General features: G+C 66.7%; 53 protein-coding genes and 1 pseudogene (2 of these 54 running past the window's edge). 23 read left to right on the plus strand and 31 right to left on the minus strand.

Annotated features, from left to right (window positions below; translation table 11 throughout):
• From gyrB to AC13D8_RS05485, 8 genes are all read right to left on the minus strand, one after another.
• Nucleotides 1–1843: the 5' portion of a DNA topoisomerase (ATP-hydrolyzing) subunit B gene (gene gyrB, locus AC13D8_RS05450; protein ID WP_482967987.1), read on the minus strand. The gene continues 575 nt to the left of window position 1, outside the view; the window shows 1843 of its 2418 coding nt (coding positions 1–1843); it begins with the start codon at nucleotides 1841–1843; its stop codon lies beyond the left edge, outside the window.
• A gap of 89 nt (nucleotides 1844–1932) precedes the next feature.
• Nucleotides 1933–2553 carry a LysE family translocator gene (locus AC13D8_RS05455; RefSeq protein WP_482967988.1) on the minus strand — a complete coding sequence of 207 codons (621 nt, stop codon included), beginning with the start codon at nucleotides 2551–2553 and terminating at the stop codon, nucleotides 1933–1935.
• Nucleotides 2550–2981 (minus strand): VOC family protein, encoded by a 432-nt coding sequence (locus AC13D8_RS05460; protein ID WP_482967989.1) that lies wholly within the window; start codon nucleotides 2979–2981, stop codon nucleotides 2550–2552. The genes AC13D8_RS05455 and AC13D8_RS05460 overlap by 4 nt, the downstream gene beginning before the upstream one ends.
• Nucleotides 2978–4090 carry a DNA replication/repair protein RecF gene (recF, locus tag AC13D8_RS05465; protein ID WP_482967990.1) on the minus strand — a complete coding sequence of 371 codons (1113 nt, stop codon included), beginning with the start codon at nucleotides 4088–4090 and terminating at the stop codon, nucleotides 2978–2980. The genes AC13D8_RS05460 and recF overlap by 4 nt, the downstream gene beginning before the upstream one ends.
• 53 nt (nucleotides 4091–4143) lie before the next feature.
• Nucleotides 4144–5262, minus strand: a complete 1119-nt coding sequence (dnaN, locus tag AC13D8_RS05470) for a DNA polymerase III subunit beta (RefSeq protein ID WP_129431419.1) — start codon at nucleotides 5260–5262, stop codon at nucleotides 4144–4146.
• 134 nt (nucleotides 5263–5396) lie between these two features.
• Nucleotides 5397–6743 (minus strand): chromosomal replication initiator protein DnaA, encoded by a 1347-nt coding sequence (gene dnaA / locus AC13D8_RS05475; protein ID WP_482967991.1) that lies wholly within the window; start codon nucleotides 6741–6743, stop codon nucleotides 5397–5399.
• 471 nt (nucleotides 6744–7214) lie between these two features.
• Nucleotides 7215–7478 carry a 30S ribosomal protein S20 gene (gene rpsT / locus AC13D8_RS05480; RefSeq protein WP_104018263.1) on the minus strand — a complete coding sequence of 88 codons (264 nt, stop codon included), beginning with the start codon at nucleotides 7476–7478 and terminating at the stop codon, nucleotides 7215–7217.
• A 171-nt stretch (nucleotides 7479–7649) separates the two neighbouring features.
• The gene (locus AC13D8_RS05485) at nucleotides 7650–8468 is read right to left on the minus strand and encodes a sulfotransferase family protein (RefSeq protein ID WP_482967992.1); all 819 of its coding nucleotides are present in this window, start codon (nucleotides 8466–8468) and stop codon (nucleotides 7650–7652) included.
• A gap of 140 nt (nucleotides 8469–8608) precedes the next feature.
• Here AC13D8_RS05485 and AC13D8_RS05490 point away from each other — a divergent pair, with 140 nt between their 5' ends.
• From AC13D8_RS05490 to pheS, 5 genes are all read left to right on the plus strand, one after another.
• Complete coding sequence (locus tag AC13D8_RS05490; protein ID WP_482967993.1) at nucleotides 8609–10186, plus strand: DUF5928 domain-containing protein; 1578 nt, start codon at nucleotides 8609–8611, stop codon at nucleotides 10184–10186.
• Nucleotides 10187–10195: 9 nt separating this feature from the next.
• Nucleotides 10196–10576, plus strand: a complete 381-nt coding sequence (locus tag AC13D8_RS05495) for an HIT domain-containing protein (RefSeq protein WP_104018260.1) — start codon at nucleotides 10196–10198, stop codon at nucleotides 10574–10576.
• Between the two features lie 79 nt (nucleotides 10577–10655).
• A complete protein-coding gene (locus AC13D8_RS05500; RefSeq protein WP_482967994.1) occupies nucleotides 10656–11474 on the plus strand; it encodes an ion transporter in 819 nt (272 codons plus the stop codon).
• A gap of 45 nt (nucleotides 11475–11519) precedes the next feature.
• Nucleotides 11520–11984, plus strand: coding sequence for a DUF1203 domain-containing protein (locus AC13D8_RS05505; protein WP_446249284.1), 465 nt, complete (start codon nucleotides 11520–11522; stop codon nucleotides 11982–11984).
• 71 nt (nucleotides 11985–12055) lie between these two features.
• On the plus strand, nucleotides 12056–13129 hold the full coding sequence (pheS, locus tag AC13D8_RS05510) for a phenylalanine--tRNA ligase subunit alpha (protein ID WP_482967995.1): 1074 nt from the start codon (nucleotides 12056–12058) through the stop codon (nucleotides 13127–13129).
• A 232-nt stretch (nucleotides 13130–13361) separates the two neighbouring features.
• Here pheS and AC13D8_RS05515 read toward each other — a convergent pair whose 3' ends face one another.
• The 11 genes and pseudogenes from AC13D8_RS05515 to AC13D8_RS05565 all read right to left on the minus strand — a co-directional run bounded on the left by AC13D8_RS05515 (nucleotide 13362) and on the right by AC13D8_RS05565 (nucleotide 23728).
• The gene (locus tag AC13D8_RS05515; protein ID WP_482967996.1) at nucleotides 13362–13997 is read right to left on the minus strand and encodes an ATP-binding cassette domain-containing protein; all 636 of its coding nucleotides are present in this window, start codon (nucleotides 13995–13997) and stop codon (nucleotides 13362–13364) included.
• Complete coding sequence (locus tag AC13D8_RS05520; RefSeq protein WP_482968047.1) at nucleotides 13990–15639, minus strand: ABC transporter permease; 1650 nt, start codon at nucleotides 15637–15639, stop codon at nucleotides 13990–13992. The genes AC13D8_RS05515 and AC13D8_RS05520 overlap by 8 nt, the downstream gene beginning before the upstream one ends.
• A 96-nt stretch (nucleotides 15640–15735) precedes the next feature.
• Nucleotides 15736–16953: an ABC transporter substrate-binding protein gene (locus tag AC13D8_RS05525; RefSeq protein WP_482967997.1), complete on the minus strand. Its 1218-nt coding sequence runs from the start codon at nucleotides 16951–16953 to the stop codon at nucleotides 15736–15738.
• Between the two features lie 28 nt (nucleotides 16954–16981).
• The gene (locus AC13D8_RS05530) at nucleotides 16982–18040 is read right to left on the minus strand and encodes a protein kinase family protein (RefSeq protein WP_482967998.1); all 1059 of its coding nucleotides are present in this window, start codon (nucleotides 18038–18040) and stop codon (nucleotides 16982–16984) included.
• Nucleotides 18037–19107, minus strand: coding sequence for an SPASM domain-containing protein (locus tag AC13D8_RS05535; RefSeq protein ID WP_482967999.1), 1071 nt, complete (start codon nucleotides 19105–19107; stop codon nucleotides 18037–18039). Before AC13D8_RS05535 ends, AC13D8_RS05530 begins: the two co-directional genes overlap by 4 nt.
• 106 nt (nucleotides 19108–19213) lie before the next feature.
• Entirely contained in the window at nucleotides 19214–19900 is a 687-nt protein-coding gene (locus tag AC13D8_RS05540) for an ABC transporter ATP-binding protein (RefSeq protein ID WP_482968000.1), read from the minus strand.
• Nucleotides 19897–20133, minus strand: a complete 237-nt coding sequence (locus tag AC13D8_RS05545; RefSeq protein WP_482968048.1) for an ABC transporter ATP-binding protein C-terminal domain-containing protein — start codon at nucleotides 20131–20133, stop codon at nucleotides 19897–19899. Before AC13D8_RS05545 ends, AC13D8_RS05540 begins: the two co-directional genes overlap by 4 nt.
• Nucleotides 20128–20574 (minus strand): annotated as a pseudogene (locus tag AC13D8_RS05550) (ATP-binding cassette domain-containing protein); the annotation flags it as partial. The gene AC13D8_RS05545 and the pseudogene AC13D8_RS05550, both read right to left, overlap by 6 nt.
• 64 nt (nucleotides 20575–20638) lie before the next feature.
• Nucleotides 20639–21622: a branched-chain amino acid ABC transporter permease gene (locus AC13D8_RS05555; RefSeq protein ID WP_482968001.1), complete on the minus strand. Its 984-nt coding sequence runs from the start codon at nucleotides 21620–21622 to the stop codon at nucleotides 20639–20641.
• Nucleotides 21619–22539 (minus strand): branched-chain amino acid ABC transporter permease, encoded by a 921-nt coding sequence (locus tag AC13D8_RS05560; protein ID WP_482968002.1) that lies wholly within the window; start codon nucleotides 22537–22539, stop codon nucleotides 21619–21621. Before AC13D8_RS05560 ends, AC13D8_RS05555 begins: the two co-directional genes overlap by 4 nt.
• 58 nt (nucleotides 22540–22597) lie before the next feature.
• Nucleotides 22598–23728: an ABC transporter substrate-binding protein gene (locus AC13D8_RS05565; RefSeq protein WP_482968003.1), complete on the minus strand. Its 1131-nt coding sequence runs from the start codon at nucleotides 23726–23728 to the stop codon at nucleotides 22598–22600.
• Nucleotides 23729–24152: 424 nt separating this feature from the next.
• Here AC13D8_RS05565 and AC13D8_RS05570 point away from each other — a divergent pair, with 424 nt between their 5' ends.
• The 6 genes from AC13D8_RS05570 (at nucleotide 24153) to AC13D8_RS05595 (ending at nucleotide 29839) form a co-directional block, all read left to right on the plus strand.
• Complete coding sequence (locus AC13D8_RS05570) at nucleotides 24153–25283, plus strand: TRAP transporter substrate-binding protein (protein WP_482968004.1); 1131 nt, start codon at nucleotides 24153–24155, stop codon at nucleotides 25281–25283.
• An 80-nt stretch (nucleotides 25284–25363) separates the two neighbouring features.
• Nucleotides 25364–25948 carry a TRAP transporter small permease subunit gene (locus tag AC13D8_RS05575; protein WP_482968005.1) on the plus strand — a complete coding sequence of 195 codons (585 nt, stop codon included), beginning with the start codon at nucleotides 25364–25366 and terminating at the stop codon, nucleotides 25946–25948.
• Entirely contained in the window at nucleotides 25945–27366 is a 1422-nt protein-coding gene (locus AC13D8_RS05580; protein ID WP_482968006.1) for a TRAP transporter large permease, read from the plus strand. Before AC13D8_RS05575 ends, AC13D8_RS05580 begins: the two co-directional genes overlap by 4 nt.
• Complete coding sequence (locus AC13D8_RS05585; RefSeq protein ID WP_482968007.1) at nucleotides 27356–28699, plus strand: amidase; 1344 nt, start codon at nucleotides 27356–27358, stop codon at nucleotides 28697–28699. The genes AC13D8_RS05580 and AC13D8_RS05585 overlap by 11 nt, the downstream gene beginning before the upstream one ends.
• 15 nt (nucleotides 28700–28714) lie before the next feature.
• Entirely contained in the window at nucleotides 28715–28873 is a 159-nt protein-coding gene (locus AC13D8_RS05590) for a hypothetical protein (protein WP_164989156.1), read from the plus strand.
• Nucleotides 28874–28876: 3 nt separating this feature from the next.
• Nucleotides 28877–29839 (plus strand): 2-hydroxyacid dehydrogenase, encoded by a 963-nt coding sequence (locus AC13D8_RS05595; RefSeq protein ID WP_482968008.1) that lies wholly within the window; start codon nucleotides 28877–28879, stop codon nucleotides 29837–29839.
• Between the two features lie 3 nt (nucleotides 29840–29842).
• Here the strand turns inward: AC13D8_RS05595 and mdoH are convergent, their stop codons facing one another.
• The 7 genes from mdoH to AC13D8_RS05630 all read right to left on the minus strand — a co-directional run bounded on the left by mdoH (nucleotide 29843) and on the right by AC13D8_RS05630 (nucleotide 39408).
• A complete protein-coding gene (gene mdoH / locus AC13D8_RS05600; protein ID WP_482968009.1) occupies nucleotides 29843–31675 on the minus strand; it encodes a glucans biosynthesis glucosyltransferase MdoH in 1833 nt (610 codons plus the stop codon).
• 23 nt (nucleotides 31676–31698) lie between these two features.
• A complete protein-coding gene (locus AC13D8_RS05605; protein WP_482968010.1) occupies nucleotides 31699–33207 on the minus strand; it encodes an OpgD/OpgG family glucan biosynthesis protein in 1509 nt (502 codons plus the stop codon).
• Nucleotides 33204–34415, minus strand: a complete 1212-nt coding sequence (locus AC13D8_RS05610) for an OpgC family protein (protein ID WP_482968011.1) — start codon at nucleotides 34413–34415, stop codon at nucleotides 33204–33206. Before AC13D8_RS05610 ends, AC13D8_RS05605 begins: the two co-directional genes overlap by 4 nt.
• Before the next feature lie 59 nt (nucleotides 34416–34474).
• Nucleotides 34475–35851 (minus strand): tetratricopeptide repeat protein, encoded by a 1377-nt coding sequence (locus AC13D8_RS05615; RefSeq protein WP_482968012.1) that lies wholly within the window; start codon nucleotides 35849–35851, stop codon nucleotides 34475–34477.
• Between the two features lie 202 nt (nucleotides 35852–36053).
• The gene (locus AC13D8_RS05620; protein WP_482968013.1) at nucleotides 36054–36524 is read right to left on the minus strand and encodes a DUF302 domain-containing protein; all 471 of its coding nucleotides are present in this window, start codon (nucleotides 36522–36524) and stop codon (nucleotides 36054–36056) included.
• A gap of 78 nt (nucleotides 36525–36602) precedes the next feature.
• Entirely contained in the window at nucleotides 36603–37778 is a 1176-nt protein-coding gene (locus AC13D8_RS05625) for a CaiB/BaiF CoA transferase family protein (protein ID WP_482968014.1), read from the minus strand.
• 10 nt (nucleotides 37779–37788) lie between these two features.
• A complete protein-coding gene (locus AC13D8_RS05630; RefSeq protein ID WP_482968015.1) occupies nucleotides 37789–39408 on the minus strand; it encodes a thiamine pyrophosphate-binding protein in 1620 nt (539 codons plus the stop codon).
• 194 nt (nucleotides 39409–39602) lie between these two features.
• On the opposite strand from AC13D8_RS05630, the gene AC13D8_RS05635 reads away from it, so the two are divergent.
• The 6 genes from AC13D8_RS05635 to AC13D8_RS05660 all read left to right on the plus strand — a co-directional run bounded on the left by AC13D8_RS05635 (nucleotide 39603) and on the right by AC13D8_RS05660 (nucleotide 43375).
• Nucleotides 39603–40214: a ribonuclease D gene (locus AC13D8_RS05635; RefSeq protein WP_482968016.1), complete on the plus strand. Its 612-nt coding sequence runs from the start codon at nucleotides 39603–39605 to the stop codon at nucleotides 40212–40214.
• 4 nt (nucleotides 40215–40218) lie between these two features.
• A complete protein-coding gene (lptC, locus tag AC13D8_RS05640) occupies nucleotides 40219–40842 on the plus strand; it encodes an LPS export ABC transporter periplasmic protein LptC (protein ID WP_129431389.1) in 624 nt (207 codons plus the stop codon).
• Nucleotides 40843–40844: 2 nt separating this feature from the next.
• On the plus strand, nucleotides 40845–41333 hold the full coding sequence (lptA, locus tag AC13D8_RS05645) for a lipopolysaccharide transport periplasmic protein LptA (protein ID WP_482968017.1): 489 nt from the start codon (nucleotides 40845–40847) through the stop codon (nucleotides 41331–41333).
• A complete protein-coding gene (lptB, locus tag AC13D8_RS05650; RefSeq protein WP_482968018.1) occupies nucleotides 41330–42094 on the plus strand; it encodes an LPS export ABC transporter ATP-binding protein in 765 nt (254 codons plus the stop codon). Before lptA ends, lptB begins: the two co-directional genes overlap by 4 nt.
• A 213-nt stretch (nucleotides 42095–42307) precedes the next feature.
• Nucleotides 42308–42871, plus strand: coding sequence for a ribosome hibernation-promoting factor, HPF/YfiA family (gene hpf, locus AC13D8_RS05655; protein WP_482968019.1), 564 nt, complete (start codon nucleotides 42308–42310; stop codon nucleotides 42869–42871).
• A gap of 39 nt (nucleotides 42872–42910) precedes the next feature.
• Nucleotides 42911–43375: a PTS sugar transporter subunit IIA gene (locus AC13D8_RS05660; protein WP_482968020.1), complete on the plus strand. Its 465-nt coding sequence runs from the start codon at nucleotides 42911–42913 to the stop codon at nucleotides 43373–43375.
• Between the two features lie 3 nt (nucleotides 43376–43378).
• Here AC13D8_RS05660 and AC13D8_RS05665 read toward each other — a convergent pair whose 3' ends face one another.
• The 5 genes from AC13D8_RS05665 to AC13D8_RS05685 form a co-directional block, all read right to left on the minus strand.
• Nucleotides 43379–44809 (minus strand): nodulation protein NodH, encoded by a 1431-nt coding sequence (locus AC13D8_RS05665; RefSeq protein ID WP_482968021.1) that lies wholly within the window; start codon nucleotides 44807–44809, stop codon nucleotides 43379–43381.
• A gap of 6 nt (nucleotides 44810–44815) precedes the next feature.
• Complete coding sequence (locus AC13D8_RS05670) at nucleotides 44816–46516, minus strand: DUF5927 domain-containing protein (protein ID WP_482968022.1); 1701 nt, start codon at nucleotides 46514–46516, stop codon at nucleotides 44816–44818.
• 32 nt (nucleotides 46517–46548) lie between these two features.
• Nucleotides 46549–47535 carry a glycosyltransferase family 2 protein gene (locus AC13D8_RS05675; RefSeq protein ID WP_104018231.1) on the minus strand — a complete coding sequence of 329 codons (987 nt, stop codon included), beginning with the start codon at nucleotides 47533–47535 and terminating at the stop codon, nucleotides 46549–46551.
• Nucleotides 47536–47684: 149 nt separating this feature from the next.
• Nucleotides 47685–48236 carry an ActR/PrrA/RegA family redox response regulator transcription factor gene (locus tag AC13D8_RS05680; protein ID WP_104018230.1) on the minus strand — a complete coding sequence of 184 codons (552 nt, stop codon included), beginning with the start codon at nucleotides 48234–48236 and terminating at the stop codon, nucleotides 47685–47687.
• A 72-nt stretch (nucleotides 48237–48308) separates the two neighbouring features.
• Entirely contained in the window at nucleotides 48309–48944 is a 636-nt protein-coding gene (locus AC13D8_RS05685) for an SCO family protein (RefSeq protein WP_482968023.1), read from the minus strand.
• An 82-nt stretch (nucleotides 48945–49026) separates the two neighbouring features.
• On the opposite strand from AC13D8_RS05685, the gene regB reads away from it, so the two are divergent.
• The 6 genes from regB to addB form a co-directional block, all read left to right on the plus strand.
• Entirely contained in the window at nucleotides 49027–50391 is a 1365-nt protein-coding gene (regB, locus tag AC13D8_RS05690; RefSeq protein WP_482968024.1) for a sensor histidine kinase RegB, read from the plus strand.
• A 73-nt stretch (nucleotides 50392–50464) separates the two neighbouring features.
• Entirely contained in the window at nucleotides 50465–51943 is a 1479-nt protein-coding gene (locus AC13D8_RS05695) for a PAS-domain containing protein (protein ID WP_482968025.1), read from the plus strand.
• 57 nt (nucleotides 51944–52000) lie between these two features.
• The gene (tsaE, locus tag AC13D8_RS05700) at nucleotides 52001–52486 is read left to right on the plus strand and encodes a tRNA (adenosine(37)-N6)-threonylcarbamoyltransferase complex ATPase subunit type 1 TsaE (RefSeq protein WP_482968026.1); all 486 of its coding nucleotides are present in this window, start codon (nucleotides 52001–52003) and stop codon (nucleotides 52484–52486) included.
• Nucleotides 52479–53495, plus strand: coding sequence for an aminoglycoside phosphotransferase family protein (locus tag AC13D8_RS05705; protein WP_482968027.1), 1017 nt, complete (start codon nucleotides 52479–52481; stop codon nucleotides 53493–53495). The genes tsaE and AC13D8_RS05705 overlap by 8 nt, the downstream gene beginning before the upstream one ends.
• Entirely contained in the window at nucleotides 53492–54181 is a 690-nt protein-coding gene (locus tag AC13D8_RS05710; RefSeq protein ID WP_482968028.1) for a nucleotidyltransferase family protein, read from the plus strand. Before AC13D8_RS05705 ends, AC13D8_RS05710 begins: the two co-directional genes overlap by 4 nt.
• On the plus strand, nucleotides 54168–56672 hold the 5' portion of the coding sequence (gene addB, locus AC13D8_RS05715) for a double-strand break repair protein AddB (protein ID WP_482968029.1). It continues 444 nt past the right edge of the window; the window shows 2505 of its 2949 coding nt (coding positions 1–2505); its start codon is at nucleotides 54168–54170; its stop codon lies off the right edge, out of view. Before AC13D8_RS05710 ends, addB begins: the two co-directional genes overlap by 14 nt.

Below are 56672 nucleotides of genomic sequence, written 5' to 3' on the forward strand. Positions count from 1 at the left end.
GTTCGAGGATATGGCGTGGGTAATGGGTGGGGAACGCCTCCAATATGCGCTTGGCCTGCCGCGCCTCCTCGACCACGCGCACAAGGTCCGGCCCGGCGATCTCTTCGCCGCTGCCAAGGCGCAGGGCTGCATCGGTGGTGCCCTGCTCGATCAGGTAATCCTCGAGCGAGGGGTGATCCTTGAGATAGACCTCGGACTTGCCGCGCATCACCTTGTAGAGCGGCGGCTGCGCGATATAGAGGTATCCGCCCTCGATCAGCTCTGGCATCTGCCGGTAGAAGAAGGTCAGCAGCAGCGTGCGGATATGCGCGCCGTCCACGTCGGCATCGGTCATGATGACGATCTTGTGGTAGCGCAGTTTCGTGATGTCGAACTCGTCCCGCCCGATGCCGGTGCCAAGCGCCATCACGAGGTTACCGATTTCCTGGGAGCCCAGCATCCGGTCAAAGCGGGCGCGTTCGACATTGAGGATCTTGCCGCGCAGGGGCAGCACCGCCTGCGTGCCCCGGTCGCGCCCGGTCTGCGCAGAGCCGCCGGCGCTATCGCCCTCGACGAGGAAAAGCTCGGTCTTGGAGGGATCCTTGGACGAGCAGTCCTTGAGCTTGCCGGCGAGGAAATTGACATCCATCGGGTTCTTGCGGCGGGTCAGGTCGCGGGCCTTGCGCGCCGCCTCGCGGGCATGGGCGGCCTCGATGATCTTGCCGACGATGATCTTGGCGATCTGGGGGTTTTCCTCGAACCATTCGGCGAGTTTCTCGTTCATCAGACCCTCGACCGCAGGGCGCACCTCGGAGCTGACCAGCTTGTCCTTGGTCTGGCTCGAGAATTTGGGATCGGGCACCTTGACCGACAGCACGCAAGTGAGCCCCTCGCGGGCGTCGTCGCCGGTGAAGCTGACCTTTTCCTTGCGGGCGATGCCGGTGGTCTGGGCGTAGGCGTTGATGGTGCGGGTGAGCGCGCCGCGAAAGCCCGCCATGTGGGTGCCGCCGTCGCGCTGCGGGATGTTGTTGGTAAACGGCAGCACGGTCTCGTGATAGCTGTCGTTCCACCACATCGCCACCTCGACGGTGATCCCGTCGCGCTCGCCGATGATGAAGATCGGCTCGGGCATCATCGGGGTCTTGTGACGGTCGAGATACTTGACGAATTCCTTGACCCCGCCTTCGTAGAAAAGCTCGCTCTCCAGCGGCTCGGGTGGGCGCTCGTCGCGCAGGATGATGCGGACGCCGGAATTGAGGAAGGCCAGTTCGCGGAGCCGCCGCTCCAGTGTTTCGAAGCTGTAGTCGAGGTTGGAGAAGGTGTCGGTCGAGGCGAGAAAGCGCACCTCGGTGCCCTTGCGCCCGTCGGCGTCACCGACGACGTGAAGATGGTCGACCGTAAAGCCGCCCTCGAAACGGGCGAGGTGCTCCTTGCCGTTTCGCCAGACGCGCAGTTCGAGCCAATCGGAGAGCGCGTTGACCACCGACACGCCGACGCCGTGCAGGCCGCCAGAGACCTTGTAGGAATTCTGGTCGAACTTGCCGCCCGCGTGCAGCTGGGTCATGATGACCTCGGCCGCCGAGACGCCCTCTTCCTCGTGGATATCGGTGGGGATGCCGCGGCCATTGTCGCTGACCGAGACGCTGGAATCGGCGTGAATCGTAACGTTCACGGCGTCGGCGTGACCGGCCAGCGCCTCGTCGATGCCGTTGTCGACGACCTCGTAGACCATGTGGTGCAGGCCCGAGCCGTCATCGGTGTCACCGATATACATGCCGGGGCGCTTGCGGACAGCCTCCAACCCCTTGAGAACCTTGATGGAATCGGCACCATATTCTTCGGGCACGATGGCGGGTTCGGACATGCGGATTTCCCTTTGGAATGTTTCGCATTTTATACGAAGTCTGGGGGGGAATGTCACGGCCCCACCCCATATTTTGCGCTGTTTCGTGCTCAGGTGAAGGGGATCACCAGCCCGACGAGGATCAGCAGCAGGCCAGAGGCCGAATTGAGCCGCGCAATGGCCCTGGGGCTCTGCAACAGACGCCGGGCACGATCGAGAAACAGCGCGAGGCCGAGGTTGCCCAGCATCGGCACGACGGCCGAGACCGCGAGGATGGCGGCGATGTCGGGAACCGTGACGCGCGAGAGATCGAAGAAGCCCGGCAGGAAGCCCATGTAGAACAGGATCGCCTTGGGATTGCCGATCACCGCCGCCATGCCCACGGAAAACCCGGCCCAGAGACCGGGGCGGGTCATGCGGCTGTCGGCGCCGGGCACGCGCGCCGGGGTGCGGAGCAAGAGCAGGCCCATCACGATGAACACCGCCGCCGCGACCCAGCGCAGGAGGCCGAGCGCGTCGCCATAGAGCGACAGCACCCAGGCCAGCCCAAGGATCGCGCAGAGCGGCCAGATCAGATCGCCCAGCGCCACGCCCACGGCAAGCGGCCACGCCCCGCGCATACCGCCCGAGAGAGAGCGCGCGGTGAGCGCCACCCAGACCGGGCCGGGCACCGCCCAGAGCCCGGCCATCGCCGCCGCGTAGAGCATGAGGTCAAATAGCGTGACGGTCATGGAGCATCGGGCAGGGTGAGGCTGCCATCGGGGGCGAGCGGCCAGAAGGGATTCATCGCCAGCTCCCAGACATGCCCGTCGGGATCGGCGAAATAGCCGGAATAGCCGCCCCAGAACACCTTTTCGGGGCGCTTGAGCGGCGTGGCCCCGGCGGCGATGGCCCGGTCATAGGCGGCGTCCACCTCGGCCTCTGTGGGGAAATTCTGCGCCAGCGCCATCGCGCCGGTGCCAAGCGCGGCACCCGGCCGCCCCTGATCGGCGGCCAGGTCGGATTTGCCAAACAGTCCGAGAACCAGCCCGTTCAGCTGATAGAAAACGACCTCGTCCTGCGCCGCCGCCGGTGTCCAGCCGAGGGCGGCGTAGAATGCGCGCGCGCGGTCGAGATCGGCCACGCCAAGGGTGATGAGGGTCACGCGCTGCGGGGTCATGGTGTGGCATCCTCCGTGATGTGGCTGGTGCCTTCGGTGTCGGTGACGCGGATGTGCTGTGCCCGACAGCCCAGTTCGGCAAAAAGCTCTGGCCCGGTGCCGGTCATCCACGCCTGCGCACCGAGGCCGCAAACCTCGTCATAAAGCGCGGCGCGGCGGCCCGCGTCAAGATGGGCGGCCACCTCGTCCAGAAGCAGGATCGGCGGCGCCCCGAAATCGCGCGCCAGCGCGCGGGCATTGGCGAGGATCAGCGACACCAGAAGCGCCTTTTGCTCGCCGGTGGAGCACTCGGCGGCGGGCACGCCCTTGGCGGCATAGACGCCGTAAAGGTCGGCGCGGTGCGGGCCGACCAGCGTGCGCCCGGCGACGAGGTCGCGAAACCGGCTTTCGGCCAGCGCCTCGCGCAGCTCATCGGCGCCCTCGGGCATCTCGCCCTCGGTCTGGGTCAGGTCCAGTTCGGCGGTGGGAAAGGCCGTTTCAGCCTGCATCTGCGCGCCGGCGATGAGTGCCAGCGCCTGCTGCCGGTTGGCGTGCATCTCGGCCCCCGCCGCGGCCATCTGCCGTTCGAGGGCGAGATACCAGTGCGCGTCGCGCACCTGGTCCTTGAGCAAGCGGTTGCGCTCGCGCATGGCCTTTTCATAGGCCAGAACCGCGTCGGCATGGCCGGGCACGAAGCTCATGGTCATCCGGTCGAGGAAACGCCTGCGCCCCTCGGCCCCCTCGATCCAGAGCCGGTCCATCGCCGGGATGAGCCAGAGCACGCGGGCGATGCGGCCCAGCGCAAGCTGCGCGGTGGGCTTGCCGTCGATACGGACCTGCCGCGCGGTGCCGTCCTCGGAGACGACCTCGACCTCGTGTACCTGGTGCAGGGACTGCAGGATGGCGGTAATCTTCCAGCCGAGGGATTCAGGGCGGCGCGCCATGTCCTGCGCCGCCGCGCGCCGCAGGCCCCGCCCGGGCGACAGCAGCGAGACCGCCTCGATCAGGTTGGTCTTGCCCGCGCCGTTGGGGCCGTGAATCGCCACCGGCCGCGCATCGAGCATGAGCCGCGCCGACTTGTGCGAACGGAAATGCGAGAGGGTCAATTCCGACAGGTAGAGGCCGGGCATTCACGACCCTTTCATCTTGCCAGAAATATCCCCGCCGGAGGCTCCGACAGATGTCACACCCGCATCGGCATGACCACGTAAACCGCCGTCGTATCGTTGCCCTCGCGCATCAGGGTGGGATCGCCGGAGGAGTTGAACAGGAACACCGCGTTCTCGCGGTCCACCTGGCTGGCGATTTCCAGCAGGTATTTCGCGTTGAAACCGATCTCCAGCCGTTCGTCGCCATAGGCCACGGCCAGCTCTTCCTCGGCGGCGCCGCTGTCGGGGGCGTTGACCGAGAGGATCAGCCGGTCCTCGTCGAGCGACAGCTTGACCGCGCGCGAGCGTTCGGAGCTGACCGTCGCCACGCGGTCTACCGCCTGCGCGAACTCGGCGGCGTCCACTTCGAGGCGGCGGGTGTTTCCCTGCGGGATGACGCGGGTATAGTCGGGGAAGGTGCCGTCGATCACCTTCGATGTCAGGGTGATGTCGGGGGTGGCGAAGCGCACCTTGGTTTCGGAAACCGAAACCGCGATCTTCATGTCGTCATCGTCGAGAAGCTTGCGCAGCTCTCCCACCGTCTTGCGCGGGACGATGACGCCGGGCATGTCCGCCGCGCCCTCGGGCAGGTCGGCGTCGATCCGGGCGAGGCGGTGGCCGTCGGTGGCCACGCAGCGCAGAACCTTGCCGCCATCGGCCTCGGAGACATGCATGTAGACGCCGTTGAGGTAATAGCGGGTCTCCTCGGTGGAGATGGCGAATTTCGACTTGTCGAACAGCCGCCGGAGCGTCGCGGCGGGGGCCGAGAAGTTGCTCGCGTATTCCGCCGAGGCCATCACCGGGAAGTCCTCTTTCGGCAGGGTGGCGAGGTTGAAATTCGACCGGCCCGCCTGCACCGCGAGCCGCCCCGACGCCGCATCCTCGGACAGCGTGACAAGCGCGCCGTCGGGCAGCTTGCGCACGATCTCGTGCAGCATCACCGCCGAAACCGTGGTTGCCCCCGCGCGTTCGACCTGCGCCGTTGCCATATCCACGATCTCGATATCGAGGTCGGTGGCGCGGAATTGCACACGCTCGCCCTCGGCCTCGATCAGGACATTGGCGAGGATCGGGATTGTGTTGCGGCGCTCTACCACCGACTGCGCTTGCGCGACCGCCTTGAGCAGCGTGCCCCGTTCGATGCTGAATTTCATGCCCTCGCTCCTGTCAGATACCGCTCTCGCGCCGGGAGGGGCACGGTACCGAAATCCCCATCCGGCTCAAGCGTTTTGTGACGTTGTCAGCCGGATTTGCCACTGCGTCAAGGGCCGGGGACCGGACTGCCGCCTCAGGCCTCGAGCGAGCGGCGCAGCAATTCGAGGTCGTCGGCGATCTGGGCATCCTTCTGGCGCAGCTCGTCGATCTTCTTCACCCCGTGCATCACGGTGGTGTGGTCGCGCCCGCCAAAGCTGCGCCCGATCTCGGGCAGGGAGCGGCTTGTGAGTTGCTTGCACAGGTACATCGCCATCTGCCGCGGCCTGGCATAACAGCGGGTGCGCCGGGGGCCGACGAGATCGGACAGGCGAATGTTGTAGTGATCGGCCACCTTGCGCTTGATCTCTTCGACCGAGAGCTTGCGCTCGTAGCTGCGCAGCATGTCCGAGAGGCAATCCTGCGTCAGTTCCTGCGAGATCGGCTTGCCCACCAGCGAGGCAAAGGCGAAGAGCCGGGTCAGCGCGCCTTCGAGAACCCGCACATTGGTGTTGATGCGATGCGCGAGGAATTCGAGCACGCCGTCCTCGATCGTGAGATCGGGCTGAGCCTCGCGGTAACGCTCGGCACGGTTCTGCAACACGCCGAGGCGCAATTCGTAATCGGTGGGGTGCAGGTCGACGACGAGGCCGCATTGAAGCCGCGACTTGATCCGGTCCTCCAGCCGCGCGATCTCTCCGGGGGCGCAATCGGCGGAGATGACGATCTGCTTGTTCTGATCGACCAGTGCGTTGAAGGTATGAAAGAATTCCTCCTGCGTGCTGTCCTTGCCGGCGATGAACTGCACGTCATCGACCATCAGCACGTCGACCGAGCGGAACATCTGCTTGAAGTCCATGATCTTGCGGTCGCGCAGCGCCTGCACGAAGCGATACATGAACTGTTCTGCCGAGAGGTAAAGCACGGTCATGTCGGGCTGCTGCTCGACCAGATCCCAGGCGATGGCGTGCATCAGGTGCGTCTTGCCCAGCCCGACGCCGCCATAGAGAAACAGCGGGTTGAAGGTGGTCTCGCCGCCTTCGGCGACGCGGCGCGCGGCGGCATGGGCAAGCTGGTTGGGCTTGCCGACGACGAAGCTGTCGAAGCGAAAACGATCGTCGAGCGGGGCGGAATGCAGCGGGTTGTCGCTCCGTGCGGCGCGCGCGGGGGCCGGTTTCGGCGCTTGCGGCGCATCGGACCCATTGACCCCGACACGGAAATCCAGCTTGCGCACGCCGGAATCGATCTGTGACAGCTTGTAAAGGATCAAGTCGCCGAAATGCTGGACCACGTAATTCCCGATGAACCGGGTCGGCACCGAGAGCGTGGCCACACCGTCGGACACCTCCGCGAATTCGAGTGGCTCTATCCAGTTGCGAAACTTGTTCTGCCCGACTGCCTGCCGGATCTGCTGTTTCAGCTCACCCCACTGTTCTTGTATCATATGTCCCGTTCCGCTGCTCTTTTCTGCGCCATCGGACAGGGGCCCGATAACAGGTCAAAAATCGCAACCCGCGACGGAGGACAAAGGATATGGTCGACACCGGCCACGAGCCGGCACCTGACACAGACGCCTCTGCACACTGCATATTGATGGAAAAATCCCTGCCCGCGACCCGTCCCAAAGCCACCGGGATCTCTCCGTCAAAATGCTATCAGACAAGACCGGAAAGCGAAAAGGCTTTCCTCTGGCGAGCCGGGGCAGGATATCTGCCCCAAGCTAGCAATGGCCTGTCCCCCCCAAGCGTGAATCGCACTTATGACGTTACCAACGCGGCACGCGTCCAGACAACTCATCATTGCGCTTGACAGGACCGGGGGCGGAAAAGAATCTCTGGCTGTCGCACGGAGGCACAAACGCAAACGGGCACCGCCCCATGGCGATGCCCGTTCGATTTCGTGTCATTGGATGCGGTCAGCCCAGCGCCTTCACCCGTGCCGAGAGCCGCGACATCTTGCGCGCGGCGGTGTTCTTGTGAAAGACGCCCTTGGTCACACCGCGCATCAGTTCGGGCTGTGCGGCGCGCAGCGCGGCGGTGGCGGCATCCTTGTCACCGGAGGCGATCGCCTCTTCGAGCTTGCGCAGGTAGGTGCGGATGCGCGAGCGACGCGCCTTGTTGACGGCGTAGCGCTTTTCGTTCTGGCGCGCGCGCTTCTTGGACTGGATCGTATTGGCCATGGGTGTCTGAACCTTTCCCGGGTCTATCAATGTCTGGTTGCACAGATACCCGGGCCTGCCCCGCCAAATCGGGGGCCTTGGCTCTTGCCTGGATAGCGGGCATCACGCGCATGTCTGGCGCGGCGTATACCCGAGTCGCGAGGAAATGCAACCCCGCCGCTTTGCGGGCCGCTATTCGCCCAGCTTGGCATGGACCTCGTCGAGGTCGATCTCGCCCACCGGCATCTTGTTTGCCGGGTTCTCGAAATCGTATTTGAACACCTCGAAGTCGCGCTTGTAGATCTCGTAGACCAGATGCATCGACAGGTCGTCGAAGTAATCCTCGACCGGGTGGGCGCGTTTCGGGCCGTGGCCCTCGGATTCGTTGAAGCGGGGAATCGTCTTGAGATCGACCTCGTGCGGCGTGTCGATCGCGGCCAGCACCTCTCCCATCCCCTCGTTGAATTTCTCGGTCCAGAATATCTTGTCGTAGCGCCCGCCGTTGACGATGAAGGTCGAGACATGGCCCGACATGGCCGACCAGTGGATATCGGGCTCCATCGGGCGCTTCCAGCGGATGGTGTCGCGGGCGAACAGCAGGAACCGGCGAAAGCTGCGGACCTGGTCGAATTCCTGCTTGCCGTCCTCGCCACCCACCTCGATGCCGTATTTCTGGATGATCGTCGGCACCAGCTTGCCGCGATAGCGCCGCCCGTTGCGCTGGATGCCGCATATCTTGTCAAAGAACGAGGACAGGATGCGGGTATAGGGATTGCGCACGCAGGTGAAGGCGTAGGAGCGGTGACTGCGCACGTTGGCCGAGATGAGCTTCTGGCTGTCCTCGATGGCCCATTTGTGCATCCCCGACATGGCATCGTGGATGTCACCGTCGAAGAACGCACCGTGATCAGAGTAATACATGATCTGGCCAATGGTCGAGCAGGCGCATTTCGGGACAACGCGGTAAACCACGCTCTCGCTCTCGGTCATCCATGTTCCGGGAAACCCCATGATCGCCGTGCCTCTCGTCCTGCCCCCGCGTCAGGATTATCTAACCTCTTCAAAAAAACAACGAAAGCCTGTTTATTGGCGGGGCGTTCACCGCTATTGCTTTAGACAACGCCCGAAAAACGCAGGAAAACGTTTCCTTAATGGCAAGAATCGCCTTCATCCTGCTCTGTCACAAGGACCCCGAGGCCATCGTGCGGCAGGCACGGATGCTGACGGCGGCAGGCGATTACATCGCGATCCATTTCGATGCGCGCGCCAAACCGGAGGCGTTCGCGCGGATCCGCGATGGGCTGGCCGACAATCCCAACGTGGTCTTTGCCCGCCGCCGGATCAAATGCGGCTGGGGCGAGTGGTCGCTGGTGCAGGCCACGCTCCATGCCGTCGAGGCGGCGGTCGAGACATTCCCGCGCGCAACACATTTCTACATGCTCTCGGGGGATTGCGCGCCGATCAAGTCAGCGCGCTATGCGCATGAGTTTCTCGATGCCCGGGACGTCGATTACATCGAGAGCTTTGACTATTTCGAAAGCGATTGGATCAAGACCGGGATGAAGGAAGAGCGGCTCGTCTACCGCCATTTCTTTAACGAGCGCACGCAGAAATGGCGTTTCTACACCTCTTTCGAGTTGCAGAAACGGCTACGCCTGACGCGCGCGATTCCGCATGACATCGATGTGCAGATCGGCAGCCAGTGGTGGTGCCTGCGCCGCCGCACGGTGGAATGGATCCTCGATTTCGTCCGCAAGCGGCGCGACGTGATACGGTTTTTCCGCACCACCTGGATCCCCGACGAGACGTTCTTTCAGACGCTGGTGCGCCATCTGGTGCCCGAGACAGAGATCGAGACGCGCACGCTCACCTTCCTGATGTTCACCGATTACGGGATGCCGGTCACGTTCTACAACGACCATTACGACATGCTGTTGGGGCAGGACTATCTCTTTGCCCGCAAGATCAGCCCCGAGGCGGTGGTGCTCAAACGGCGGCTTGGGACGCTCTACAGCAACGAAACGGCCAGCTTCAAGATTTCCGACGAGGGCCGCAATCTCTACAAGTTCCTCACCGGGCGCGGGCGCGAGGGGCGGCGGTTTTCGCCGCGGTTCTGGGAGGTCGAGAGCACCATCGGGCGCGACCGCGAGCTGATGATCGTGCTGTGCAAGAAATGGCATGTGGCCAAGCGGCTGGTAAGACGCATCCGCCAGATGAGCGACCTGCCGGTGATCGAGTATCTCTTTAACGAGGAGGGCACCGCCCTGCCCAATCTCGGCGGCATCCAGGCCAGCCTCGTCAAGCGCACCCGCCATCGCCGCGCGCTGATGCGGATGTTGTTCGACTATTACGAGACCGACCGGCTCGTCGTCTGCATGGACCCTGCCAACATGGATCTGTTGACGGATTTTTGCAGCGACCGGGCCAAGACGCGGCTGCTTGAGATACAGTGCGATTTCTCCGACGCCTATCTCATCGGCCATGCCAGGCGCGTCGGGCTCGCAGGGGAACAGACCCAACGCGATACGCTGGAGCGGCTGCTGCCGACGATACGGGGCGATATCGTCCACGAGAGAGACCGCATCCGCGATGCCGGTTTCGCCAATCACCTCATCATGCGGGAAAGCGACGATCGCGACCGCTCTGCCGATATGCTGGCGCGATTCCTTGATATTCCTGCCGAAAAGGCGCAGGAGATCGCCGACTTTGACCATCTTTTCGCGGATTGAGGAGACCAAATGGCCTATACCTACGACGACCAGAACGTTTTCGCGAAAATCCTGCGCGGCGAGATTCCCAACAAGACCGTGCTGGAGACCGGGCACACGCTCGCCTTCGAGGACATCCAGCCGCAGGCGCCGGTGCATGTGCTGGTGATCCCGAAAGGGGCCTATGTGGACTACGCCCATTTCGTGACCGAGGCGAGCGATGCCGAGATCGTGGATTTCAGCCGGACGGTGGCCGAGATCTGCCGCTTAACCGGCGTCGGGCCGGGTATCGGCGGCAAGGGTTTTCGGGCCATCACCAACGCCGGCGAGGACGGCGTGCAGGAGGTGCAGCATTATCACCTGCACATCATCGGTGGCCGTCCGCTGGGCCGGATGCTGCAAAGGTCGTGACGCCCGAGACGCGCGCTTGCGGTGCCGGGCATCCGCGCCCATATGACCCGCAATTGCAGCGCGAACAGACGGGCAGGACATGAATTTTCGCAACCGCGTGGGCGGGTTTCTCGACACGTCGCTTTTCCAGAACGCCATTCTCGGCGTGATCCTGTTCAACGCGGTGATCCTCGGGCTGGAAACGGTCGAGCCGCTGATGGCGCGGGCGGGGGCGCTGATCGTCGCGCTGGACAAGTTGTGCCTGTCGATCTTCGTGGTGGAGATCGTGGCCAAGCTCTACGCGCGGGGGTTCGCCGGGTTCTTTCGCCGCGGCTGGAATGTCTTCGATTTCGTGATCGTGGGCATCTCGCTGGTGCCGACGACGCAAGGGTTGTCGGTGCTGCGGGCGCTGCGCATCCTGCGCCTGTTGCGCGTGGTGTCGGTGGCACCGTCGCTCAGGCGCGTGGTCGAGGGGCTGGTGACGGCGCTGCCGGGGATGGGCTCGGTCTTCCTGCTGATGGGGATGATCTTCTACATCGGGTCGGTGATGGCGACCAAGCTGTTTGGCGACGCGTACCCCGCGTGGTTCGGCGATCTGGGGCGCTCGGCCTATTCGCTCTTCCAGATCATGACGCTGGAATCGTGGTCGATGGGGATCGTGCGCCCGGTGATGGAGCAGTTTCCCTACGCCTGGGCGTTCTTTGTCCCGTTCATCATGGTTACCACCTTCGCCGTGGTGAACCTGCTGGTCGGCCTCATCGTCAACTCGATGCAGGACGCACATCACGCCGAGGACGTGGAAAAGACCGACACCTATCGCGACGAGGTGCTGAGCCGCCTCGAACGGCTGGAGGAGATGATGCGCGAAGGGCAGGAGGCGCGTGCCCGCGATTCCGCAGGTTCCGGGTCGCGCGACTGAGCGGGGCGGGGCAAGCTTGGGCCATCATTCCCGAGGAGGCCCGCCATGCCCAGGATCACCGCCCTGCCCACCGATCTCGTCACCGCCTGGCGTTCCGGCGCGCCCGACGCCTATGGCAACCCGCCCGAGCGGCAGGTGGCGCGCGGCAGCGGCAACCCCTGCCGCCATTGCCTCGATTTCATCCCGGAGGGGGCGGAGATGCTGGTGCTCGCGCACCGCCCCTTTGCCGGGCTGCACCCCTATGCCGAAACCGGGCCGATCTTTGTCTGTGCCGCGCCCTGTGCGCGGTTCGAGGGCGCGGGCATCCCGCCCGCGTTGCGCGCGAGTCCCGACTACCTGCTCAAGGGCTATGGCGCGGATGAGCGCATCGTCTATGGCACGGGCAAGGTAGTGGCCGCCGATGCGCTGATGGACCATGCCGAATGGGCGCTCGGCTGGCCCGGGGTGGCCCATGTCGATGTGCGTTCGGCACGCAACAACTGCTTTCAGGCGCGCATCCTGCCGGGTTGAGGGGCGTGGGCGCGCTTGCGCCCCGCGCGCAGGCGCGCTAACCCGCCGGGGACAATATCGGGGTGACGGACATGAGCGACCTGCGCGAGAAATACCTGACAGCCATCGCCGGGGCCGAAGACGAGGCCGCGCTCGAGGCGCTGCGCGTGCAGGCCGTGGGCAAGAAGGGCGAGATCAGCCTGAAGATGCGCGAACTGGGCAAGATGAGCCCCGAGGAGCGGCAGGAAGCGGGGCCGCGCCTCAACGCGCTCAAGGACGAGATCAATTCGGCGCTCGCCGCGCGCAAGGCGGCGCTGGCGGATGCCGCGCTCGACGAGCGGCTGCGCGGCGAATGGCTCGACGTGACGCTGCCGGGGCGCCCCCGGCGGCAGGGCACGATCCACCCGGTGTCTCAAGTGACCGAGGAGGTCACGGCGATCTTTGCCGACATGGGGTTTGCCGTGGCCGAGGGGCCGCAGGTGGAGAGCGACTGGTACAATTTCGACGCGCTCAACATCCCCGGCCACCACCCCGCGCGCGCCGAGATGGACACGTTCTACATGCACCGTGCCGAGGGCGACGACCGGCCCCCGCACGTGCTTCGCACCCATACCTCGCCGGTGCAGATCCGCACCATGCAGGCGCAGGGCGCACCCTTGCGGGTGATCGCGCCGGGCCGCGTCTATCGCGCGGATTACGACCAGACGCATACGCCGATGTTCCACCAGGTCGAGGGGCTGGCCATCGACCGCGATATCTCGATGGCCAATCTGAAATGGGTGCTGGAGGAATTCGTCAAGGCGTTCTTCGAGGTCGATCACGTCGACCTGCGATTCCGCGCCTCGCATTTCCCGTTCACAGAGCCGTCGGCGGAGGTGGATATCCGCTGTAGCTGGGAAGGCGGCACGCTCAAGGTCGGCGAGGGCGACGACTGGCTGGAAATCCTCGGGTCGGGGATGGTGCATCCCAACGTGCTGGAGGCCGGCAATATCGACCCGAGTGAATGGCAGGGCTTTGCCTTCGGCATGGGGATCGACCGGATCGCGATGCTGAAATACGGCATCCCCGATTTGCGGGCGTTCTTTGATTCAGACCTGCGGTGGCTGCGGCATTACGGGTTTGCCGCGCTGGATGTGCCGACGTTGCATGGCGGGTTGTCGCGGTAGGCGGCGGAGCGGGTTGGCGCCGACCTAACAGCAGCGCCGCGCATCGATGGGCCGCGGCGCGGCGATCCGTCGGTTCTTCTGCCGCGCTTTATGGCAGCCAAATTCGCACTAGACCCGAGCGGCGCGCAGGTTGCAGCCATATCGCCGTGCCGGGGGGCGGCCCGGCGATGCGCGGGAGCGCGCAAGGCGCGCTCTGATTCCGCGCGAGGTCATCGCAGCGCTCAGTGTGCCCTCACCCCAGCGTCATCACCTCTCCCCCCGCCGCCTCGGCGTCGGAATGGTCGTGGGTGACTTGCAGCACCGGCAGCGCCCGCTGGCGGGCGGTGTCGAACACCAGCGCCCTCACCTGCGCGCGCAGCCCGGTGTCGAGCTTGGAGAACGCCTCGTCCAGAAGCAGCGCACGCGGCTCTGACAGCAGCATCCGTTGCAGCGCCACCCGCGCCCGCTGACCACCCGAGAGCGTCGCCGGGTCGCGGTCTGCAAACCCTTCGAGGCCGACCTCGGCCAGCGCCGCCTCTATCCGCGCGCGGCGGGCGGCGCGGCCACGCACCTCGGGCTTGAGCCCAAAGGCGAGGTTGGCCCCGACCGAGAGATGCGGAAACAGGTATTCATCCTGGAACAGGATGCCGATGCGCCGCGCCTCTGTGGGCAGGCCAGAGAGATCATGCCCGTCGAGCCGGATGCGCCCGGTCATGGTAAAGGCCGCATCGAGCGTGCCGGTGATCGCCGCGAGCAGCGTGGATTTGCCGGAACCGGACGGCCCCATCACCGTCAGCACCTCGCCGGGGCCGACCGTGCAATCGAGCGCGATAAGCCGCTCGGGGCCCAGGGCGATCATCAGGTGCTCGAACCGCAGGCCCTCATCCATCGCGCATCCCCTTTCTGTTGCGCCACGCGATCCGTGGCAGCAGCACGGCGAGCGCGAAGGGGGCAAAGGCCGCCGCCGTCTGCGCCAGCGCGTAGACGCCGATGGCCCGCCGGTCGCCACCCGCCGCCAGCGCCACCGCCTCGGTGGTGAGCGTGGCCACCCGCCCCGCACCCACCAAGAGCGTTGGCAGGTATTGCCCCACCGAGACGGCAAAGCCAACCGCCGCCGCCACGAGGAGCGGGCGCAAGAGCATCGGCAGCCGCACCGCCCAGAGCACGCGATCCGGCCCCGCGCCCAGCGCGCGCGCCACGATGTCCTGCCGCGCGTCCCAGGCGCGCCACGGGTCCGACAGCGACAGGAAGACATAAGGCAGCACGAACACCAGATGCGCCAGCACCACCGCCGCGCGCCCGCCATCGACGCCCGTCAGGATCGATAGCGTCTGAAAGCCGGTGAGAAACGCCACCTGCGGCACGATCAGCGGCAGGTAGAGCAGCCACAGCGCCCGCGTGGCGGGGCGCAGGCCGTGGCGGTGCTCGGCCTCGAGGCTCGCCAGCGTCAGCAGCAGCGCCAGCCCCGTTGCCGCCCCGGCGATGAGCAGGGTCTCGGCGGCGGGACCGGCAAGGCGCGGGCCGTGGCGATCCCAGTTGCGAAAGGTAAAGCCGTCGGGCAGCAGGTCTGGAAACTGCCAGAGGCCGGCGAAGGACCAGACCACCTGCCCCCCCAGCCCCGCGATCACCGCGAGTGCGGCCAGCGCGCCCAGCACCAGCGCGCCCATGCGCAGCATCCGCCCGGTGCTGCGCCGCCCGCGCCCGCCGCGCACGATCCACGCGCGCCCGGCCCGCGCCACGGCTATCTCGATCAACCGCCACAGGCCGAGACCGAACAGCACCAGCCCCAGTTGCAGCACCGCCCCCGCCGCCGCCTGAAACCGCAGGGCGAGGTCGGGGTCGCTCATCCAGCGGACCACCTGCACGGCCAGCGTCGGCGGCGTGTTGGGCCCGAGGATGATCGCCACGTCCACCACCGACATGGAGAACGCCAGCACCGCGTAGACCGGCAGGCGGATCTGGCGGTAGACCAGCGGAAAGATCACCTTGAGCCAGCCGGTTACGCGCGCATAGCCGAGCGCATGTGCCACCCGCAGGCTCTGGCCCGGGCGCACCTGCGTCAGCGCCGCCAGCGTCATCAGCAGCAGGAAGGGCACCTCCTTGGTGACCAGCCCGAAAATGAGGCTGAGGCCCGCCGGGTCCTGAAGGATCAGCAGGTCGGGCGGCTGCGCCCATCCCGTGAGCCCGGGCGAGAGCGCGCGGGCGATCCAGCCCGAGGGGGCGATGAGAAAGGCGAGGCCAAAGGCCGCCGCCGCGTGCGGCACCGACAGGAGCGGCGACAACAGCCGCTCGATGGCGGCGAAGGTCCGCGTGCCCGCCCAGCCCGCGCAGATCAGCGTGACGATGGCGAGCGACAGCGCCGTGGCGGCAAACCCCACCCCGAGGCTGAGCGCCACCGCACGCGGCAGGCCCGGCCAGGCCGCGAGCGCCTCGAAAGCGGCGAGGCCGAGGCTGTGCCCGCCCAGCGCGGGCATGTAACCCAGCGCCGGGGCAAGCGTGCCCAGTAACCCCGCCAGCACCGGCCCCAGCATCACCGCCAGCGTCAGCAGCGGGGCCCAGGGCAGAAACCGCGCCCGCCGCGCGAGACGCGCCGGGACGGGGATGCTGGCAGCGGCGCGCACGCGTGCCTACTGGCCGACGCCGTAGCGCGCGGTCCAGTCCTGTTCCAGCCGCACCATCCAGGAGGGATGCGGCTCGGGCAGCGCCTCGCCGAGTTCGGCGGGGGTGAGCGTCGCCACGCCGAGTTCTATCGCGTCGAAGCGGGCGCGATCCTGCGCGGAGAGCTCGTCCATCGCCAGCACGGTGCCGTTGCCCCAGACTGCCGGATCCTGCTTGTGCGCCTGCGCCTCGGGCGACAGCAGGAAATTGGCGAGCACCAGCGCGCCCGCCTTGGCGTTGGCGTTGTAGGGGATGGCGACGAAGCTCGCATTGCCGATGGTGCCGCCGTCGAGCACGTAGCTGCGCACCGTGCCCGGAAGCTCGAAATTGGCGATGGCGTTCGACGGCTCGTTGGGGTTGAAGCTGAGCGCGAGGTCGATCTCGCCATCGTTCATGAGCTGGATCAGCCGCGGCCCCGATTGCGGATAGGCCGCGCCACCGCGCCACAGGTTGGGCGTGAGATCGTCGAGGTAATCCCAGAGCGGCGCGGTGGCCTCGTGATAGCTCTCCTCGCTCACCGGTTTGGTCAGCACCGACGGGTCGGGGGCCAGCCCCATCACTGCCTGCTTGAGAAAGGTCGAGCCGAGGAAATCCGGCGGCTGCGGATAGGCGAAGCGGCCGGGATTGTCCTGCGCCCAGTCAAGCAGCGCGGGAATCGAGCGGGGCGGCTCGGCCAGTCGCGCGGTGTCGTGGTAGAAGACGATCTGCGCCATCCCCCAGGGGGCCTCCAGCCCCTCGGTGGGCACGGTGAAATCCGAGGTCACGGCGGCCTTGCCCTCGACATCGACGTATTGCCAGTTGGGCAGGTCCTCGGCCCAGGGGCCATAGAGCAGCCCCTGTTCCTTCATTGCCGCGAAATTCTCACCGTTGATCCAGATGAGATCGACCGCGCCGCCGGAATCCTTGCCCGCCGATTTCTCGGCGATGACGCGGCTGACGGCGTCGGCGGTGTCCTTGAGCTTGACATGTTCGACGGTGACGCCATAGCGCCCGGCCACCTCGTCGCCCGCCCAGGAGATATAGTCGTTGATGGCATTCGAGCCACCCCAAGCGTGCCAATAGACGGTCTGCCCCTCCGCCGCCCCGGTGATCGCCGCCCAGTCGGTAGGGTCGGGTGTCACCTCTTGCGCCGCGAGCGGTGCGGCCAGCGCAAGGGCTGCCAGCGATGTCAGCATCTGTCGGATCATGTCGAGGTCTCCTGGTTGGGTTATCTTGTTATAGTGTATTGGCCAGACGCGCGAAGTCCTGATCCATCCGCGCCGCCGTGGCGGGGGCGAGATAGTGATCGACGCGGCCCCGGACATGGGCGATCAGCGCCGCCTCGCTCTTGTCCGCCGCCCAGTCCTCGCCGTCCTGCGTCGCCTTGGCCTCTGCCCCCGACAGCACACGCCATTTCGCGCACCATGTCATCGACCAGAGCCACATGGCGCGGCGCATCGGCAGGGTCCACGGCGCGAGGGCGGCACGCTCGGGTCCGGGCAGGCAATCGAGCCAATGGTGGCACGCCTCCGCCACCTGCTCGGGCGTCAGCACCGCGTGGGTGGCCACATCCCAGGTGGTCGAGGTGTAAAGCGTGGCATGGGCCAGATCGAGCGGCGGCGCGCTGTAGCGGGCCTTTTCCAGGTCGACCAGAACGGCGCCGCCCTCGGGCGTGATCAGGAAATTGCCGGGGTGCGCGTCGAAGGAGATGAGCCGCTTGGGCGGGCGCGGCCCATCGGCGGCCAGATCGCGCAGGGCGGCGAAGTGGGTCTCGATGATTGCCCGCGTTTCCGGGTCCACCGCGTGCAGGTAGGCCGCCTGTGCCCCGATTTCCTCCAGCAGCCCGGCCAGCGGGTCGGCGGGGTCAAGGAGCGGCGGGCGCCTGTCCTTCTCCGGGACCGGCAGGGCGTGGATCGCGGCGAGGGCGGCCATGATGGCGGGCAGATCCTCGGGCAGGCGGGCAACCCGCCCCACGATTTCTTCCACCACCAGCCCACCGCGCGGCAGCGCATCCGAGGGTGGCAGCACGGCGTGCAGGCGCGGGGCGTGGCCGGATGCGCTCGCGCGGGTAAAACAGGCGGCCTGGTAGGCGAGGTTCTCGGCGGCCCCCAGTTGCATCTGGCTCTGCTTGGGCAGCCGCGCGATCCAGCCGGTGCCGCCAAGGCGCACATGGTCATGGGCGAGCCCGGTGTCGGGCATGAGCGCGGGCGTTCCGGGGGCGATACCCGCCGCGTCGAGCGCCAGCGCCAGCGCCGGGATCAGCGCGGCGCGGCGATCCCCGGCGACCACGGTCATTCCGCCGCCCGCTTCGCTGCCAGCCGGTCGGCGCGGAGGCGTTCAAGCTCTGGCCCCAGCACCTTTTCGAAGAAGCGGTCGCAGCCGATGCAGAGGTTGCGATAGGGCTCTCCATCGGGCCGGGTGGTGCGGGATTCGTCGAGGAAGCGGGGCAAGTCCCAGCCATGCGCCATGCCCATCCGCTCGGGGTGGCCCATCGAGATCGCCTCGAACGCCGGGTGGCCGACGAGGCTGTCGAGGATGTCGTCCAGCCGCTCCTCGCAGAGATTGCCCAGGGGGGCCGCGGTCTTGAGGCAACAGGGAAACACGTCGCCATTGGGGTCGATGGACACTTCCGACCCCGAATAGCCGCGATTGAGAAAGCCGAGGCCACCCGACCAGACATTGCAGAAATTGTCGGTGATATCGGCCTTGCTGAGCGAGTTTTCCCACGCCCGCCCGCGCGGCCATATCTTGCCGATCCAGGCATCCTCGGTCGCGCCGAACATGGAATAGACCGGCTGATCGTGGGTCTGATCGGCCCAGTTGCGGGTGGTGGAGGCCAGTGCGCTGTCGCGCATTCCCGCAGCCTCGAACATCTCGCGCAGCCGGTCGATGAGCGGCACGCGCTTTTCCCCCTCGTGGCCGACGTGAAAATCATCCATCCCGGCGCAGGAAATCATCCAGACGCCGCGCGCCAGCAGATCATCCACGATCTGCGGCGTGACCAGATCGCCGGTGGTCTGCACGATCACCCGCACGCCCTGCGTGCCATACTTGCGCTGGATCGCCTCCAGCGCGGGATACAGAACCTCCTCGCGCACGGGATCGACCAACACCTCGCCCCCCGCGAGGATGATCCGGCTCGCGCGGCGCTCGTAGCCGCCCGGCGCGGTCTCGGACGGGGCATTCAGATCAAGATAGCTCAGCTCGTCGGGCAGGCTGTCCAGCACCTTGGGAAAGGTGGTGCGCGCCTCGTCCACCACCTCGCGCAGCGCGCCGCGAACGTAGGGGCGAAAGCGCGCCTCGTAGCAATGCTTGCAGCGGCGGTGGCAGGCCCAGCACAGGACGTAATAGATGCTTTCCATGCGCGGTGCGCTCCTTTCCGTCGGTCGCGGCTTGGGTGACACAGAAGATATGGCAGGGAAACGCACCCGCGCCCATTCTCACGGGATTGTCAGGCCCCTTGCCGCGTCAGACCCCGACATGGCGCTGCGTGATCTCGGGCGTCAGCGCCGTCATCGCCCCGTCCCACACCGTGCGCCCGCGCGCGAGAATCACCGCACGGTCGGCGATGCGCGACAGTTCCTTCAATGATTTATCCACCAGCAGGATCGCCATGCCGGTCTCGTGCCTGACGGTGTGGATCGCGGACCAGATCTCGGCGCGCACCACGGGGGCGAGCCCCTCTGTTGCCTCGTCGAGGATGACCAGGCGCGGGTTGGTCATCAGCGCACGCCCGATGGCCAGCATCTGCTGCTCGCCGCCCGAGAGAGAAGCGGCGCGCTGTCCGGCGCGTTCGGCCAGCCGGGGAAAGAGGGCATGCACGCGCTCCATGCTCCACGGACCGGGGCGCGCGGCGGCGGTAAGGTTCTCGGCCACGCTCAGCCCGGCGAAGCAGCGCCGCCCCTCGGGCACCAGCCCGATGCCCATGCGCGCCGCGCGGTGCGAGGGCATGGCGTGCAGGTCGCGCCCGGCGAAAGTGAGCCGTCCCTCATAGGGGATCATCCGGCAGATCGCCTTGACGGTGGTGGTCTTGCCCATGCCGTTGCGGCCCATCAGCGCGACGACCTCGCCCTCGGCCACGCAGAGATCGACACCGAACAATGCCTGGCTTGCGCCGTAGCTGGCGGTGAGGTCCGAGACCGTGAGCAGCGTCATGCCGCGTCCCCCAGGTAGGCCGCGCGCACCTCGGCGCTGGCGCGCACCTCGGCCACGGTGCCGGTCATCAGCACGCGGCCGTAGACCAGCACGCTGATCCGGTCGGCAAGGGCAAAGACCGCGTCCATGTCATGCTCGACCAGCAGGATCGGCGCCTCGTGCCGCAGCGCGTCGAGCAGGCGGGTGAGGTCCGCCGAGCCCTCGGTGCCGAGGCCGGCCATCGGCTCGTCCATGACAAAGGCGCGTGGCCCCAGCGTCAGCGCCACCGCTACCTCCAACTGACGCCGCTGCCCGTGGCTGAGATCGGCCACGCGGCGGTGGCGCGCCTCCGCCAGCCCGACCCGGTCGAGCGCCGTCTCGGCCTGCGCGACCAGCGTAGGGCGACTCAACGCCGCGCGCCAGAAGCGCCACGGGCTGCCCGTCGCGCCGAGCGCGCCCAGCACGGCGTTTTCCAGCACGCTATCCTCCATCGCCAGCGCCGAGACCTGGAACGTGCGCGCCAGCCCGAGGCGCGCGCGCTGCGGCACGCTCAGCCCGGTGATGTCCTCACCCTGAAGCCGGACCTCGCCGCTGTCGGGCCGTAGCGCGCCGCAAAGCTGCGCGATGAGGGTGGATTTTCCCGCCCCGTTGGGGCCGATCACGGCGTGTATCTCGCCCGGCCGCAAATCGAGCGTGACCGCGTCATTGGCCACCAGCGCGCCGAAGCTCTTGCTCAGGCCTTGCGCCTCCAGCACCGGATCAGCCATGCCCGGCCCTCCGCGGCGACACGAGCCCGACGATCCCGCCGCGCGCGTAGAGCACGATCACCAACAGGATCAGCCCCAGCCAGACCTGCCAGAAATCGGTGACCTGGCCGAGAAAATGCTCGAGCATGACGAAAAGCCCCGCGCCAACGACCGGCCCGATGATGCGCGCCACGCCGCCGAGGATCACCAGCACGATCAACTCGCCCGACAGGTGCCAGCCGAACATGGCCGGGCTTACGAACCGGTTGAGGTCGGCATAGAGCGCGCCCGCAAGCCCGGCGATCGCCCCCGAGATGATAAAGGCCACCAGCCGCAGGCGCATCGGGTCGAACCCGACCGCCTCGGCGCGGGCGGGGGCTTGCCGCGCGGCACCCAGAGCGAGGCCGAAGGGCGAGCGCGCCAGCCGCGCGCTGAGCCACAGCACCACGCAGAGCAGCGCAAAGCACAGCCCGAAAAACTGGATCGGATCGAGCGTGTTGAGCCCCGGAAAGCCGTTGCGCACGTAGATCGACAGACCATCCTCGCCGCCATAGGCGCTCCACGAGATGGTGAAGTAGTAGAACATCTGCGCGAAGGCGAGGGTGATCATGATGAAATACACGCCCGTCGTGCGCAGCGCCAGAAGCCCTATCGGGACAGCCACCAGCGCCGAGACCGCGACCGCCGCAAGCCAGATCACCGGCATGGATTTCGTCCCCGCCACCTCCAACAGCCCGAGATCGAGCGGCGTGTAGGTCTGCGCGTGGAAGGCGAGAATGCCCATGACGTAGCCGCCGAGGCCGAAGAACAGCGCGTGGCCGAAGCTCACCAGCCCACCGAGGCCAAGCGCGATGTTGAGCCCTGCCGCCGCCAACGCGAGGATCGCCACCCGCGTGGCGAGCGTGATGGTAAACGGCTCGTCGGTGGCCGCAGCGAGCAACGCGACACCGCCCAGCACCGCCAGCACGCCGAGGCTCAGCACCCTTTCGCCGATCATGCCCGCACCCCGAAGAGCCCCGTGGGCCGCCACACCAGCACCACGCCCATCAGCACGTAGATTGCCATCGAGGCAAGCGACGCCCCGATGGAGGTAGCCGTCGACGGATCGGTGAACAGGCCAAAGAAGGCGGGCAGGAACACGCCGCCAAGCGTCTCGGTCAACCCCACCAGCAGCGCGCCGACAAATGCCCCCCGGATTGAGCCGATGCCGCCGATCACGATCACCACGAAGGCGAGGATCAGCACCGGCTCGCCCATGCCGACCTGCACCGACTGGATCGCGCCCACAAGCGCGCCCGCCAGCCCCGCCAGCGCCGCGCCGAGCGCGAAGACCAGCGTGTAGAGGCGCGAGATGTCCACGCCCAGCGCCGCGATCATCTCGCGGTCGTTTTCGCCAGCGCGGATGCGGATGCCGAGGCGCGTGCGCTCGATCAGCCACCACAGGCCCAGCCCCACCGCCAGCCCGATGCCGATCAGCACCAGCCGGTAAAGCGGATACTCGATCCCGCCCGGCAGGGTCACCGGCCCCGACAGCGCGGCGGGGATGTCGAGAAAGAGCGGGAAAGAGCCGAACACCCAGCGCACCCCCTCTGAAAAGACGAGGATCAGCGCAAAGGTCGCCAGCACCTGGTCGAGATGGTCGGCGGCATAAAGCCGCCGGATCACCGTCACCTCGATCAGCGCGCCCGCGGCGGCGGCGGCGACAAGCGCCGCGACGAGGCCCAAGAGGAAAGAGCCCGTCACCCCCGCCACAGCAGCGGCGGCGAAGGCCCCCACCATGTAGAGCGAGCCGTGCGCGAGGTTGATGAGCCCCATGACGCCGAAGATGAGCGTGAGCCCCGCGGCCATCAGGAACAGCATCACGCCAAGCTGCACCCCGTTGAGGATCTGCTCGATGACGAGGATGAGAGACATGTCCTGCCCGTTATTGTCCCGGCCCGCCGCGATGTGCGCGACGGGCCGGGAGAGTGGCTTACATCTTGCACTCGGCCGCGTAGGCGTCGGAGTGGTCCTCAAGTGCTGTACCGATCACCTCATTGGTGAACACGTCGCCTTCCTTGATGACCTTGCGCGCATAGATGGTCTGGATCGGGTGATGGTTCGGCCCGAACCGGAACTTACCCCGCACCGAGTCGAAATCGGCCGCCCGGAGCGCCTCGCGGAACGCATCGGCGTCCGACGGGTCGGCCTTTTCCAGCGCCGAGATCAGCAGGTTGGCGGTGTCGAAGCCCTGGCTGGCATAGAGCGACGGCAGGCGGTCATACTTGGCCTCGAAGCTCTCGACAAAGGCGGCGTTGGCGGCGTTGTCCAGATCCTTGGACCATTGCGAGGTATTCACCACACCAAGCGCGGCGGGCCCCACGGCCTGAAGTATCCCCTGGTCAAAGCTGAAGGCCGGGCCCACGACCGGCAGGCCGACGCCCGAATCCGCATATTGCTTGAGGAAAGAAATCCCCATCCCGCCGGGCAGGAAGAAGAACACGCTGTCGGCGCCGCTGGCGCGGATCTGCGCGATCTCGGCGGCATAGTCGGTCTGGCCCAATTGGGTGTAGATCTCGCCCGCGACGTTGCCCTCGTAGAACCGCTTGTAGCCGGTGAGCGCATCCTGACCCGCCGGATAATTGGGCGCGAGGATGAAGCTGTTTTCATACCCGGCGCTGTTGGCATAGGCCCCGGCGGCCTCGTGCAGGTTGTCGTTTTGCCAGGCGACGTTGAAATAGTTTTCGTGACAACCCTTGCCCGCCAGCGCCGACGGCCCGGCATTGGGCGAAAGGTAGACCTTGCCCTGCGCCACCGCGCTTGGGATTACCGCCATCGCGAGGTTGGACCAGATGATGCCGGTGAGCACGTCCACCTTTTCCGACTGGATCATCTTGTCGGAAAGCTGCACGGCGATGTCCGGCTTGCGCTGGTCATCCTCGATCACGACCTCGATATCGTCGCGTCCAGATTGTTCGATGGCGAGCATGAAGCCGTCGCGCACGTCGATGCCGAGGCCCGCGCCGCCGCCCGAGAGCGTGGTGATCATGCCCACCTTTACATCGGCCGAGGCCACCCCGGCCCCGAGCGCCAGAGCGGCGGCTGTTGCCAACAGTTTCTTCATTCTTCCGGTCTCCCTGTTTCTTGGTCCCCGGCCATTTGGGTCGCCCGTCCCCGGCCGAAAGGCAAGTGAAATCGCCCCGTCCGGCCACCCTGGCTGCGGCATTACGTCATGCCATTTATCAGCGACGAACCACCGTTGTCACCTGCCTTGCACGGGACTGCGTCGCCGTCTGGGCCAGTAAAATGAGGCGAAAAACAAGGATGGTGCATCTCTTGGCACGGGGGTCATGACAATGCACCGTGGCCCTATTTGGGCACCTCGAACCCCCCTTTTGGTCAGATAATTTTACCAGAACCCTTGTTTTTGTAAAACCGCACGATACGATGGCGACGCTGCGGGGGGCCATGTGCACCGAATCGCCTGTGCGTGTATGCGCGCATGTGCCATCCACACGGGAGTTGCTTATGCAAATTGGGAGGAAACCATGACAGACAAGGCGAAGTTTGACCGCCGTTCGTTCCTGCGCCGCGCCGCGGTGGGGGCACCGGTGGCAGCGGCGAGTACGCTCGCGGCCCCGGCGGTATTGGCGCAGGCGCCAATCGTGCTGAAGATGCAGACATCCTGGGGTGCCGGGAACATCTGGCAGGAGTTCGCACAGGACTATGCCGACCGGGTGGAGGAAATGTCCGGCGGACGCCTCAAGATCGACGTGCTGCCCGCGGGCGCCGTCGTGGCCGCGTTCCAGGTGCTCGATGCCGTGAACGACGGTGTTCTCGACGCCGCGCATTCGGTGCCGGTCTACTGGTACGGCAAGAGCAAGGCGGCCTCGCTCTTCGGAACCGGCCCCGTTTTCGGCGGCTCTGCCACCACGATGCTGAGCTGGTTCTACGAAGGCGGCGGCAAGGCGCTCTATGACGAGCTGACCCAGGACATCCTCGGGATGGACGTGGACGGCTACATGGGCTTCCCGATGTTCGCGCAGCCCTTCGGCTGGTTCAAGGAAGAGGTGAACACCGCCGCGGACCTCGAAGGCTTCAAGTATCGCACCGTGGGCCTCGCGGCGGACCTGCTGCAATCCATGGGCATGTCTGTGGCACAGCTTCCCGGCGGCGAGATCGTGCCCGCGATGGAGCGTGGCGTCATCGACGCGTTCGAGTTCAACAACCCGTCCTCGGACAAGGATTTCGGCGCGCATGACGTGGCGAAGAACTACTACCTGTCGTCCTATCACCAGGCGTCGGAAAGCTTCGAGTTCCTGTTCTCCCGCTTCACCATGGAAGAGCTGGACCCGGATCTCCGTGCGATCCTGAAGTACGGCGTCGAGGCCGTGTCGACCGCGAACACCGCCAAGGCGATGCGTCGTTACTCGGCAGACCTCAAGTGGCTTCAGGAAGAGGCCGATGTCACCGTGCACCGCACCTCGGAAGACATCCTGGCGGCACAGCTCGAGGCCTGGGACAAGCTGATCCCCGAACTCGAGGCCGATCCGTTCATGAAGAAATGCCTCGACAGCCAGCGCGCCTGGGTCGAGCAGGTCACCTTCTATGAACTGATGAACGCGCCCGACCTGGCGCTTGCCTACGATCACTACTTCCCAGGCAAGCTCAAGCTCTGAGCGGAGGCAAAGACCTTATTGAAACCGGCCCCGGTGTGCACAGCACCGGGGCCACTTTTCCAGCATAACGGGGGGTTCGCGTGATCGGCTTCATACGCTTCGCCGACAATCTGTCGGCCTGGTTCGGCAAGGCATTCGCCTGGCTCATTGTCCTGATGTCGGTCGGCACCGGCTACGAGGTGGTGGTGCGCTATGTCTTCAACAACCCGACAGCCTGGGCGCTTGACGTGTCCTTCATCATGTACGGCACGCTGTTCATGATGGGCGGGGCCTATACGCTATCGCGCGGCGGGCACGTGCGGGGCGATTTCCTCTATCGCCTGTGGCAGCCGCGCAACCAGGCCAAGATCGACCTGGTGCTCTATATCCTGTTCTTCTTTCCGGGCGTCACCGCGCTGATCTTCTCGGGCTGGAAATACGCTTCGAAATCGTGGTCGTATGGCGAAGTGTCGGTCAACAGCCCCGCGGGCGTGCCGATCTACCAGTTCAAGACGGTGATCGTCGCCGCCGGAATTCTGCTCTTCATCCAAGGCATGGCGCAGGTCTGCCGCTGCATCCTCGCGATGCGCACCAATGAGTGGCTGGCCGCCGAAGAAGACGTCTTCGAGACCGAGGACCTGTTGATGCAAAAGGCCGCCGAGGCCGAAAAGGACGCACATCCATGACCGATCCGCAAATCGCCCTGATGATGCTGGGGCTGTTCATTGTCTTCGTGTTTCTGGGCTTTCCGATCGCCTTCACCCTCATGGCGATGGGCATCGGCTTTGGCTATTACGCCTATTTCGAAGAGCGCCGCATGTGGCGCGAGTTCAACCGTCTGGACGAGACGGTGGCGAGCACTTGGGACCAGTGGTCCCTTTGGGTCGAGGGGTTCTTCAACAACCGAATATTCGACCTGTTCGTGAACCAGACATTCACGGTGATGTCGAACGAGGTTCTGACCGCCGTGCCGCTATTCCTGTTCATGGGCTATATCGTCGAGCGCGCCAATATCGTGGACCGCCTGTTTTCCACGCTCAACGTCGCGGCCAAGAACATGCCCGGTTCAATGGGCGTTGCCGCGCTCATCACCTGTGCGCTCTTTGCCACCGCCACGGGGATTGTGGGCGCGGTTGTGACGCTGATGGGCCTGCTGGCGCTGCCCGCGATGCTCAAGGCGCGCTACGACCCGTCATTCGCCTCTGGCATCATTTGCGCGGGCGGCACGCTGGGCATTCTCATTCCGCCCTCGATCATGCTGATCGTCTATGCGGCGGCTTCGAACGTGTCGATCGTGCGGCTTTACGCGGCGGCGCTGTTTCCGGGGCTGGTTCTGGTCGGACTCTACCTAGTCTACGTGATCGGGCGCGCGATAATCCAGCCCTCGGCCGCCCCGAAGCCGAGCAAGGACGAGGTGCCGGACATCCCGATGGTCAAGCTCATCCTGATGATCGTGACCTCCTTCGTCCCGCTGGCGTTTCTCATCATGGCGGTGCTCGGTTCGATCCTTTTCGGCCTCGCGACCCCGACAGAGGCAGCCTCGATCGGCGCGCTGGGCGGCATCTTCCTCGCCTTTGTCTACCGGGCGATGACGTGGCAGCGGATGCGCGAGAGCGTCTATCTCACGGTCCGCACCACGGCGATGGTGTGCTGGCTGTTTGTCGGTTCCTATACCTTCTCGGCGGTGTTCTCCTACCTGGGCGGCGAGCATGTGATCTCCGAATTCGTGCAGGGGCTTGACCTCAGCCCGCTGGCCTTCCTGTTGCTGGCACAGCTCATCATCTTCCTGCTGGGCTGGCCGCTGGAATGGTCCGAGATCATCATCATCTTCGTGCCGATCTTCCTGCCGCTGTTGCAGTTCTTCGATGTCGATCCGCTGTTCTTCGGCATCCTCGTGGCGCTCAACCTGCAAACCAGCTTTCTGACACCGCCAATGGCCATGTCCGCCTATTACCTCAAGGGGATCGCACCACCGGAGATCCGCCTGACGCAGATTTTCGCGGGGGTCATGCCGTTCCTGCTCTGCGTTTTCATCTCGATGGCGCTGATGTACATCTATCCGCAGATCGTCTTCTACCTGCCGGAGCTGATGTATGGCGGATAAGGTCGATCTGCTGAGCCTCGACGCCTGCGCGCTGCGCGGGCGTCTGGCAAGCGGGGCGGTGCGCGCGCTGGAGCTGGCCGAGGCCTGCATCGCACGCATCGAAGCGCGCGAGCCCGAGGTGCAGGCCTGGGCGTGGTTCGATCCCGATTTCGTCCGCCACCAGGCCAGGGCGCTGGATGCACACCGGCAGGCGGGGCGGCCCATCGGGCCGTTGCACGGGCTGCCGGTGGCCTTGAAGGACATCATCGACACGGCAAAAATCCCCACCGAGAACGGCTGTGCGCTGGATCAGGGCCGCGTGCCGATCAAGGATGCCGCCATCGTCGAACGGCTGAAGGCGGCGGGCGCGATCATCATGGGCAAGACGGTCACGACCGAGCTGGCCTATATGCAGGCGGGCAAGACCCGTAATCCCCACAATCCCGCGCACTCGCCCGGCGGCTCGTCCTCGGGCTCTGCCGCGGCGGTGGCCGACGGGATGGTGCCGCTCGCCGTGGGCACGCAAACCGGCGGATCGGTGATCCGGCCCGCGTCGTATTGCGGCGTCACCGGGTTCAAGCCGAGCTTTGGGGCGATCCCGCGCACCGGCGTGCTGATGCAGTCACCGACGCTCGACACCGTTGGGGTGTTTGCCCGCACGCCCGCCGATGCAGCGTTGCTGTCGCAGGTGCTGATGGGGCACGACACGGGCGATGCGGCGACCGTGGTCGCGCCGGTGCCCGACATGCATGGCATCGCCACCTCGAAACCGCCGGTGAAGCCGGTCTTTGCCTTCGTCAAGCCGCCCGGCTGGGACGAGGCCGATCCGCAGGTGCACGCCGCCTTTGCCGAACTGGCCGACGCGCTGGGAGAGCAGGTGTTCGAGGCCCCGCTGCCCAATGCCTTCGGCGAGGCGGCAGCGATCCGCGAGCGGATCAATTTCGCGGAAATGGCACGCTATTACTATCGCTACAGCAAGGAGATGGAGGCCCTCGGCCCCCGCACGCAGGAGGCGCTGACCAAGGGTAACGCGATCCTCGCGCGCGATTACCTCGCCGCGCTTGACTGGCCCGATGTGCTTTATGCCGGGCTGGACGAAATCTTCGAGCGGTGCGACGCGATCCTCTGCCCCGCCGCCACCGGGCCCGCGCCAGAGGGGCTCGATTTCACCGGAAGCGCGATCTTCAACGGGGTCTGGACGCTGACCGGCGTGCCCGCCGTGACGGTGCCCGCCTTCACCGCCGAGAACGGGCTGCCGATGGGGGTGCAGATGGTCGCCGCGCGCGGCAATGACGGGCGGCTCTTGCGCAGTGCGAACTGGTTTCATAACTGGCTGACAGAGGCCGGGGAATGACGAAAGGATGACGACATGAACAGGCTTCTGGCGCTCTTCGCCTTCGTGGTGCTGGCCGCGTTTCTCTATATCCTCGCCAGCGAGATCGGCGAGACCGACCTGTGGATCGTGACGGTCCTTGCCGCCGGGCTCGCGGCCTATGATTTCGTGACCTCCAGCAAGAACAATAGCTAGGCCATGCCCAAACCGGTGATCTGGATTCCACGCCGCCTGTCGGATGCGACGCTGGAGCGCGCGCGGCGCGACTACGAGGTGATCGTGAACGAGGCCGACACGCCGGGCACGGCCGAGGACATCGTCGCGATGAGTGCAAAGGTGGACGGGATAATCCCCTGCCACTCTGAGCATTTCACCGCGGACGTGGTGGCAAAACTCGACCCCCGGCTGAAGATCGTGGCCAATCATTCGGTGGGCGTCGATCATTGCGACCTCGACGCGCTGAAATCACGCGGCATCGTGGTGACGAACACGCCCGACGTCCTGTCGGACGCCACCGCCGAGATCGCCATGCTGCTGATGCTGGGCGCAGCGCGGCACGCGGTGCGCGGGGACCGGTTGGTGCGGCAGGGGCAGTGGGATAGCTGGTCGCCCTCCTTCATGGTGGGCAAGCAGGTGACCGGCGCGCGGCTGGGCATCGTGGGGATGGGCCGCGTGGGCCGGGCATTCGCCGAAAAGGCGCGCGGTTTCGGCATGGAGATCCATTACCACAACCGCTCGCGGCTCGCCCCCGAGGTCGAGCAGGGCGCGGTCTTTCACGAGGATGTCGACAGCCTGCTGGAAGTGGCGGATTTCCTGTCGCTGCATTGCCCGGCGACGCCCGATACGGTCGATCTGCTGAACAGAGACCGCATCGCCAAGCTGCCCCAAGGCGCGGTCGTGGTGAACACCGCGCGCGGTGCGCTTGTGGATGAGGACGCGCTTTTGGCAGGGATAGAGTCGGGTCAGATCGCCGCCGCCGGTCTCGATTGCTTCAAGGTGGAGCCGGGTGGCAACCCCGCTTTTGCCGCGCACGAAAACATCTTCATGCTGCCCCATATCGGCAGCGCCACCCGCGCCACGCGCGACGCGATGGGCTTTCGCGCGCTCGACAACCTAGATGCGTTCTTTGCCGGGGATACGCCGGGGGATCGGCTGGTCTAGACCCTATTCCGCCGCAATGGGCGTGGTGTCCGCCGTGCGGAACATCGCGCGCGACGCGCGCGCGAGCCGCAGGATGGCGGGCGGGTCGACCATCTCGGGCGTGGCCATGAGCCGCGCCAGCCGCCGCCCCGAGAGCATCGAAAGCGGCACGGCGAGCCCGAGGCTCACCGCAATGGGCAGAAGCCACAGCGACACCAGCCCCGCCGCGATCCCCAGCGCCAGAAGCAGACCGCTCACCGTTTCCAGCGCGTGGAACTTGAGCACCGTCGCCGCGCCGTAATCGCCGCCCTTGCGCGCCTGCGGCGACCACATCGGGCGGATGCCCGCGACCGTGCGCAGCACCGCCACCACCTGTTGCACCATCATGATCGGCGCAAACAGGATCGACAGCACGATCTCGGCCACCAGCGACGCCGCGAAGCGCCCCGCGCCGCCGAACCGCGCCACCGGCACCTCGCCCAGCAGGACCGCGAGCGCCCCCATCGCCTTGGGCGCGAGCAGCATCGCGTACATGAAGAGCAGGATCATCCCCGACTGCACGCCGCTCATCTCTGGCCAGATCGGGTAGAGGGGATTGTCCGCCGAGAAATAGCTGATGACGCTGTCCGGACCGTTGCCCAGAAGCGCCCAGATCACCAGCAGGATGAACCACGCGGGCGACAGCAGGTAGCTCATCGCACCGTGCAGCAGGTGAAACCGCGACACGACATGAAGGCCCCTGGTGCCCAGCAACGCCAAGTGCTGAAGGTTGCCGTGGCACCAGCGTCGGTCGCGCAGCGAATAGTCGATCAGGGTCGCGGGCGGCTCTTCGTAGCTGCCGCCGATCCCCGGCAGGAAGCGCACCGCCCAGCCGGCGCGGCGCAAGAGCGCGGCCTCGACGAAATCGTGGCTCAGGATCAGCGCACCCCTACGCCGCATCAGCGTGGGCATTCGCGGCAGCCCGGCACAATCGGCAAAGGCGCGCGTGCGCAGGATCGCGTTGTGACCCCAGTAATTGCTCTCCGCCCCGGTCCAACCCGCGAGCCCGGCAGACAGGAGCGAGCCGTAGACCGCCGCCGCGAATTGCTGCATCCGACCAAACACCGTCTCCGAGCCGATCACCAGCGGCGCCGTCTGAATGAGCCCCGCGCCCGGATCGGCGGCCATCTCGTCGGCGAGCGCGACGATCGCTTCGGCGCTCATCAGGCTATCGGCGTCGAGCACCAGCATCGCGTCATGCGCCCCGCCCCATGTTTCGAGCCAATCCCGCAGGTTGCCCACCTTGCGCCCGGAATTGTCGAGCCGACGGCGATACCAGACCCGCAGACCGGGCGGCAGCGCCCGGCGCAACGTGGCTAAGGCGCGCCGTTCGGCGAGCGCGATGGCGGCGTCCTGCGTGTCGCTGAGGATGTAGAGATCAAACCGGTGCGCCGTGCCCGCGTCGCGCAGCGCCATCATCATCGCGCAGGCATTGCCGAACACGTCGGCGGTTTCCTCGTTGTAGACCGGCACCACGAGCGCCACGTCGAGCGGCGGGACAGCCCCGCGCACGCCGCAGCGCCGCCGCAGCAGGTGGCAACCCAGCCCCAGCGTCGCCGTGCCCACCGACAGCGCAACCCAGAAGAACGTGGCCGTCACCAGCGCCAGCAGCAGCCATTCCAGCCACCACATGCCGCCATCCGACAGCCAGTCGGCAAATGCCCATGCGAGCCCGCCCGTGGTCGTGACCGCGGGAACGAAAGTCGCCGCACGCCGCCACCAGACACCGCGCGCCGGCGGCCATGCAGGCACGCGGGGATCGCGGTGCGCGCGCCGCAGATCCTGCACCGGGTGCGGTAGCGGCGCGGGGGGCGGCATCACGTCACCGCCTGGAAAGGGGGTTACGCCGTCCATTTGTAGAGCCATACCTCTGTCACCGCGCGTCCCTCGTGAAAAAGCTGCGCGCGCATTTCCGCCACGTCCACCTCGCCGGGATCGAAGGAAAACGCGAGCCGCGGCCCGCCGGTTTCGGGGTTGCGCTGAACAAGGCCGTCCGAGGTCTCGAGCCGGTTGGAATTCACGTAGATCACCAACTCGTCTAGGTCCTCGGGCACCGCCGGGTGTGGGGCGAAATCCACGGTCACCACCTGCCGCAGATCGTGTGGAAACCCGCGCCCGATCCGCGTCTCCAGCACCGGTGCCACGGGCTTTTGCCCGGAGATTTCTCCGGTCCAGGACATGCGATAGCTGAAGGCGTGCTCGCTGCCTGCCGCCAGCGGAACGCGCGGGCGCCAATAGGCCACGATATTGTCGAATATCTCCTTGTCGGTCGGTATCTCCACCAGCGTCACGGCGCCGCGTCCCCAGTCCTCTCCAGGCGTGATCCAGACGCTGGGGCGACGGTGATACTGTGCCTCCAGATCGTGGAAATCTGAATAGCGCCGGGCGCGCTGTGCAAGGCCAAAGCCCCGCGGACCGTCATCAACAAAGCTCGATACCTGGAGCGTGCGGGGATTGCCCAACGGCCGCCACAGCATCTCGCCATTGCCGTTATGGATCGTGAGCCCGTTGCTGTCATGCACCGCCGAACGGAAATCGTTGAACCGGTCGCGGTTCTTGGCGTCGAAATAGAACATCGAGGTCAGCGGCGCGATCCCAACATTTTCAAGATCGCTCCGCGGCCAGAGCGTGCAGCGCACATCGACATCCGCCGAGGGGCCGTAGGGTTCGAGCGTGAAATGATACATCCCGGTGACGGAGGGGCTTTCCATCAGCGCGTGAATGCGATGGAGCCGCGCGCCGGGGGCAGGTTTCTCGATCCAGAACCGGGTAAAATCCGGAAATTCCTCGCCCTCTGGCGCGGCTGTGTTCACGGTCAGCCCACGCGCCGACAGCCCATAGACCATGTCGCGGGGGATCACCCGGAAATAACTCGCCCCCTGAAACACAGCATATTCCTGGAAAAAGCCCGGTCTCGCGATCTCGGCCCGGAGCCGGACGCCAGAATAGCCCAGCCGGTCATCGACGGGTAGATCGTCCGGCACGATCTCGTGCTTCTCGTAAAGCGACATGTCGAAGGGCACGCGACGCGCGACGCCGTCCTCGACCATGTTCACCTCGACCGAGTGCGGGAAGTAGAGCCCCGGCGGGAAGAGATCGAATTCGAGCGTCGTGTCGGTCCCGGCCCAGAAGGCACGCGACGTGTCGTAACGGATCGCGCGATACTGATCATAGGTCAGATCGCGCCATGCCTGCGGCACCAGCGGGCGCTTGGCATAGGGGCGTGATGCCACTTCGCGCGCCAGGTCGTGCAGCATTGCCTCGGAAAAGGGCGCGCCCTCGTCCGCCCGCGCCAATCCCGGCCAAACGGCCAGCGCGCCAAGACCCTGCAAGACCTCGCGCCGGATCATCGCGCAGCCCTCCACGGTTGCGCCTTGAACCAAGACACCGCGTAGGCCACCACGACGAGCGCGGCGAAGCCGATGATATTCGCCAGTGTCATGTTCCAGGTGTTGCGCCCGATCTGGTCCATCACGAAACCCGACAGCCGCGCAAGGAACATCGAGAAGACGAACACGGCGAGCGACTGCTGCCCCACCTTCAGGATCATCGCGAGCAGGCCGCCCCAGGTTTGTGCCGCGATTCCCCGGCCAACGGTCCTGAGCCGCGCACCGCCATCACCCGCCGCCGCCCAGCACAGATAGGCGAGGGACAGGAAATGCACGTAGCGCAGGATGCCGAAATCAGACTTGTTGAGCAGGCCGCTATTGGCGATGCGCCAATCGCGCGCCCAGTCAAAGCCGAACTCGCGCATCCCGATATGCGACAGCGGCACGTTGGCGAGCACGATCACCAGCGCGAGCGCGATCAGCGCCGTGTTCACCGGCGGTTTCGGTATCCAGCCGCGCATCAGGGCAAACCCGGTAAAGAACACCAGTTGCCAGCCGAACGGGTTGAAGAACCACTTGCGATCCGACCACGGCTCTGCCGGAAAGCCGAGATGCAGGTCGATCAGGCCCAGCGAGTCGAGCACCGACCGCTGTGCAAACAGCCAGATCACCGCCATCACGGCGAAAACCGCCCAGACGCTCACCCGGCTCAGCGCCACCATCAGCGGCATCATCACCAGGATGACCATGTACATCGGCAGGATGTCGAAATAGTTGGGCACATAGGTGAGCGTGAACAGCCCCACCAGTTGCGGCCCCGGATCGGCAAAGAACTTCCACAGGTTCAGCGAGCCGATATAGACCTTGTCGAATTCGCCGAAATGGTCGATCGCCGCCATCAGCGTGGCAACGGCAAAAAACAGCCCGAGATGCGCCCAGTAGACCTGCCAGACGCGGTAACCCACCCGCGCCGACCCCAGCCGCCAGCCCGCCCGGTCGAAGGTGCGGCCGAAGGCGATGGCCGAGGCCATGCCCGAGCAGAACACGAAGATCTCGGTGGCATCGGAAAACCCCCAGCGCGCCGGGATCCAGCTCGTAACGAAATTACGTGGCGTATGGGCAGCGAGGATGATGAACATCGCCAGCCCGCGAAAGAAATCCAGCCGGATGTCGCGCGTGCCCGTCGCGGGCGCGACGGTGGCCGACTCGCGGGCGGGCGCCCGTGGCATGGCTGGATCGGCAACACTCGTCATGGCGGTGTCGTGTCCTTGCTGATCGTGTCTCGCGCTCACTCGGCCGGCAGGCGCCCGGCCTCGCCCCACTCGCCGCGCGTCTCGGCGATGAGATCGAGCCGGGTGCTGGCATAGCGGTCGTGCCTGCCGGCGCGCCGCGCGCTGCGCTCGCCCAGCATCGTTTCGGCGTCGTCAAGGAATCCGGCGCGAATCCCGGCATCGATGCTCAGCCGTTCAAAGATGTCGCGTTGCGCATGGCTGCCGCCGGCAAGCTGCATGGAATGGCGCGCCTGTTTCAGGTTGAGGAAGGCTGTCTTGTAGTCACCCTCGCCGAAAGCCTCAAGCCCGGACGCCGCCGACAGGCCGGGATTGGCCATGCGCCTCATCATCTCGCTCTCGCCGCCGCGCTTGGCATCGGCATGAAGCCGAGTCATCATCCGCCGGATCGCGCTCTTGCGCCCGCCGCCAATGAGCGCCAGCAGGTAGTGCAGATCGGCAAAGATAAGGCAGGCGTCCTCGGTGCGCGCCTCGCAGATATCGGCCATCTCTTCCCAGCGGTCGCCCACGTCGTGCCCCTCCAGCTCGAGCCGCATCAGCATCGCCGTGCCGTTCGAGATGTCGCGGAAATCGTCTGTGCGGTCCTTGCGTACCTCGGTGTCGTAGAGGTGAAATACCGCCTCTATCTCGTTCTGGTCGAGATGCATCAGCGCCTTGTGCCACCAGACATGGTAACGAAAATTGTTGCAATGCGCCCAGGCGTGTTCGCGCCCCTCCAGCCAGTTGAGCCCGGCGCGCGCGTTGCAGGTCATGTCGAAGACATGCGCCACCGCGTGCAGGCCCCAGGCATCGTCGGGCGACACGCTCAGCCCCATGCGCCCCGCCGTTTCGGCGCGGCCATACTCGCCGGTTTCCTCCAGCGAAAAGGCGTGACAGCCGAACAGGTAGCCGCGGGCCGGGTTCTGCACGTCATAGGCGGGCAGGACCGCCTCGATCGAGGCGCGCATCCCATCCTTGTCGCCGAGGATGAAGCGGATCGCGTGGCTGATCTTCATCGCCAACGCATCCTCGGGCCAGCGCGTCAGGATCGCCTCCATCTCTCGCACCGAGTCCGAGGGTCGCCCGCCGAGCCAGGCACCCAGCGCGCGCACATAGCCCGTCTCGCGCGGCAGCGGCGCGCCCTGTCGGGCACAAAGCACCGCGGTCTCGTGCGCGGCGCGGGCGGTTTCATCCATCTCGCGCCGCCCCAGCATGAGACAGAACAGCCCCTTGACCGCGTGCGCCATGGCAAAGCCGGGCTCGGCCTCCAGAACCTTGCCCAGATGATCGGGCGTCGCGGCGGCGTGGGCAAGGAATGCCAGCACCATCCTGTCCCAGGCCTGAACGGCCTCGGGGGACGAGAGTGAGATGTCATACCCGAATTGATCGTTACGCATGGCCCGGTTTCCTTTCGGCGATACTTATCGGTTTCAGCTAGCCCGCTAAATGTGACACCGGCAACACGGTCGCGAGGGTCCTCACCAATACGTTATTTTCCGGGTTCGGAATGTGACGTGTTGTGCAGCGCCGCTCAACCCCCAGGCGCATGGCGATGCGCGAGAACCCGCTTGCGGCGAAGAAATGGCACAGAATCTGGCCTCACTCGGCCACAGCCGCCCGCGCCACATCCTCGAACACCGCGTCAAGCTCGTCCGCCAGTGCGCGCAGCGCCGCGCCCCCCTCCTCGGCATAGGCCGCAAAGACATGGCTCGGCGTCTTGTAGCTGAGCGTCGCGGTGCCGTCTGCATCGTCGGTAACGTAGAGCCGGATCGGCGCCTCGATGCCGGCCGCGACGCTCGCATCAAGCATCCGGCGGGCGTAATCGTTTCGGTAAAGCCCGAAGACGCGGTTACCGGGGATGGTGTGGCCCTGCATCCGCGCCCCGTCCGAGGCGCTGGCCTGCGTGACGATGGCGATGGGGGCCTCGCTGACCGCGTCGCGCACCGCTTGTACCAGATCGGCGAAGGATTTGTCCGTGTCGTGGACGATCCAGCCGTCGCGCGGCCCGAGCGCCTGCGCGGGCGCGGCAAGGAGCAGGAAAATGGCGAGAAGTTTCAGAATTCCATGCATGAATAGCCCTCCGGTTTGATACCCGGAGGGCTACGCCTTGCCTCGAGTCGCGGCAAATCACGTGGCCGCGAGCCAAGGTTACAGATCGTCCCGGAGCCGTGACAGAACCGCCTCGGTATCGGCCCCTGTCGCGGGTGGCGCGCTGCGATAGTTGACCGGTGTGCGCGAGAATTTGAGCGGATTGCCCAGCAGCCGCACCTCGCCCGTCGCGGTCTGCGGCGCGGGCAGGGTGATGGTCATCTCCCGCGCCTGCGCCTGGTCGGATTCGAGCGCCTGGTCGATGGTATTGACCGGGCCTACCGGCACCTTGCGCGCCTCCAGCCCGTCGATGACGTCGCGTGTGGTGCGGCGCTCCAGCACCGCGGCGATCATCGGCACCAGCGTGTCGCGATGCGCGAGCCGCTCGCTATTGGTGGCAAAGCGCGGATCACTGGCCCAATCGGGCTGGCCAAGGTAATCGCAGAACCGCGCATACTGGCTGTCATTGCCCACGGCGACGATCACGTATCCGTCGGACGTGGCAAACACCTGGTAGGGCACGATATTGGGGTGCGCGTTGCCCGCGCGGACAGGCGCGGTGCCGGAGGTCAGGTAATTGAGCCCCTGGTTGACCAGCCAGGACATGGTCGCATCCACCAATGCCAGGTCGATATGCTGCCCCTCTCCGGTGGCGTCGCGGTGACGCAGCGCCGCCAGAATACCTGTCGCGGCATAGAGGCCGCAGACCACATCGGCCACGCCCACGCCCACCTTCATCGGCTCGCGCCCCGCCTCGCCAGTGATCGACATGATGCCGCCAAACCCTTGCGCCATCAGGTCATAGCCGGGCTTGTCGCGGTTCGGCCCGGTCTGGCCGAAGCCGGAAATGGAGCAGTAGACAAGACCCGGATACGCGGCGCAGAGCGTCTCGTGATCGAGGCCGTATTTACGCAGGCCCCCGGGCTTGAAATTCTCGATTACCACGTCGGCACGGCCTGCCAGATCGCGCAGGCATTTCTGGACCTCTGGATCGGTCAGGTCCACCGCCACCGATTTCTTGTTGCGGTTGACGGACATGAAATAGGCCGACAGGTCGGTGGGATTGCCCTCCGCGTCCAGCGCGAAAGGCGGCCCCCATTGTCGCGTATCGTCACCGGCGAGGCTCTCGATCTTGATGATTTCGGCGCCGAGGTCACCCAAGAGCTGCGTGCAGGTGGGACCGGCCAGAATCCGGCTCAGGTCGAGAATGACGAGACCATCCAGCGGGCCGGGCATGGGCACCTCCTCAGAAACGGTTGTCATAAGAGCCACGGTCGATCTCGGCAGCGATGACGGTGAAGCGGTCGGCGCCCTGCGCTTCGATCAGCGCTGCACGCAACTCGGCCCGGCTCGTCACCCGCACGCCATTGCCGCCGAACGCGCGACCGATAGCTGCGAAATCATGATGGCCGAAATCCACCGCGAGATTGGTCATCTGCCGCTCGCGCTGCTTCTTTTCGATCAGCGCGAGGCTCGCATCGACGAACACGACGAAGATCAACGGCAGGCCCAGTTCCGCCACGGTCGAAAGCTCCCCGGCCACCATCAGGAACCCGGCATCGCCGGAAAAGCTAACCACCGTCGCCTCGGGCGTGGCGAGCTTGGCACCCATCGCCAGCGGCACGGCACAGCCCATCGTACACAGCGCGGTGGATTGCAGCACGGAGCGGGGGTGATGCGCCACCCACATCTGCGACAAGAGGATGCGGTGCGCGCCACTGTCCACGGTGGCGATGGTGTCTTCTGGCAGCACGCGGCGTGCTTCGTCGATCACCGCCGCCGCGCCCCATCTGTCCGCCACCGGGAACGCCTGCGCCAGCGCATCGCGCGCCGCCACCACCTCGCCGCCGGGCCAGGTGGCGCGGGGTGTGACGCCCTCGGCGATGGCGGCCAATGAGGGCGCGCAGGGCCCCACGACATTCATCGTCGCCTGATGCATGTACTGATGATTTGGTTCGGCGGTGATGTCGATCACGTTGACCGCCGCCGGGTCCCATATCTCGCGCCAGCCGGGGCGCATCTCGATCGGGTCGTAACCCACGCAAAGGATCAGGTCGGCCTGCTGCACGAACGGCACGAGGATACCATCGGCCAGCGGCGACAACCCCGCGCCGCCCAAGCTGAGCGGATGCGTCTCGGGGATGATGCCCTTGGCCTTGTAGGTGGTGATGACCGGGATCGACAGGCGCTCGGCCACCTCGCGCACGGTCCTGGCCGCGCCCTCGTTGACGGCATCGAGCCCCACGACCATCACCGGTCGCTCCGCCGCGGCAAGCCAGCCGCGCGCGCGTGCCAGCGTGGCGGCGTCGGGCACCATCGGCGCGGCGTCGGGGCGGCGGCGCAGGCGCGGCAGGCTCACCCGCTCGTCGGCCACGGAAATCGGCACGTCGATATGCACCGGGCCGGGGCGGCCTTCGGTGGCGATGCCCACCGCCTTGTCGGCGATGATGTCGGCGCCTTGCGCGGTCAGTCGGAACGTGGCCTTGGTGATCGGGGCCAGCACCGCCTCGTGATCGAGGATCTGATGGGAATAGGTCAGCGCCTCGTCGGCATCGACACAGCCGGAAATCACGATCAGCGGCACCCGGTCCTGATGCGCGTTGGCGATGGCGTTGACCCCGTTGAGCACCCCCGGCCCCAGCGTCGCGATCAGGATGCCGGGCGCGCCGGTGCGGTGCCACGCCCCCTCGGCCATGAAGGCGGCGGCGTTCTCGTGCCGCGCCAGCGTCACCTCGATCCCCGCGCGTGCCAGCGCGTCCATCACGGTCAGCACCTCGCCGCCGGGCATGCCGAAGGCATGTCGGCAGCCGGCTTCGTAAAGACGCCGGGCGAGGTGGTCGGCGGCGCGTATGCTGGCGTCGGTCATCGGGGGCTCCTTCTCGATATCCGCACGATTTGTGGCCGAGCCGCCCCGGGACCGCAAGCCGGATTGCGACGAAAGCGGTGGCGGCGCGGCCGGACGCGCCCCATATCCGGGTTGAGGGATGCGACGAAAGCGCCTAATCAGACCCGAACCTCCTGTTTTCACGGCGTGACCCCGCGCGGGCGAAAGGGCATTGAATGACGAACCACATCTACCAGGCCGATCTGCCCGACGGGCTCGATCTCGGCCCCGTCGTCGCGATAGATTGCGAGACGATGGGCCTCAACCCGCACCGCGACCGGCTCTGCCTCGTGCAGATCTCGGGCGGCGATGGCGACGCGCATCTGGTGCAGGTGGCCAAGGGGCAGACACGCGCGCCCAACCTCGAGCGGCTGCTGACCGATCCTGACGTGCTCAAGCTCTTCCATTTCGGGCGGTTCGACATCGCGGCGATGTATCACGCCTTTGGCGCGCTCGCCGCCCCGGTCTATTGCACCAAGATCGCATCGAAGCTGGTGCGCACCTATACCGACCGGCACGGGCTGAAATACCTGCTTCAGGAATTGCTGAACGTGGATATCTCCAAGCAACAGCAAAGCTCGGACTGGGGGGCGGAGACACTCAGCGAGGCACAGCACGCCTATGCCGCCTCGGATGTGCTTTACCTGCACCGGCTGCGCGAGACGCTCGACGCGATGCTCGCCCGCGAGGGGCGCAGCGATCTGGCCCAGGCCTGTTTCGATTTCCTGCCCGTGCGCGCGCGGCTCGACCTCGCCGGATGGCCCGAGACCGACATTTTCGCCCACTGACCCGATGGCCCGCGCTGACAACACCTATTCGCGCATCGTGGCGGGGATGAAAATTCTCCTGCCGCTCGTGGCGCTCGGGCTGTTGTCCACCCTGTTTCTCATTTCCAACACGATTGATCCGTCCGGCCCCGTGCCGACCGCCCCCATCGACCTCGAACAGCGCGCGCAGAGCCTCGGAGTGACGCGCCCCAGCTTTGCCGGGATTTCCGGGCGGGGAGACGAGATCAAGATGCGCGCCGATGTCGCCTGGCCCGACCCCGACGACATGCGGCGTCTCATAGCCGAGCGCATCACCGGCGAGATTGGCCTGATTGGCGGGACCGTGCTGAACCTGAGCGCGGCCAACGCCCGGCTCGACCAGACGAAGATGACAGCAATGCTCGAAGGCGCGGTCCATATCACCAGCACGACCGGCTACGAGATCGACACGGACCGGCTCGACACCCGCCTCGACGCGCTCTACGCCAAAAGCCCCGGGCCGGTTACCGCGACCGGGCCGCTGGGAGACCTGGACGCCGGGCACATGATCCTGCGCGAGGCCCCCGGAAGCGGCGATGCCGAATTGGTTTTCAGCGGGGGCGTCAAGCTGGTATACCGCCCGAATATCGAGAAGGAACAGGACCAGTGACGATGTTTGCACGCCTTGCCGCCGCCGTGGCCCTTTCGTGCCTGCCGGTACTGGCGGGAGCGCAAGGCACGCCCGTGGCGTTCGGCCAGGTTCAGAGCGACCGTTCTCTGCCGATCGAGGTGACCTCGGACAATCTCAACGTCAACCAGGCCGACAACACCGCGCTCTTTACCGGCAGCGTGGTCATCTCGCAGGGGGCCATGCGGCTGTCGGCCCCGAGGGTGCGGGTCAACTATCTCGCCGACCAAAGCGGTATCGAGTCGCTTGAGGCGACCGGCGGCGTCACCCTTGTCAGCGGCGAGGACGCCGCCGAAGCCGCGCGCGCCGATTACAACATCACCACCGGCATGATCGAACTGCGCGGTGACGTGCTGCTCGTGCAGGGTGATAACGCGATCACCGGCGAGACCGTCTTTGTCGATACCGCCGCGGGCACCGCCCGCGTGAGCGGGCGGGTCAAGACCGTGCTGCAACCGGGTGGCGATCAATGAGCGCGGCGAACCTCAGCCTCGCGCACAGCAACGACGCGACCGGCCTGCGGGTCGAGAACCTGCGCAAGAGCTACAGCAAGAAGCTGGTGATCCGCGACGTCTCGCTCTCGCTCGATCAGGGCGAGGTGGTGGCGCTGCTCGGTCCCAACGGCTCTGGCAAGACCACGACATTCTACGCCATCGCGGGCCTCATCCATCCCGAGGGCGGGCATATCTTTATCGATGGCCGCGACGTGACGGCACTGCCGATGTATCGCCGCGCCAAGCTCGGGATCGGCTACCTTCCGCAGGAAATGTCGATCTTCCGCGGCCTCTCGGCCGAGGACAACATCATGGCCATCCTCGAGATCACCGAGCCGTCACGCGCACACCGCCGCGAGCGGCTCGAACAGCTCTTGTCGGAGTTCTCCATCGAACACCTGCGCCGCGCTCCCGCGCTCGCATTGTCGGGCGGCGAGCGACGCCGGGTCGAGATCGCACGCTGTCTCGCCGCCAATCCGCGCTACCTGCTGCTCGACGAGCCGTTTGCCGGGGTCGATCCGATCTCGGTCGGCGATATCCGCCACCTCGTGGCCGACCTGAAGAAGCGCGGCATCGGCGTGCTGATCACCGATCACAACGTGCGCGAAACGCTAGAGATCGTGGACCGCGCCTATATCCTGCACGATGGCAAGGTTCTGATGTCCGGCAGCCCCCGCGACGTCGTCGATAACGAAAACGTGCGCCGGGTCTATCTCGGCGACACATTTCGCATCTCGTGATCGCCTGCGCAAATCGGATTGACAAAGGCCCGGCAAGGGGCGTCAATTGTATCATGACATGTGGTGATCGCACGCCGGATTCCCGATCATCCCCACGCGGTGGGGCGGGCTTTGGCCAAGATCAGGACATGTCCCCTATCTGCATCGAGAACCGGGCCTGACCACGCGCGCACACCCTGTGCCGCGCCAGTCCGTGGAATAAAAGGAGGCAAGATGCGCTATCAAATCAGTGGAAAGCAGATCGACATCGGCGAAGCCCTTCAGACTCACGTCAAGGACGAGCTTGGCACGGTGGTGTCGAAATACGCCGAACGCCCGACCGACGCGCAAGTGACATTTTCCAAGAATGCGAGCGAGTTCGCCTGCGAGGCCGTCGTGCATCTTTCCACCGGGCTGACCGCACAGGCCAAGGCCAAGGCGCACGAGATTTACGCCGCCTTCGATGCCTGCAACGAAAAGATGGAAAAGCAGCTCCGCCGCTACAAGCGCCGCCTGAAAGACCATCACAAGGACCGTTCGGAACCGGTTGAACTCACCGGCGTGTCCTCGTATATCCTCTCATCGGATGTGGGCGGGGCCAACAACGAACCCGACAGCCTGCAACCGATCATCGTGGCCGAGATGGAGACACAGATCCCCTCTCTCTCGGTCGGTGAGGCGGTGATGCAGATGGAGCTTGCCGGCGCGCCGGTGCTGGTGTTCCGAAAGGAAGGCAAGGAGACGGTCAATGTCGTATATCGCCGGGATGACGGCAATATCGGCTGGATTGACCCCTGATCGAGGATGACCGGCAAGCCGGTCGATACGTCATAAAATATGGATTTAACCATGCTCCTCAAACCCGAGGCCGTCCGTGCATTGTCCGGCGTCACCAGCAAGAAGCGCCTGATGAACGAGTTGGGCGCATTGGCAGAGGCGGCCTATGACGTGCCGCATTCCGATGCCATCGACGCCCTGCTGGAGCGCGAGAGCCTTGGCCCCACGGGCGTTGGCAACGGCGTTGCCCTGCCGCATGCGCGGCTCGACGGGCTCGAGCACGTGGTCGGCGCGCTCGCCGTACTCGACAAGCCGATCCCGTTCGACGCGGTGGATCGCCAGCCCGTGGACCTCGTCTTCGCACTCTTCGCGCCGACCGATTCGGGGGTCGAGCACCTCAAGGCGCTGGCACTGGTCTCGCGCACACTGCGCGACACCGCGTTCTGCGCCAAATTGCGCGCCAACCACGACAGCGCGACGCTCTACACCATCGTGTCAGAGGCTCAGGCGGCGCAGGCCGCCTGAGCCCTACGACGCCCAATCGGCGAAGCCAAAGGTCACGTAGTCGCGCTGATAGACAGCGCGCGTCAGGCGCTCGATCTCGTCATCGTAGATATCGCCGAGCACAAATGGCCCGGTCGGCACCACCGAACCCGGCGCTTGCGGTGCCGCGACCCCCGCCTGCCGCGCCACCGCCACGAGCCCCGCCGCCATCTCTTCCTCGCGAAGGATCGCGTCGGGTGGGCCGAATTGCGCCATCCCCTCGATCACCGCCGCCTGCGTCGCCCAATGGGCATCCACCCGGATCGCGGTCTGCCCGGCGAGGTTGGCCTTGAGAAACCCGAGAAACCCGGCGAATGCCGCGCGATGCGCCGCCCGGTCATAGCCCGGATCGGGCCAATCGGCGGGGATCGGCAGCTTGTAGGCCTTGCGCAGGGTGCGCCGGATGCTGTTGAAACAGCCCGGCCCCGGCACGAGAATACGCTCGCAGAACGCGGCATGTGCCCGCGCCACCGGGTGGCGCAGCACGGTGAACCGCCGGTGCCCCGGCTTGCCCCGCATCCACCGCCGCAGCGCGCCCTGGTTGAGCCGGGTGGGCAGCGTGTCCTCGGGCACCCCGTCAAGCGCGGCCAGCCACGCGCGCACTTCCGCCTCTGGCCCTCCGCGCACCGGCATGTAGACAAGCGGCGCATGCGCGGCGGTGACGAAACCCGGCACCGCCGCACCCCTGCGCGGCTCGAAATTCGGCGTGCGCGACAGGTCGAACCGGTCGAACTGCGCCAGCGCCCGCGCCATCTCGTCGTAATTCTCGACCTTTCGTTCCAGCGGCTCGGGATTCTGCGGCTTGAGCGAGGCGTCGAGCGCCTCGAGCCGCGCCTCGCAGCCGAGATAGCGCGCCAGCCCGTTCATCACCTCGACGGATTGCAGATCGTCGTAGCCGATGTAGAACGCCGTCTGTCCGCTGGTCTGAAGCCGGTTGAGCAGCACGAGCTGAAACGCCTGGTGCCGCGCGAGATGGCCCTCGAATTCCTCGGCGTCAAAACGCACGGTGCTGTCGCGCCGCCGCTTGACGTTGGTAAGCTTCCACTGTCCCGTTGCCTGCGCGATCTTCCACGACACGTAGCTGTCCACCGGGTTGCGTGTCAGCACGATCTTGGCGCAGCGCGGATCGTCCAGCATCGGGTCGAGCACCCGCGCATCGTGATCGTGAAAGAAGCGGAACCCGCCGATACCCTGTGACTGCCCCTTGATCGCCCCGATCAGGCGTGCTGGCTCCTCGTCGCGCATGGCCTGCGTTATCCCCAGCAGCTCGGTCCGGTTCGGATAACCGATGAAATGCGGGTTGAACGCCTCGCCGTGACACTCGATCCCGTCGAACGCATTGAGATTGCTCTCCAGGAAATTGGAGCCGGTGCGCATCTCCGCGAAGATCACGAAATAATCGAAACCCGCCGTCATCGCCCACTACCGCACAAGGTAGGGCCTGCCCCGGTTTCCCGGAGGCTCGTGAACCCCCGTATCGGCCCGGAAATCGCCCATCAGATAGGGATGCATCCCCTGGTTCTTGAGGTTTTGCAGGAATTGCCCGAAACCGCTCAGATCGGCCATGCGCGGCACCTCGGCCAATCCGCGCGGATTGCTGTGACCGATCTCGTCAAGGATGCTCTGCAACGGCTCCATCGGCGATTCGACGAATTCCGCCATCGTCCATATCCGCACCCGCGCCCGCGCCCATTGCGAGCGCAGCACCTTGAGATGCTCTGCCTCGACATGCTGGAGCCGCGCCGCCTCGCTGCGCAGGTCGGCGAAATTGGCGTTGGACTGAAACAGCGGCACCGCCCACGCACCCGAGATCACCGAAATCTGCGCGTTCGGGTCCTTGGCGATATCCCACTCGATATCCTCGACCTCGTCGCCCGGGCCCATCTGAAAACATTGCCGCTCGCCACGCGTATTCCAGATCAGGCTGGTGAGAAAGGCGCGCTTGTTATAGTCGCGCAGCGCCGCGCTGTCCGACAGCGCCCCGGCCATCACCGTCTGACCATCGGCAAACTCGGCGCGCGCGGGGGCGAACAGGTGGCCATGAACCCGCATTCCCGTCACCCGCGCCAGCCACGGCTCGAAATTCTCGAACAACTCGGCGAACCCCTCGAACACCGAATACGGTACGCAGGTCGTGCGGTTCTCGCGCCCCTCGACCGGGAACCGGCTCTGCATCAGCAGGCCCGGCCGCCCGCGCACGCGCCGCTCCACCGCCTTGGCGAAAATACGGTCGATCTTGCCCGGGTTCGGCTCGGTCCGCTTCATCGCGCTGGCCTGATCGGTCAGGAACGCCTCGTAGAGCCGGTTGGCATAGGGCCATATCTTGCGCGCCACGAAACAGTCCGACCGGCGCAAGAGCTGGAGGTGGTCGTCGTAAAAGATATGCGGCTTGCCCTGGTAGTCGAATTTCGACAGCGTCAGCGACCGGCTCTCGATCTGGCGGGAATACTGCCGCGCCAGGGTCTGGAAATAGCTCTCATCGGGGATCCACACCTTCGAGAAGTAGCGGTCGTAGACCGGGCGCTCCGGGTCCTGAAGCACCGCCGAAAGCGTCTGCCGCGTGAGGCACCACCACTGGCTGCCCATGTGCGGCACGATGCCGTTGGGGATGCGCCGCCGGAACCCCACGGCGCGTTGCAGCGCCACGTATTTGTCGAAGAAATACCGGTTCTTGCGCCAGGAAAACGGGAACCGCAGGGTAAATCGCTCCTCGTCCAGCCCGCCGATTGTCCAGGGCACGTCCGCCGTCGTCGCGCTCTCGATGAAATCGGTATGCGGGCGCGCGGCGAGATAGTCGATCAGCTCCTGCACCGGGCGTAGCGGCAGGCAGGACCCGGACGCGAGGTAGACATGCCGCACGTCGGGAAACGCGCGCAGCATGACCTCCGAGGCATCCTGCGTGGCCGCCACCAGCCCCCACATGCCCCATTCGCAGCGATGGCGTTTGGCAAAGCGCAGGTCCGGCAGGTCCGACAGCGCCTCGACAAAATCGGCGTGGGCCTTGCGCGGCACCGATTTGTCGACGTGGATCACCAGCGGACAGCCCGACGCCGCCCAATGGCGCGCAACCTGCTCGGCCCGGCCAAAGGCGGTATGAACCAGCATGACGATGCCGAGGCTCATGTCGCTGCCATTCCCTGTCCCCTGGCCCTGCCTCATGCCCAGTTGCCCTTGGACATCAGCCCAAGGATCTCCAACTGCCGCCAGTTTATATACTTTTCCGACCACTTGCACCAAAGTTCGGGGTTGTCGCGCACATGCGCGGCATAGGCCTTGTACTCGACGCTGCCCGCGTAGTGCTGACCCCGGCTCAGCTCTTCCTCGGCCTTGGTGGCAAAGGTGTCGAGAAACTTGGCGTGCAACAGGATGCCGCTCGCCTTCTCGCCGCCCCACTCGTCATAGGTGAGGTTGAGCCCGCGCGGCAGCAGCATGTGGGTAGAGCTGTCATAGGCATAACGCCGGTCCCAGCGCACCAGCGGCGTCTTGTTGAGCGCCGGCGCCTTCTTGGGCCGGTCGGCGAAAAACACCCGCGCACGCGGCCCGCCCTGTATCCACAGGTTGCCATAGAGGCGGTTCTTCTCGACCATGTAGTTACCAGAATCGAACCAGGCGGCGATCTCTATCGGGTCCTGCCCGGCGCGGTAGGGCACCGCGTCGATGCGCCCCTTGGGATACATGTCCAGCAGCATCGCGCCAAAGGACTTGACCGCGCTGGAATCGAGCCAGTCGGTCAGCGCCCGGATGGGTCGCGTGTCGCAGAATGGGTAGACGAGGAATTCGTCGGGATCGACCACCAGCGTCCAGTGCCCGTGGCCATAACGCGCCTGAAGCCAGTTGAGCCAATCGACGCCAAAGCGTGACCGCTTGTAGCTCGCCTTCGTGGTCCAAAGCGACACGTCGGGCTGCCGCGCGAGATACTCGGTTCCCCCGTCGCTGCTGTCATTGTCCACGATCAGGAAATGCGCGATCCCCAGGTCGCGGTAGTACTTTAGAAAATAGGGCAGCCGCACATATTCGTCGCGCAGCGTCGAGAACAGCAGCACTTGGCCGGGGCGGATCTGTCCGGTGCGATCGGATACCGGGCGCAGCGAGAAATGCTTGCGGAACGCACGTATCTTGGCCCGTTTGCGCCTGAGCCGCATCCGGTATGATTGCCAAACCCCCAAAGCGATCCCCCAAAAATCCCTGTCGTCACCACACTACCCGAGACCGGTTAATACAACCCCGCATTGGAACAGATTGCCACTATTCAGAGAATTGTTGCGGTATCGGCAACAGTTTGAACGGCATCCTATTTTGGCGAGCGTTTCGCGAGAATACGCTGCAACGTGCGCCTGTGCATGTTGAGCCGCCGCGCCGTTTCGCTCACGTTGCGGTCGCACAGCTCATAGACCCTCTGGATATGCTCCCACCGCACGCGGTCGGCGCTCATCGGGTTCTCGGGCGGCGGCGGCAGGTCGACATCGCTGGCCAGGAGCGCGTTGGTGATATCGGTCGCGTCGGCAGGCTTGGACAGGTAATCCGTTGCCCCGATCTTGACCGCGGCGACGGCGGTGGCAATGGCCCCGTAACCCGTCAGCACCACGATCCGCGCATCCGGCCTGCGCTCGCGGATCGTCTCGACCACGTCGAGCCCGTTGCCGTCCCCGAGCCGCAGGTCACAAACCGCGTAGGCGGGCGGGCGCGCCAGCGCGCTTGCGCGGCCCGCGGCGACCGAGTCGGCAATCTCCACCTCGAATCCGCGCTTTTCCATCGCCTTGGCAAGCCGCCGCAGGAACGGCTCGTCGTCATCGACCAGCAGAAGCGTCCTGTCCTCGCCGATATCGAGTTGTTCTGCGGTCATTGCCGACCTCCCTTGCGCGCATCCGTGCAAGGGGTTGTAGCCCGTGGACTATTCGGCGTCAAAACAAACGCGTCAAGAGGCCGCGTCGGCGAAACAGGCGATCCGGTCGGCCATCTGCTCGGGCGTCACGTCGCGGCGAAAGAACTCGACAAAGCCGTGCCCGGGCAGGCTCAGATAGCTCATCGTCGAGTGATCCACGAGGTAGAACTCCTCCGCGCCGTCCTCGGGTTCCTGCGCCTGGTAATAGGTGCGATAGGCCTTGGACGCGGCGCGCACCTGTTCCTCGCTGCCGGTGAGGCCCAGCATCCGGGGATGCAGGTAATCGGTGAACTCCGCCATCACCTCGGGCGTGTCACGCTTTGGGTCGATCGAGATGAACACCGGCTTGACCATGTGACCGCGTTCTTCGAGCAGGTCCACGGCGGCGGCGTTGCGCGCGGCATCCAGCGGGCAGATATCGGGGCAGAAGGTATAGCCGAAATAAATCAGCGTCGGCTTGTCGATCACGTCCTTGTCGGTCACCGTCTCGCCGGTCTCGCTCACAAGCTCGAACGGCCCGCCGATCTGCGCGGCCCCGCCCGCCACGTTCGACGCCCGGCACTGGGCAAAGCGATCCTCGGAATCGGCCTCGCCAAAGCCTGCGACATACATGGCCCCAAGACCCGCGACGGCGATGGCGGCGGCGGCGGCGGCAATCGTGCGGATCATCGGTCTCTCTTGCCTCGGTCAGGTTCCGGTGCAACCCTCTACCTTCGATCCTTGGTTCACACAATGGGACGTGTCCGCGCAGATGTCCGATATCTCCCCCGACAGCTTCCCGTCCGGCCACGGGCGCAACTGGATCCGCCTCAAGACGCTCACGCTCTTGCGCTGGTGGGCGATCGCCGGGCAGGCCAGCGCGCTCGTCGTCGCCGAACATTTCTTCCACCTCGACCTGGAAATGGGGCTGTGCTTTCTCGTGATCGGCGTGTCCGTCGCCTCCAACCTCGTCGCCACCTTCGTCTTCGCCGAGACCAAGCGCCTCGCCGAACAGGATGCACTCCTCGTGGTGCTGTTCGACATGCTGCAACTTGGCGTGCTGCTCTATCTCACCGGCGGCATGAACAACCCGTTCTCGATCCTGATCGTCGGTCCGGTCACCGTCTCCGCCTCGGCGCTGTCCGGTCGCTCCACCGTGTTCGTGGGCGTGATGGCCATCGTCATCGTGACGCTGCTGATGCAGTTCCACCTGCCGCTGCGCACGGTGCAGGACGAGGTGCTGCGCGTGCCCGACATCTTCCGCTTCGGCAACTGGGTGGCGATCGTGATTGCGGTGGTGTTTCTCGGGGTCTATTCGCGCCGCGTCGTGCAGGAGATGCGCACCATGTCCGACGCGCTCCAAGCCACGCAGATGGCGCTCGCGCGCGAGCAGAAGCTCACCGACCTGGGCGGCGTGGTGGCGGCGGCGGCGCACGAACTGGGCACGCCGCTCGCCACCATAAAGCTCACCAGCACCGAATTGGCCGATGATCTCGACGACCGCCCCGACCTGCGCGAGGACGCCCTGCTGATCCGCGACCAGGCGAATCGTTGCCGCGATATCCTTCGCTCGATGGGCCGTGCCGGCAAGGACGACCTGCACCTGCGCCGCGCGCCCCTCACCGCCCTGGTCGAAGAAGCCGCCGAGCCGCATGTCGATCGCGGCAAACGCATCCGCTTCCGCCACGGCGCCAATGGCGACGACCCGACGACGCAGCCCACGGTGCTGCGCCGCCCCGAGATCATCCACGGCCTGCGCAACCTGATCCAGAACGCCGTCGATTTCGCGCGCGAGACGGTCATCGTAGAGACCCGCTGGAGCGACCGCCGCATCACGCTGCGGATCATGGATGACGGGCGCGGCTTTCCCCCGGACATGATCGGGCGCCTGGGCGAGCCGTTCATGCGCCGCCGCGGCGCCGCGCCCGATCCGCACAGGCCGGGCTACGAGGGCATGGGACTTGGCCTCTTCATCGCCAAGACCCTGCTGGAACGCTCGGGCGCCGATCTGACCTTTACCAACGGCACCGACCCGCCCGGCGCCCTCATCGAGGTAAGCTGGCCACTCGCCGCAATTGCCGTCACTGACGAGACCGGGGCCGCCGGTCTGGGCGAGAACCGCCCGTTCTCCGGCTGACTGCCCGGATCGACGTTAAGCCCGTCTTAACCAGTTTGCGCAACGCTGGACGCGATGACAGCGGAGCGGATGGATGGCGGCGATGGCGATGACGGAAATGGTGATTCTGGCGGCGGCGGCGCTCGCGCTCTCGGTCGCGGCGCTGTGGATCGCGGGGGCGCTCCTTCCCGCGCCAGGTCGCGCGCCCGCCGCACCGCCCGATCCCTCCGCGGCCACCTCCACCTTTCTGCTGCGCGACGGCGCGCTCATCGACACCGACGCGGATGAGGGCGCGCTCCCGCCCACTCAGGACGACACCGGCGATGACTGGGCGCGGCTCACCCGCTGGCTGGCACCGCGCTTCGCGCTGCCCGGCCAGCCGCCCGGGGGAACGCGCCGCTACACCGCGCAAGACCCCGAAACCGACCCCGCCACGCTGGAGGTCGAGACCGGCGGCCCCCGCACCCGTCTCACCCTGCGCGACCCGCGCGCCGCCTGCCCGGCGACGCGCCACGCGCTTCTTGCACACCTCCAGGAAACCTCGCGCCAGGGCGCGGCGCTCTCGCGGATGCCGATGCCGGTCTGGCTGCGCGACAAAGAGGGGCGTGTGACCTGGGAAAATGCCGCGGCGGCGGCCCTGCCGCCCGACGACCGGGCGCAGCTTCTGTCAGTCACGGAATCTGCGCGCGTCGCGCTCGACAGCCCCCCGCGCTGGTTCGATCTCGCCAGCCACGACGACGCCGGCGGCACTCTGGTCTTTGCCACCGACGTCACCCCCCTCGTCCGCGCCGAGAAGGCGCGGCGCGACTTCGTCCAGACGCTGGGGCGCAGCTTCGCCGACCTGCCCACCGGCCTCGCCGTCTTCGACCGCGCGCACAGACTCGCCATGTTCAACCCGGCGCTCGCCGATCTCACCGGGCTCGACCCCGTGTTCCTCAGCGGGCAGCCGGAAATCTTCTCTTTCTTCGACATGCTGCGCGACCGGCATGTGATGCCCGAGCCGCGCAACTATTCAAGCTGGCGCGGCCAGATCCACGCGATGATCGACGCCGCCCATGACGGCCAGTACCGAGAGGTCTGGAGCCTTGCGACCGGGCGCACCTACCGCGTCACCGGGCGGCCGCATCCCGACGGCGCGGTGGCCTTCCTGATCGAGGACATCTCCGACGAAATCTCCGCCACCCGCCACCAGCGCGCCGAACGCGACGTGCTGCTCGCGGCGCTCGACCGCGTGGACGACGCCATCGCCGTGCTGTCCCGCGACGGCGGGCTGGTGTTCTGCAACCGCCGATTCGCCACGCTCGTGCGGCTCGACCCGGGCGCACGAGAGGCCGGGATGCCGCTCGACACCGTGATCGACACCTGCCGCGCGCGGTTTCCCGACGACACGATCTGGCAGGGTGTGGCCGCCCGCCTCGCCGCCGACAGCCAGCCGCAAGCGATGACCGGGCAGCTTGCGCTCGACACCGGTCCCGCGCTGGCCCTGAGCCTGGTCCCGCTCGGCCCCGGCCAGGTGATGCTCACGCTGCGCCGCGCACCGCCGGAACACCCCCGGGCCGCGCTCTCCGCCTGACCGCCGCCCGCCGCATCGCGCTTGCAGGCGCGCGCGGGCCACGTGTAGTCTTGGCCCATGCCGCAAGAGACCCGCCGCCTTCGCCTCACCAGCCCCGACGCCACCTGCGGGCTGGCGCGGCACCTCGCCCCGCGGCTCGGGGCGGGCGACGTGTTGCTGCTCTCGGGCCCCGTCGGCGCGGGCAAGACCCATTTCGCCCGCTGCCTGATCCGCGCCCTCACCACGCCGACCGAAGAGGTGCCATCCCCCACCTACACGCTGGTGCAGACCTATCCCGGCCCCGCCACCGATATCTGGCACGCCGATCTCTACCGGCTCACCGACCCCGCCGAGATTGTCGAACTCGGTCTCGCCGAGGCTTTTGATGCGGCCATCACGCTCGTCGAATGGCCCGACCGCCTCGCCGACATGACCCCGGAGACGGCGCTGCATCTCGATTTCGCCCACGGCACCGCGCCAGAGACGCGCCACCTCACCCTGCGCTGGTCCGATCCGCGCTGGACACCCCGGCTCGAGGACGCAAAGGCGCACGCCGATGCCTGACGACCGCACCGCCCGGATCGACGCCTTTCTCGCCGCCAATGGCTGGGGCAGCGCCGCGCGCCACGCGCTCGCGGGCGACGCCTCCAACCGGCGCTACCTGCGGCTGGCGCAGCCCGACGGCGCACGCGCGGTGCTGATGGACGCCCCGCCCGAACGCGGCGAGGACGTGCGCCCCTTCACGGCGATCGCGCGCCACCTCGGCAGCCTCGGCCTCTCGGCCCCCGCGAACCTTGCCCAGGACACGCAGGCGGGCCTGCTTCTACTCGAGGATCTCGGCGACGCGCTCTTCGCCCGGGTGCTGGAGGATACCCCGGCGCTGGAGCCCGAACTTTACCGCGCCGCCACCGACCTGCTGGTGGATCTGCATCGCCATGCGCCGCCCCCGGGCCTCGCCCCTTATGATCCGCCGCTGATGGCCGATCTCGCCGCGCTCGCGCTCGACTGGTATCATCACGGTGCCACCGGCGACGGGAATGCCGCGCTGCGCGCCCGGCTTTGCGCCATGTTAGAGACACATCTGGCCGCACTGCCGGAGGCCGACAGCGTCCTGATCCAGCGCGACTACCACGCCGAGAACCTGCTCTGGCTACCCGACCGCGCCGGCGTGGCGCGCGTCGGCCTGCTCGATTTCCAGGACGCGATGCGCGGTCACCGCGCCTACGATCTCGTCTCGCTGCTGCAAGACGCGCGCCGCGATGTCTCGCCCGCCACTGCCGACGCGATGCTCGCCCATTACATCGCCGCCACCGGCGCGGATGCAGAGGGCTTCACCACCGCGTTCCACTGGCTCGGTGCGCAGCGCAACCTGCGCATTCTCGGCGTCTTCGCCCGGCTCAGCCTGCGCGACGGCAAGCCGCATTACGTGGCGCTCATCCCCCGCGTCTGGGCGCATCTGCAAACCGACCTGCGCCACCCCGCGCTCGCCCCCCTCGCCGCGCTGGTGCAAGAGGTGCTGCCGCCGCCCACCCCCGCGCATCTTGCGCGCCTCACGTCAGGCCACGCGGCATGAGCTTTCCGGTGATGATCTTCGCCGCAGGCTTCGGCACGCGCATGGGCACGCTCACGCAGGACCGCCCCAAGCCGCTGGTCGAGGTGGCGGGCCGCCCGCTCATCGATCACGCGCTCGACCTCGTGGCCGATCATGTGCCGCCCCGCACGGTGGTCAACCTCCACTACCGCGCCGCACAACTGGCCGCGCATCTCGACGGGCGCGACATCCTGCTCTCGCACGAAACACCCGATATCCTCGACACCGGCGGCGGTCTGCGCGCGGCGCTGCCGCTGCTGGGCACGGGCCCGGTGCTGACGATGAATTCCGACGCGATCTGGCGCGGACCGAACCCGCTGTCGCATCTCGCAACCCGCTGGGACGGCGCGCGCATGGGCGCGCTGCTGCTGTGCCTGCCGCCCGACCGCGCCCTTGGCCATGCCGGGCCGGGCGATTTCACGCGGGCTCCCGATGGCCGCCTCTCCCGCGGTCCGGGCCTGGTCTATTCCGGCGTGCAGGTGATCGACCCCGCCTGCCTCGCCGATATCCCCGAGCGCGCCTTCTCGCTCAACCGTGTGTGGGACGCGCTCGCCGCCGAGGGCCGCCTTTTCGGCGCAATCTACCCGGGGCACTGGTGCGATGTCGGCCACCCCGGGGGCATCGCCCTGGCCGAAGACATGTTGAAATCCGGCCATGTTCGAGACTGATCCCGCCCCCCGCATCTTCGGCCTCGAGCCGGGCGTGGATTTTCCCCGCGCGCTCATCGACGGCCTGCGCGCACGGCTCGGCGATGCGCCCCCCGAGGCGCTGGCGCGGGTACAGATCATCGTCAACACCCGCCGCATGGCCCGCCGCCTGCGCGACATCCTCGACGACGGGCCGCCGGGCCTTCTGCCACGTCTGAGCCTCGTCACCGATCTCGGCGAAAGCTGGCAGGCGGGCCGCCTGCCGCCCCCCGCCCCGCGCCTGCGGCGGCAGCTGGAACTGGCGCAGCTCGTCTCGGCGCTGCTCGACCGCGCGCCCGATATCGCGCCGCGCAGTGCCGTCTTCGGCCTCGCCGACAGCCTCGCCAAACTCATCGACGAGATGCACGGCGAGGGTGTCGCGCCCGAAACCATCGCCGCCCTCGACATCGCGGATCAGTCCGGGCACTGGGCACGGATCAAGACCTTTCTCGGCATCCTCCGACCCTTTTTCGACAGCGGCGCCGACGCACCCGACGCAGAGGCGCGCCAGCGCCGCGTGGTCGAGGCGCTCATCGCGGCCTGGGCCGAAACGCCCCCCGACCACCCCGTGATCGTCGCCGGGTCGACCGGCTCGCGCGGGGCGACGCATATGCTGATGCAGGCGGTGGCGCGGCTGCCGCAGGGGGCGGTGGTGCTGCCCGGCTTCGATTTCGACGCGCCCGCCCATGTCTGGGGCGCGCTGACTGATCCGATGGTGTCCGAGGACCACCCGCAATTCCGCTTTGCCCGCCTCGTGCACGGGGCCGGGATCGCGCCCGACGCGGTTCGCCCCTGGCATGACACCCCGCCGCCCTGCCCCGCGCGCAACCGGCTCGTGTCGCTGGCGCTGCGGCCCGCGCCGGTCACCGATCAATGGCTGCGCGACGGCCCGGCGCTCGCGGACATCCCCGGGGCGATGCAGCACGTCACCCTGCTCGAGGCGCCCGACACGCGGCGCGAGGCGCTGGCCATCGCCATGCGCCTGCGCGCCGCCGCCGAGGAGGGCATCACCGCCGCCCTCATCACCCCCGACCGCACGCTCAGCCGGCAGGTCACCGCCGCGCTCGACCGCTGGCGCATCCTGCCCGATGACAGCGCCGGGCAGCCGCTGCACCTCTCGCCTCCGGGGCGGTTCCTGCGCCATGTCGCCGATCTCTTCGCCGACCGCACCGGGGCCGACGCGCTGCTCGCGCTGCTCAAGCACCCGCTGACGCACACCGGCGCCGGGCGCGGCACCCACCTGCGGCTCACCGGCCTGCTGGAGCATCACCTCCGCCGCCACGGCCCGCCCTATCCCGAGACGGGCGGCCTGCGCGACTGGGCCGCCGCCCGGCAACGCGAAGAGCCCGCCATCGCCCAATGGATCGACTGGGTCTGCACCTGCCTGATCGGTCGCGACCGGCCCGGTCCCGATCCGCTCGGCCTGCTCGTGACCGCCCACCGCGCGCTGGCAGAGCGGATTGCCCGCGGGGCCGAGGCCCCCGAAGGCGCCGGCACGCTGTGGGACAAGGCCGCCGGCGAAGAGGCCCGCGCCGCGATGGACGAGCTGGCCGCAGAGGCCGCCTCTGGCGGCGCCATGACGCCGCTCGACTATGGCCGCCTCGTCCACGACGCGCTTGCCGCGCGCGAGGCGCGCGACCCGGTCGAGCCACATCCCCGCATCCGCATCTGGGGCACGCTCGAGGCGCGGGTGCAAGGCGCCGACCTGCTCATTCTCGGCGGGCTCAACGAGGGCGGCTGGCCCGATCCGCCCCCGCCCGACCCGTGGCTCAACCGGGCACTGCGGGTTCAGGCAGGGCTGTTGCTGCCAGAGCGGCGCATCGGGCTTCAGGCGCATGATTTCCAGCAGGCAATCGCGGCGCGCGAGGTCTGGCTCACCCGCTCGGTGCGCTCGTCGGATGCACAGACGGTGGTCTCTCGCTGGCTCAACCGGGTGCAGAACCTGCTCGGCGGCCTGCCCGATCAGGGCGGCCCCGAAACGCTCGACGCGATGCGCGCGCGCGGGCGGGACTGGCTGCACCGCGCCGCCCTGCTCGAGGCACCGGACGAGGTGCCGCGTGCCTCGCGCCCCGCGCCCTGCCCACCGCCCGATCTGCGCCCCGACCGGCTTAGGATCACAGAGATCGAGACGCTGATCCGCGACCCCTACGCCATCTATGCCCGCCACATTCTGCGGCTGCGCCCGCTCGATCCGCTGATGAAGGTGCCCGACGCGCTCCTGCGCGGCACCGTGCACCACACCATTCTGGAACGTTTCATCGCCGAGACGCGCGACCACCCCGAGCGGCTTACCGCGGCCGCCTTGATGGAGATGACAGAGACTGTTCTGGCCCAAACCGTGCCCTGGGCCGAAGCACGCGCACTCTGGCTCGCGCGGATGGAGCGGGTCGCCCAATGGTTCGTGGCCCAGGAAGCCGCCCGCCGCGCCGCGGCCACCCCCGCCGCGCTCGAACGCCCCGCGACGCTGCGGCTC

This window comes from Roseovarius sp. B-10, from assembly GCF_056859295.1.

Coding starts and splice junctions, on each gene's coding strand:
- AC13D8_RS05455 (WP_482967988.1), bottom strand. CDS start 2,553: ATGACCGTCACGCTATTTGACCTCATGCTCTACGCGGCGGCGATGGCC.
- AC13D8_RS05460 (WP_482967989.1), bottom strand. CDS start 2,981: ATGACCCCGCAGCGCGTGACCCTCATCACCCTTGGCGTGGCCGATCTC.
- recF (WP_482967990.1), bottom strand. CDS start 4,090: ATGCCCGGCCTCTACCTGTCGGAATTGACCCTCTCGCATTTCCGTTCG.
- dnaN (WP_129431419.1), bottom strand. CDS start 5,262: ATGAAATTCAGCATCGAACGGGGCACGCTGCTCAAGGCGGTCGCGCAA.
- dnaA (WP_482967991.1), bottom strand. CDS start 6,743: ATGATACAAGAACAGTGGGGTGAGCTGAAACAGCAGATCCGGCAGGCA.
- rpsT (WP_104018263.1), bottom strand. CDS start 7,478: ATGGCCAATACGATCCAGTCCAAGAAGCGCGCGCGCCAGAACGAAAAG.
- AC13D8_RS05485 (WP_482967992.1), bottom strand. CDS start 8,468: ATGGGGTTTCCCGGAACATGGATGACCGAGAGCGAGAGCGTGGTTTAC.
- AC13D8_RS05490 (WP_482967993.1), top strand. CDS start 8,609: ATGGCAAGAATCGCCTTCATCCTGCTCTGTCACAAGGACCCCGAGGCC.
- AC13D8_RS05495 (WP_104018260.1), top strand. CDS start 10,196: ATGGCCTATACCTACGACGACCAGAACGTTTTCGCGAAAATCCTGCGC.
- AC13D8_RS05500 (WP_482967994.1), top strand. CDS start 10,656: ATGAATTTTCGCAACCGCGTGGGCGGGTTTCTCGACACGTCGCTTTTC.
- AC13D8_RS05505 (WP_446249284.1), top strand. CDS start 11,520: ATGCCCAGGATCACCGCCCTGCCCACCGATCTCGTCACCGCCTGGCGT.
- pheS (WP_482967995.1), top strand. CDS start 12,056: ATGAGCGACCTGCGCGAGAAATACCTGACAGCCATCGCCGGGGCCGAA.
- AC13D8_RS05515 (WP_482967996.1), bottom strand. CDS start 13,997: ATGGATGAGGGCCTGCGGTTCGAGCACCTGATGATCGCCCTGGGCCCC.
- AC13D8_RS05520 (WP_482968047.1), bottom strand. CDS start 15,639: ATGCTGGGGCCGGTGCTGGCGGGGTTACTGGGCACGCTTGCCCCGGCG.
- AC13D8_RS05525 (WP_482967997.1), bottom strand. CDS start 16,953: ATGATCCGACAGATGCTGACATCGCTGGCAGCCCTTGCGCTGGCCGCA.
- AC13D8_RS05530 (WP_482967998.1), bottom strand. CDS start 18,040: ATGACCGTGGTCGCCGGGGATCGCCGCGCCGCGCTGATCCCGGCGCTG.
- AC13D8_RS05535 (WP_482967999.1), bottom strand. CDS start 19,107: ATGGAAAGCATCTATTACGTCCTGTGCTGGGCCTGCCACCGCCGCTGC.
- AC13D8_RS05540 (WP_482968000.1), bottom strand. CDS start 19,900: ATGACGCTGCTCACGGTCTCGGACCTCACCGCCAGCTACGGCGCAAGC.
- AC13D8_RS05545 (WP_482968048.1), bottom strand. CDS start 20,133: ATGGACGAGCCGATGGCCGGCCTCGGCACCGAGGGCTCGGCGGACCTC.
- AC13D8_RS05555 (WP_482968001.1), bottom strand. CDS start 21,622: ATGATCGGCGAAAGGGTGCTGAGCCTCGGCGTGCTGGCGGTGCTGGGC.
- AC13D8_RS05560 (WP_482968002.1), bottom strand. CDS start 22,539: ATGTCTCTCATCCTCGTCATCGAGCAGATCCTCAACGGGGTGCAGCTT.
- AC13D8_RS05565 (WP_482968003.1), bottom strand. CDS start 23,728: ATGAAGAAACTGTTGGCAACAGCCGCCGCTCTGGCGCTCGGGGCCGGG.
- AC13D8_RS05570 (WP_482968004.1), top strand. CDS start 24,153: ATGACAGACAAGGCGAAGTTTGACCGCCGTTCGTTCCTGCGCCGCGCC.
- AC13D8_RS05580 (WP_482968006.1), top strand. CDS start 25,945: ATGACCGATCCGCAAATCGCCCTGATGATGCTGGGGCTGTTCATTGTC.
- AC13D8_RS05585 (WP_482968007.1), top strand. CDS start 27,356: ATGGCGGATAAGGTCGATCTGCTGAGCCTCGACGCCTGCGCGCTGCGC.
- AC13D8_RS05590 (WP_164989156.1), top strand. CDS start 28,715: ATGAACAGGCTTCTGGCGCTCTTCGCCTTCGTGGTGCTGGCCGCGTTT.
- AC13D8_RS05595 (WP_482968008.1), top strand. CDS start 28,877: ATGCCCAAACCGGTGATCTGGATTCCACGCCGCCTGTCGGATGCGACG.
- mdoH (WP_482968009.1), bottom strand. CDS start 31,675: ATGCCGCCCCCCGCGCCGCTACCGCACCCGGTGCAGGATCTGCGGCGC.
- AC13D8_RS05605 (WP_482968010.1), bottom strand. CDS start 33,207: ATGATCCGGCGCGAGGTCTTGCAGGGTCTTGGCGCGCTGGCCGTTTGG.
- AC13D8_RS05610 (WP_482968011.1), bottom strand. CDS start 34,415: ATGCCACGGGCGCCCGCCCGCGAGTCGGCCACCGTCGCGCCCGCGACG.
- AC13D8_RS05615 (WP_482968012.1), bottom strand. CDS start 35,851: ATGCGTAACGATCAATTCGGGTATGACATCTCACTCTCGTCCCCCGAG.
- AC13D8_RS05620 (WP_482968013.1), bottom strand. CDS start 36,524: ATGCATGGAATTCTGAAACTTCTCGCCATTTTCCTGCTCCTTGCCGCG.
- AC13D8_RS05625 (WP_482968014.1), bottom strand. CDS start 37,778: ATGCCCGGCCCGCTGGATGGTCTCGTCATTCTCGACCTGAGCCGGATT.
- AC13D8_RS05630 (WP_482968015.1), bottom strand. CDS start 39,408: ATGACCGACGCCAGCATACGCGCCGCCGACCACCTCGCCCGGCGTCTT.
- AC13D8_RS05635 (WP_482968016.1), top strand. CDS start 39,603: ATGACGAACCACATCTACCAGGCCGATCTGCCCGACGGGCTCGATCTC.
- lptC (WP_129431389.1), top strand. CDS start 40,219: ATGGCCCGCGCTGACAACACCTATTCGCGCATCGTGGCGGGGATGAAA.
- lptA (WP_482968017.1), top strand. CDS start 40,845: ATGTTTGCACGCCTTGCCGCCGCCGTGGCCCTTTCGTGCCTGCCGGTA.
- lptB (WP_482968018.1), top strand. CDS start 41,330: ATGAGCGCGGCGAACCTCAGCCTCGCGCACAGCAACGACGCGACCGGC.
- hpf (WP_482968019.1), top strand. CDS start 42,308: ATGCGCTATCAAATCAGTGGAAAGCAGATCGACATCGGCGAAGCCCTT.
- AC13D8_RS05660 (WP_482968020.1), top strand. CDS start 42,911: ATGGATTTAACCATGCTCCTCAAACCCGAGGCCGTCCGTGCATTGTCC.
- AC13D8_RS05665 (WP_482968021.1), bottom strand. CDS start 44,809: ATGACGGCGGGTTTCGATTATTTCGTGATCTTCGCGGAGATGCGCACC.
- AC13D8_RS05670 (WP_482968022.1), bottom strand. CDS start 46,516: ATGAGCCTCGGCATCGTCATGCTGGTTCATACCGCCTTTGGCCGGGCC.
- AC13D8_RS05675 (WP_104018231.1), bottom strand. CDS start 47,535: ATGCGGCTCAGGCGCAAACGGGCCAAGATACGTGCGTTCCGCAAGCAT.
- AC13D8_RS05680 (WP_104018230.1), bottom strand. CDS start 48,236: ATGACCGCAGAACAACTCGATATCGGCGAGGACAGGACGCTTCTGCTG.
- AC13D8_RS05685 (WP_482968023.1), bottom strand. CDS start 48,944: ATGATCCGCACGATTGCCGCCGCCGCCGCCGCCATCGCCGTCGCGGGT.
- regB (WP_482968024.1), top strand. CDS start 49,027: ATGTCCGATATCTCCCCCGACAGCTTCCCGTCCGGCCACGGGCGCAAC.
- AC13D8_RS05695 (WP_482968025.1), top strand. CDS start 50,465: ATGGCGGCGATGGCGATGACGGAAATGGTGATTCTGGCGGCGGCGGCG.
- tsaE (WP_482968026.1), top strand. CDS start 52,001: ATGCCGCAAGAGACCCGCCGCCTTCGCCTCACCAGCCCCGACGCCACC.
- AC13D8_RS05705 (WP_482968027.1), top strand. CDS start 52,479: ATGCCTGACGACCGCACCGCCCGGATCGACGCCTTTCTCGCCGCCAAT.
- AC13D8_RS05710 (WP_482968028.1), top strand. CDS start 53,492: ATGAGCTTTCCGGTGATGATCTTCGCCGCAGGCTTCGGCACGCGCATG.